The sequence below is a fragment of the Streptomyces sp. NPDC040545 genome (assembly GCF_055595065.1).
In genome coordinates this window covers 57,672-115,342 of record NZ_JBVIWA010000012.1, presented here as the reverse complement: position 1 = coordinate 115,342, position 57,671 = coordinate 57,672, and the positions used below count along the sequence as shown (strand labels likewise).

Below are 57,671 nucleotides of genomic sequence, written 5' to 3'. Positions count from 1 at the left end.
AAGGTTCGCATTCCGTTCTTGGTCCGGCGCTGCACCTCCACGTTCTCGGCGGCGAGGAACGCCGTCACGGCCCGCTCGGCCTCGGCGAGCTCCACGCCGTCAAGGCGCAGCTCCCACACGGAGGCGGTCAGCCGGTCCGCGAGGCCCGAGGTGCGGGCCTCGACGGCGTCGATGATGTCGAGTCCGGTGGGCATCGACTCGTCGAGCAGCTCGCGGAGCTTCTCGGGGTCGCGGGGCTCGGCGAGCGCGATCTCCAGGTACTCGGCCTCGCTGCCGGTGCCGGTCGGGGCGGCGTTCGCGTACGAGACGCGCGGGTGCGGGGTGAAGCCGGCCGAGTACGCCATCGGCACCTCGGCGCGGCGCAGGGCCCGCTCGAAGGCGCGCTGGAAGTCGCGGTGACTGGTGAACCGGAGGCGGCCGCGCTTGGTGTAGCGCAGTCGGATGCGCTGCACCACCGGTGCGGGAGGCGGGCCTTCGGGCTGTCGCTTGCCCAGTGGTTCTTCTCCTTGTGCGGGGCTCCGCGGCTCGCGCGTCGCCCTGAGGTCTGTCGACCCGCTCCGGCTCACCCCTGCCGTCGGGGCAGGGAGATCTCGTCAGCGGGTGCCGCGTGGGCGGCTGTCGTACTACCCAGAGTACGCGCCCGTGACCTCGCCGGTTCCACGGGAGGAGTACCGAACAGCGCACGGCGTACGGTGGCCCGCGCCTCGCGGACCGCGGCGCGGCCGGTCCGCCAGACCTCGCGGACGGCGTGCCCGACGGGGGAAAGAACGTGCCGGTACACCTGGGACACGGGCCACCCGATCAGCACCCAGCCGATCCGTTTGAGCCCGCGCCACAGCGCGGCGGTGATCAGCCCGGCCACGTGCCAGGCCCATACGAGGACCCGGCCGGCCGGAGCGAGCACGTACCGGTACAGACCGGCGGCCAGCCACCCGAGGCCAAGCCCGACGGGCCGCAGCAGATATCGGTACAGGGCGATGACGAGCCATACGAGGCCCAGCCAGACCGGCCGCAACAGGTACCGGAACACGGCGACGGCGAGCCATACGAGCCCGTGCCCGACGGGGGTGAGGACGTACCGGTGGACCACCGCGCCCAGCCAGGCGAGCGCCCCGCCGAGCGGACGCAGCACGCAGGCGGCCAGGAGCCGCCCGGCCGGCGCGAGCAGGTGCTCGTACGCGCCGCGGCCCAGCCACGCCAGGCCGCGCCCGACCGGGGTGAGCACGTACCGCCAGAGCCCGACCCACGGCCAGACGAAGACCAGCTTGAACAGGGTGGCCAGCAGCCACCCCAGCACTCGGAGCAACGGCCCGATGACATGGACGTACAGCGGCCCGAGGACGTGCCGGTGCGCGGCCCGGCCCCCGGCGACGAGCAGTTCCCAGACCACCCGTACGGGCAGTACGACGAGTACCGCGACGATCTTCACGGGAATCCTGATGACGGCCACCAGGCACCCGTCGCCGCCGTCGGCCGGAGGCCGTTGGTCCTTTTCCATGCAGGGAAGGACACGGCAGAGGCCCCCGCCCGTTGCGGGCGGGGGCCTCTCGTGACCCAAGGGTTACTTCACGACGGACAGCGGCAGGAGCTTCTTGCCCGTCGGACCGATCTGGATCTCGGTCTGCATCTGAGGACAGACGCCACAGTCGAAGCACGGGGTCCAGCGGCAGTCGTCGACCTCGGTCTCGTCGAGGGCGTCCTGCCAGTCCTCCCAGAGCCAGTCCTTGTCGAGACCGGAGTCCAGGTGGTCCCAGGGCAGGACCTCCTCGTAGGTGCGCTCCCGGGTCGTGTACCAGGCCACGTCCACGCCGTAGGCGGGCAGGGTCTTCTCGGCCGCCTCCATCCAGCGGTCGTAGCTGAAGTGCTCGCGCCAGCCGTCGAAGCGGCCGCCCGACTCGTACACGGCGCGGATGACGTCGCCGATGCGTCGGTCACCGCGCGAGAGGAGGCCCTCGACGATGCCCGGCTTGCCGTCGTGGTAGCGGAAGCCGATGGAGCGGCCGTACTTCTTGTCGCCGCGGATCTTGTCGCGGAGCTTGCCCAGGCGGGCGTCCGTCTCCTCGGCCGACAGCTGCGGCGCCCACTGGAACGGGGTGTGCGGCTTGGGCACGAATCCGCCGATGGACACCGTGCAGCGGATGTCGTTCTGGCCGGAGACCTCGCGCCCCTTGGCGATGACGTTGACCGCCATGTCGCCGATCTGGAGCACGTCCTCGTCGGTCTCGGTGGGCAGGCCGCACATGAAGTACAGCTTCACCTGGCGCCAGCCGTTGCCGTACGCGGTGGCGACGGTCCGGATCAGGTCCTCTTCCGAGACCATCTTGTTGATGACCTTGCGCATGCGCTCGGAGCCGCCCTCGGGGGCGAAGGTCAGGCCGGAGCGGCGGCCGTTGCGGGTCAGCTCGTTGGCCAGGTCCACGTTGAACGCGTCCACGCGGGTCGACGGCAGGGACAGGCCCACCTTGTCGTCCGTGTAGCGGTCGGCGAGGCCCTTGGCGATGTCGGCGATCTCCGTGTGGTCCGCGGAGGACAGGGAGAGGAGGCCGACCTCCTCGAAGCCGGTGGCCTTCAGGCCCTTCTCCACCATTTCGCCGATGCCGGTGATGCTTCGCTCCCGCACGGGGCGCGTGATCATGCCGGCCTGGCAGAAACGGCAGCCGCGGGTGCAGCCGCGGAAGATCTCCACGGACATGCGCTCGTGGACGGTCTCGGCGAGCGGGACCAGGGGCTGCTTGGGGTAGGGCCACTCGTCGAGGTCCATGACCGTGTGCTTGGACACGCGCCACGGCACGCCGGAGCGGTTGGGCACGACACGGCCGATGCGGCCGTCCGGCAGGTACTCGACGTCGTAGAAGCCCGGGACGTAGACGTTGCCGGTCTTCGCGAGACGCAGGAGGACCTCTTCGCGCCCGCCCGGCCGCCCCTCGGCCTTCCAGGTGCGGATGATCTCGGTCATGTCGAGGACGGCCTGCTCGCCGTCGCCGATGACCGCGCAGTCGATGAACTCCGCGATCGGCTCGGGGTTGAAGGCCGCGTGGCCGCCCGCGAGGACGATCGGGTGGTCGACGGTGCGGTTGCGGGCCTCCAGCGGGATGCCGGCGAGGTCCAGGGCCGTGAGCATGTTGGTGTAGCCCAGCTCCGTGGAGAAGGACAGGCCGAACACGTCGAAGGCGGAGACCGGGCGGTGGCTGTCCACGGTGAACTGCGGCACCTTGTGCTCGCGCATCAGTTCTTCGAGGTCGGGCCACACGCTGTAGGTGCGCTCGGCGAGGACGCCCTCGCGCTCGTTGAGCACCTCGTACAGGATCATGACGCCCTGGTTGGGCAGCCCGACTTCGTACGCGTCCGGGTACATGAGGGCCCAGCGGACGTCACAGCTCTCCCACTCCTTGACCGTGGAGTTGAGTTCACCGCCGACGTACTGGATGGGCTTCTGCACGTGCGGAAGCAGGGCCTCAAGCTGAGGGAAGACCGACTCGGTCATCACGCGACTTTCGTGAAGCGGGCAGGGGGCAGCTATCTAGCGTACCCCGAGGCTCGGCCGCCCCCACCCACATGATCATTTCAGTGGGGCCCGCAGCGCGGGGTCGGCGGCCTCCGCCCAGATGTCCGGAAGTTCGCGCTCGCGCCGCTCGGCCAGGGCCTCCTCGCGGGCGTAGAGCACGCCCCAGGTGAAGGCGGACTCCCCCGCGCCCGTCGCCTGGGCCGCGAGGCCGCGCAGGGCCTCGCGGGCCACCACGCTGTCCTGGTGGTCGCCGAGCAGGTTCTGCACCGACTTCCCGGCCTTGGCCAGGTGCTTCGCCGGCTTGCCGAGGACGGGCTCGGCCGATTCGGCCGCGTAGCGGAAGCGTTTGGCCGCCTTGCGGGCGTCGTGCAGGGCCAGGTCCCGCTCGTGGCCCGCGTCGAGCGTGAGCGCGGTGTCGACCCGGCCGGCGAGGCGCGCGTAGTCGTGGAGGACCGCCTTCGGGAGGACCGCTTCCGGGGGCCGGGCCGCGTGCTTCAGCAGCGGCGGCCCGTCCAGCAGCGCGTCGAGGGAGTCGAGCAGGGCCACGTAGCGCGCGCTGTCGAGGACGGCGAGGACCCGGCGCCGCGATCCGGAGCGGCGGGTGGTGTTCCACACACGCAGCCTGCTGCGGACCGGGCCGGTCATGAGGGTGCGGGGCAGCTCGCCGAGGTGGGTCTGGATCCGCTCCAGCAGGACCTCCTGGTCGCGGTCGACGCCGAGCTCGGCGGCGAGCCAGCGCAGCTCCTCGCCGATCGGATCGGTGGCCGCCCGGTCGATCACCTTGCGGTACGTCTTGAAGGCGCTGCGGATCCGGCGGCTCGCGACCCGCATCTGGTGGACGGAGTCCGGCAGCCCGCGCCGCACGGCGGGGTCCTGGGCGACGAGCGCGTCGCGCTGTTCGCGCAGGTACGCGAGCACGTGCGCGCCCGTCGTGCCCTCGGGGCCGCCGCTCTCGGGCCGGGCCGGGGGCTCGGCCGCGGTCTCGGCGAGGGCCCGGGCGAGCTTCGAGGGGGCGTCGGAGACCCGGAGTCCGGCCTTGCGGAAGGTCTTCTCGACGGCGTCGAGCAGTTCGGGGTCCACGCCGTCGGCGAGTTCCACCTCGACCTCGGTCCAGATGGCGGTGGCCTCGCCGCGCTCGGCCACGACGGCGTCGGTGCTCAGTTCCGCGAGCAGGGCGCCGTCGGCGTCGAGCAGATGGCTGACGCGGCGCGAGGAGAGGAGCCTGACCTGCGGCTGGAGCCCGGCGCCGCGGACGCGGGAGCGGACGAGGGCGGCGAGGGAGGGCGGGACCGTGTCGCTGAGCGCGGCCCCGATCTCGTCGCGCACTCCCGGAGAGACGGGCAGTTTGAGGTGCCAGCCCTCGTCCGCGCCGCCCGTTCTGCGCCGCAGGGTGAGACCGTCGGCGGCGAGCCGCTGGTCGGGGGTGTCGTAGTAGACGGCGTCGAGGTCTACGGTGCCCTGGTCGGAGACGGCCGCGATGGCGGCCGTGCCCGTCAGGTCCGGCACTCCGCGCCGGGCAGATTTGGCCTTGGAGAACTCGAATTTCCGCTCGATTTCGCGCTTGGTGTCCGCCATAGACCGAACTTAGTCCTGAACGGATCACGTCGACAGGGTGAACGGGACATCAGGCTGACAATGGCCGTTGCACCTTGATCGACTGCAGTAGTCCGATCGCCACCCACACCGCGAACATCGATGATCCTCCGTACGAGACGAACGGCAGTGGGAGCCCGGCCACGGGCATGATCCCGAGGGTCATCCCGATGTTCTCGAAGGACTGGAAGGCGAACCAGGCGATGATCCCGGCGCACACGATCGTCCCGTACAGCTCGGTGGTTTCCCGGGCGATCATGCAGGACCGCCACAGGATGACGCCGAGCAGCACCAGGATCAGCCCGGCCCCGATGAAGCCCAGCTCCTCCCCCGCCACCGTGAAGACGAAGTCGGTCTGCTGCTCGGGCACGAACTGGCCGGTGGTCTGCGAGCCCTTGAACAGCCCGGAGCCGGTCAGGCCGCCGGAGCCGATCGCGATGCGCGCCTGGTTGGTGTTGTAGCCGACGCCCGCCGGGTCGAGCTCGGGGTTGGCGAAGGCCGCGAAGCGGTTGATCTGGTACTCGTCGAGGACGCCGAGCTGCCATATCAGGATGGCGCCGCTCGCGCCGGCGCCGAGCAGGCCCACCACCCAGCGGTTGGAGGCGCCGGAGGCCAGCAGCACGCCGAGCACGATCACGATCATGACCATCACGGAGCCGAGGTCCGGCATCAGCATGACGATGCCCATCGGGGCCGCCGCCAGGCAGAGCGCCTTGACGACCGTGCGGTGGTCCGGGTGGGCGAGATCGCCCGCGTCCACCCGGGTGGCCAGCAGCATCGCCATCACCAGGATGATCGTGATCTTCACGAACTCGGACGGCTGGAGGGAGAATCCGCCGCCGATGACGATCCACGCGTGGGCGCCGTTGATGGTGGCGCCGAGCGGGGTCAGCACGGCGAGGATCAGCACCAGGGAGAGCCCGTAGAGGATCGGCACGGCGCCGCGCAGGGTGCGGTGGCCGAGCCAGACCGTGCCGATCATCAGCACGAGGCCGATGCCGGTGTTGAGGGCGTGCCGGGCCAGGAAGTAGTACGGGTCCCCCTGGTTCAGGGTGGTCCGGTTGCGGGTCGCCGACCACACCAGCAGGGCGCCGATGAAGGAGAGGGCGAGCGCGGAGAGGAGTATCGGCCAGTCGAGCCGGCGCACCACCGAGTCGCGGGCGGTGAGCTTGGCCATCGCCCCGCGCTCGGGCGTGTACCGGGAGACGGAGAACTTGTTGGCGGTCTGCATGTCTTCCTTAGTCCTGGCGTGCCGCGGGCGGTGCGGGCGGCCCTGCGAGCACGGCCGGCTCGAGATCCTCCGGCGACGGCGGCACGTACGGCCGGATCTCCGGGGAGGTGATGGAGCCGTCGGGCCCGATCCGGGGCAGCTTCGCCTCGGGACCCAGCAGCAGGGCCCGCTTGGGGTCCTGCTTGCCGTCCATGGTCAGACCGTAGATGGCGTTGTAGAGGTTGCGTACGGCGGGGCCCGAGGCTCCGGAGCCGGTGCCGCCCTGGGAGATCGTCATGACGATCGTGAAGTCCTTGGTGTAGGTCGCCAGCCAGGAGGTGGTCTGCTTGCCGTAGACCTGGGCGGTGCCGGTCTTGGCGTGCATCGGGATCTTGTCCATCGGCCAGCCCATGAACCGCCAGGCGGCGGTGCCGCCGGGCTCGACGACCGAGCGCAGGCCCTTGTCGAGGTCACCGATGGTCTTGGCGTCGATCGGCAGCCTGCCGTGCGACTGGGGCTTGATCATCTCGATGTGCTTGCCGTCGGGGCTGATCACGGCCTTGCCGACGGTGGGGTTGTAGAGGGTGCCCCCGTTGCTGATGGCGGAGTAGGCGGTGGCCATCTGGATGGGGGTGACGAGGACGTCGCCCTGGCCGATGGCGAAGTTGATGCTGTCGTAGGCCTTCAGCTGGTTGCCTTCGAGGCAGCTCTCATAGGCGATCTGCTCGACGTAGGTGCCGCCCCGCTTGCCCTGCTTGCACCAGGCGTTCTTGTTGGCCTTCCAGAAGTTCTGCTTCCACTTCCGGTCGGGGATGCGTCCGGTGACCTCGTTCGGCAGGTCGATCCCGGTCTCGGAGCCGAGTCCGAACTCCCGGGCGGTCCGGTAGAACCAGTCGTGGGCGTCCTTCTTGGGGCTGAGGCCGCCGTCGCGCTGCCACTCCTTGTGGCCCAGGGCGTAGAAGACGGTGTTGCAGGAGAACTTGAGCGCGTCCCCGAGGGTGATGGGGCCGTGTCCCTTGGACTCGAAGTTCGCGAAGCTGCGGCCGCCGAGGCTGTAGGAGCTGCTGCAGTTGTACTTGTCGTAGAACTTGTAGCCGGCCCGCACGGCCGCACTCGCGGAGACCACCTTGAAGATGGAGCCCGCCGGGGCCATGCCCTGGATGCCCCGGTTGAGCAGCGGGTAGTTGGAGTTCTTGCTGGTGAGCCTGGCGTAGTCCTTGCCGGAGATGCCGCCGACCCAGGTGTTGGGGTCGTAGTCGGGCTGGGAGGCCATGGCGACGATGCGGCCGGTCTTGGCCTCCATGACGACGACGGCGCCCGAGTCGGCCTCGTACTTGCGGCCGGTGATGTTGTCGGTCTCGTTGCGGACGACCTTCATCGCGTCCTGGAGCTCGTACTCGGCGACGGCCTGGACCCGGGCGTCGATGCTGGTGACGAGTGTGGATCCGGCCACGCCCGGGTCGGACTTGGTCTGGCCCATGACCCGGCCGAGGTTGTCGACCTCGTACGAGGTGACCTCCGCCTTGCCGCGCAGCTGTCTGTCGTAGGTGCGTTCGATGCCGGAGCGCCCGACCTGGTCGGAACGCAGGTGCGGCGAGTCGGAGTCCTTGGCCTTCTGGATCTCCTCGTCGGTGACCGGCGAGAGGTAGCCGAGCACCTGTGCGGTACGGGCCCCGCCGGGGGCCGGGTAGCGGCGGACCGCGGTGGGCTCGGCGGTGATGCCGGGGAAGTCCTCCGGGCGTTCGCGCAGCTGCAGCGCCTGCTGCGTGGTGGCTTCGAGGGTGACCGGGATCGGCTGGTACGGGGAGCCGTTCCAGCAGGGCGCGGGCGTCTGGGAGTCGCAGAGCCGGACCTTGTCCATGACCTCCTTGGGGGTCATGTCCAGGACGTCGGCGAGGCGGGTCATGACGCCCTTGCCCTTGTCCTTCATCTTCATCAGCGCGGTGCGGCTGGCGGAGACGACGAGGCGGGTCTCGTTGTCGGCGAGCGGGACCCCGCGGGCGTCGAGGATCGAGCCGCGCACGGCGGGCTGGACGACCCGCTGGACGTGGTTGCTCTTCGCCTCGTGGTAGTACTCGTCGCCGTTGCGGATCTGGAGGTACCAGAGCCGGCCGCCGAGGGTGAGCAGCATCGAGAAGACGAGCACCTGGATCATGACGAGTCTGATCTGCACCCGGGAGGTACGTCCGGTCTCCGGCGCGTTGGTCACGACTGGTCCTCCCTCACAGCTTTTTGACGCTCTTCACACCCTTGACCGCTTTGACCCCCTTTATACGGACAGCTTTGTTGGCCCGCGAGCGCGCGGTCTTCAGGCGCAGGCCGCCGCGCTGGCTGCCGATGCGCAGGCCCGTACCGCCGGCGAGCCAGCCGGCGGAGACGTCGGCGGCCTTGTTGGCGGGGCCGCCGCCGGCCTCGACGGCCATCGGGTCGTTCTCGGCCTTCCGCGCCAGCGCCATGATCCACGGCACGGTGAACGGCGCGAGCAGCAGGTCGTAGAGGGTGGCAGTGAACACCAGCCCGGTCAGGCCCACGTGGCGGGCGGCGGTGTCGCCGACGAGGGCGCCCACGCCCGCGTAGAGCAGGGTGGAGCCGATCGCGGCGGCGACGACGGTGAGCATCGGGCCCCAGGCGGAACGGAACCGGCCGCCGTCGGGGCGGGTCAGTCCGGCGACGTAGCCGATGACGCACAGCACGAGCGCGTACCGTCCGGCGGCGTGGTCGGCGGGCGGGGCCAGGTCGGCGAGGAGGCCGGCGGCGAAGCCGATGAGCGCGCCGCTGACGTGCCCGTACACGAGTGCGAGCGAGACGACCGTGAGGAGCAGCAGGTCGGGCACGGCGCCGGGCAGTTGGAGCCGGCCCAGGACGGTGACCTGGATGACGAGGGCGACCACGACGAGGGTGGCCGAGAGCAGGATCCGGTTGAAGCGCATGCGTGGTCTGCTCCTAGTCGTCGGCCGGCTTGGCGGGCACGCCGGCGGACCCGGACGGGGTGACCGTGACGGTGACCGTGGGGGTGGGCTTGGGTGCCTCGGGCTTGGGCGGCAGGACCGCGTCGCGGGGGTCCTCGCGCGGCGGCATCACCACGACGCCGACGATGTCCAGGCGCGAGAAGCCGACGAACGGACGCACCCAGACGGTGCGGGTCAGGTCGCCGCGCGAGGGCTCGACCTTGACCACCTCGCCGATCGGCACGCCGGGCACGAAGGGCTTGTTGCCGCGCGAGCCGAAGGTGACGAGCCGGTCGCCGGGGCTGACCTTGGCCTTGCCGTTGAGCATCTGGACGGACAGGGCGCGGTCGCCCTGGCCGGTGGCGAAGCCCAGTTCACCGGTCTTCTCCAGCCGGGTGCCGACGGTGAAGTCGGGGTCGTTGGCGAGGACGACGGTGGCGGTGTCGGGGCCGACAGTGCTGACCCGGCCGACGAGCCCGTCCCCGTTGAGGACGGTCATGTCGCGTTCGATGCCGTCCTTGGTGCCGGCGTCGATGGTGACGGTCCAGGAGAAGCCCTGGGCCGCTCCTATGGCGATGACCTCTGCGCCCTTGATGCCGTACTGCCCGGCGCCGGCCCGCTTGAGCATCTCGTCGAGCTCGTGGATGCGGCTGCGGGTCTGGTCCTCGCTGCCCAGCTTGGCCTTCAGCGCCGCGTTCTCGCGCTCCAGGGTGGCGATGCGGTTGTGGCGCTCGCCGGAGTCCCTTACCGCCCCTATGGCGTTGGCGACCGGATCGACCGCGGTCGCCACACCTTCCTCGACGGGACCGAAGACCGCTGCGGCGGCCTGCCGGGCACCGTCGACCGGCGACTCCTCGCCTGCCCTGATGTCCACCGTGATCAACGCGAACGCGATGGCGATCAGAAGCACCAGGAGCAGCCGGCTTTCTCGTGTGTCCCTCACGTGCGGCGGCCGTGCCTTCCTCGTCGGATTTCTCTTTTGCCTGTATATCAACGATCCGCCGCACGGGCCCGGTAGCACCCGTACGGCGGATCCTTGTGTTCCGCATGGCCCCTCCGGCAGGGAGGGGCATCTGTCAGCGACGGGGCTGGGCGTCCAGGACCTGCTGGAGGGCCTCGAACTCCTCGACGCACTTGCCGGAGCCGAGCGCGACGGAGTCGAGGGGGTCCTCCGCGATGTGGATCGGCATGCCGGTCTCCCGGCGCAGCCGCTCGTCGAGGCCGCGCAGCAGGGCGCCGCCGCCGGTCAGGACGATGCCGCGGTCCATGATGTCGCCGGAGAGCTCCGGCGGGCACTTGTCGAGCGTGGTCTTGACCGCGTCGACGATGGCGTTGACCGGCTCCTCGATGGCCTTGCGCACCTCGGCGGCCGAGATGACGACCGTCTTGGGCAGACCGGAGACCAGGTCGCGACCGCGGATCTCGGTGTGCTCGTCCTTGTCGAGGTCGTAGGCCGACCCGATGGTGATCTTGATCTGCTCGGCCGTGCGCTCACCCAGGAGCAGCGAGTACTCCTTCTTGATGTGCTGGATGATCGCGTTGTCGAGCTCGTCGCCGGCCACCCGGATGGACTGTGCCGTGACGATTCCGCCGAGGGAGATGACGGCGACCTCGGTGGTGCCGCCGCCGATGTCCACGACCATGTTGCCGGTGGCCTCGTGGACGGGCAGGCCCGAGCCGATGGCGGCGGCCATGGGCTCTTCGATGATGTGCACCTGGCGGGCGCCGGCCTGCGTGGACGCCTCGATGACGGCGCGTCGCTCCACTCCCGTGATGCCGGAGGGAACGCAGACCACCACGCGCGGGCGGGCCAGGTAGCGGCGCTTGTGGATCTTGAGGATGAAGTACCGGAGCATACGCTCGGTGATCTCGAAGTCGGCGATTACGCCGTCCTTGAGGGGCCGTACGGCGACGATGTTGCCGGGCGTGCGCCCGATCATCTTCTTCGCCTCCGAGCCGACCGCCAGAATGCCACCGGTGTTCGTGTTGATGGCGACCACGGACGGCTCGTTCAGGACGATCCCCCGGCCCCTCACGTACACCAGCGTGTTGGCGGTCCCGAGGTCGATCGCCATGTCACGGCCGATGAACGACATTTTGTTCCCCTTGTTCCCCATGAGGAGCGTCTGGCCTTCCAGTTGATAGCGGCTGCTGTCAGGTCGGCGAGGTGGGTGTGTGGGTGGAGGCCCCATCGTAGTGCCGCAAGTACGAAGACCGCGCGACGGGACTCCGGCAATCCCGCCGGAATGGATAGCCGCCCCCACAGTGGTGACGACGTGTCCTGCCCAGGCGTTCCCGCTTCGGCTCGGAAATACCGGAGGGCGACCGAAATTACTTCGGTCGCCCCAGGTCATGAGCGCTATTCGGCTGATGTTCCGTCAGGAAAGCGTGCTCAGAGCGCCGGGAAGAACAGCTTCAGCTCACGCTCGGCGGACTCCTCGGAGTCCGAGGCGTGGATCAGGTTCTCACGCGTGATCGTGCCGAAATCACCCCGGATGGAGCCCGGCGCTGCGGCGATCGGGTCAGTGGGTCCGGCCAGCTGGCGGACACCCTCGATCACCCGCTCACCTTCGACCACCAGGGCGACGATCGGGCCGCTCGCCATGAAGCCCATGAGGGGCTCGTAGAACGGCTTGCCCTTGTGCTCGCCGTAGTGCGCCTCCAGGGTCTCCTGGTCCAGCGTACGCAGCTCCAGTGCGGGGATGGTCCAGCCGGCCTTCCGCTCGATGCGGCCGATGATCTCGCCGACCAGACCACGACGGACGGCGTCGGGCTTGAGCAGGACGAGGGTGCGCTGGGTCATGTTGCGGCTCCTTGCGGCAAACGGGTGCGGTAGGGCGAATCTACAGGGCCGATCAGGGGACCCGTCACGCAGCGTCAGGCGCCCCGGGCGCGCCCTGCGCCTCCTGCGCGGCCGCCCAGCGCGCCTTGATCGTGTCGATCTTGCGGCCGTAGTGCACGGAGCACCACCACAGCCCGGCGAACACGGCGCCGAGGAAGAACATCGTCGGGACGACGAACCCGCTCGCGATCAGGCCGATCTGCAGGGCCCAGCCCAGCTGGACGGCCCCGGGGCGCGACAGCATCCCGCACAGCAGCACCGACAGCAGCATCGTGACCCCGCACACCGTCCAGACCGAGGCCTGGGTCAGATCGGGGTCCTTCATCGCCACCAGCCCCGCGAAGCCGATCACGAAGAACTCGCCGATCAGCGTGCTCGCACACAGCGTGCGCATCCCTCAGCCCCTCTTCAGCAGCAGGCGGGCCTCGCCCACCGTGATCACGGAACCGGTCACCAGGACCCCGGCCCCACCGTATTCGGCCTCTTCCTCCGCCAGGGTGATCGCCGCCTCCAGGGCGTCGTCCAGCCGCGGCTCCACCTGCACCCGCTCCGCGCCGAAGACCTCGACCGCGACGGCCGCCAGCTCGTCCGCGCCCAGCGCCCGGTGGCTGGAGTTCTCCGTCACCACCACCTCCGCGAAGATCGGCTCGAAGGCCTCCAGCACTCCGCGGACGTCCTTGCCCTCGCTCGCGGCCACGACCCCGATCAGCCGGCTGAAGCCGAAGGACTCGGTGACCGCCTCCGCGGTGGCCACCGCGCCCGCCGGGTTGTGGGCGGCGTCCAGGACGACCGTCGGGCTGCGCCGCACGACCTCCATGCGGCCCGGCGAGGACACCGAGGCGAAGGCCTTGCGCACGGTGTCCACGTCCAGGACCCGGGCGTGCTCCTGGCCGATCCCGAAGAAGGCCTCGACGGCGGCCAGCGCCACCGCCGCATTGTGCGCCATGTGGGCGCCGTACAGCGGCAGGAAGATGCCGTCGTACTCCCCGCCCACACCGCGCAGCGTCAGCTGCTGGCCACCGACCGCGACCTCGCGCGAGACGACGCCGAACTCCATGCCCTCGCGGGCCACCGTGGCGTCCACCTCGACGGCCCTCTTCAGCAGCACCTGCGCCGCGTCCACCGGCTGCTGGGCCAGGATCACGGTCGCGTCCTGCTTGACGATGCCGCCCTTCTCCACGGCGATCTCACCGGGCGTGGAGCCGAGCCGGTCGGTGTGGTCCAGGCTGATCGGGGTGACCACGGCGACGGACGCGTCGATGACGTTGGTCGCGTCCCAGCTGCCGCCCATGCCTACCTCGACCACGGCCACGTCCACCGGGGCGTCCGCGAAGGCCGCGTAGGCCATCCCGGTGAGCACCTCGAAGAAGGACAGCCGGTACTCCTCGGAGGCGTCGACCATCTCCACGTACGGCTTGATGTCGTGGTACGTCTCGACGAACCGCTCGGCGGTGATCGGCGCCCCGTCGAGGCTGATCCGCTCGGTGATCGACTGCACGTGCGGGCTGGTGTAGCGCCCGGTGCGCAGCTCGAAGGCGTTCAGCAGGGCCTCGATCATGCGGGCCGTGCTCGTCTTGCCGTTGGTGCCGGTGACGTGGATGGACGGGTACGCGCGCTGCGGCTCGCCCAGCACGTCCATCAGCGCCGCGATACGGGACACCGAGGGCTCCAGCTTGGTCTCGCCCCAGCGGGTGGCGAGCTCCTGCTCCACCTCCAGCAGCGCCTTGGCGACCTCCGGGTCTACGGGCCTGGCGGGTACCGGGTCGCCCTGGGGCGGTCCGGCCTGGGCGCGCAGGGTGCGGCTGCCGGCCTCGATCACCGCCAGGTCGGGGTCGCGGTCGGACTCTTCCGCCACGATCTGCTCGAACTCGTCGAAGGTACCGGCGAGGTCGTCGTTGTCGTCGCGGTCGTGGCTCTCGGGCTGCTGGTCACTCACAGGGCCAGTCTACGGACGGGGACCCGGGGGACTTTCGGCCCGGCCGTTTCAGGACCTCCGGCGCCCGGGGCGACCGGATCGTTATGCAAGCCTTGCGGCAGGAGATAGGGGAATAAATGCCGCAGGCCAGCAGCAACAAGACAGCATCCAGCCTCGACATAGGGATCGACCTGGGCACCGCCAACACCCTCGTCTACGCACGGGGGCACGGAATCGTCCTCAGTGAGCCGTCCGTGGTCGCCGTGAAGGCGGGCACCACCACCGCCCTGGCCGTCGGTACGGACGCCAAGGAGACCATCGGCCGCACCCCCGGCTCCATCACCGCGATCCGCCCGCTCAGGGGCGGTGTGATCTGCGACTACGAGGCCGCGGAGGAGATGATCCGGCACTTCGTCCGCAAGGCCGTCCCGGGCCGTCGGCCCCGCACCCGGATGGTGATCTGCGTCCCCTCCGGAGTCACCCCGGTCGAGCGGCGGGCGATCGTCCAGGCGGCCACACGGGCCGGAGCCAAGGTCGTGCACCTGATCGAGGAGCCGATGGCCGCGGCCATCGGCGCCGGGCTGCCCGTGGCCGAGCCCCGCGGCTCCATGGTCGTGGACATCGGCGGCGGCACCTCCGAGGTCGCCGTCATCTCCCTGGGCGGCATCGTCACGTCCAGGTCGCTGCGCGTCGGCGGGGACCGGCTCGACGCGGCGGTCATGGACCACGTACGCAAGGAACACGGGCTGCTCATCGGGGAGCGCACCGCCGAGGACGTCAAGCTGGGCATCGGCTCGGCCTGGCCGGTCCCGGACCGGCCGGAGCTGGAGACGCGCACCTTCACCGTGCGCGGCCGCGAGAAGGTCGCCGGCATGCCGAAGACGCTCGTGCTGAGCGCCAAGGACGTACGGGCCGCCCTCGACGAGCCCGTCGAGGCGATCATCGGCGCCGTGCGCACCACCCTGGAGGAGTGCCCGCCGGAGCTTTCCGGTGATGTGATGGAGCACGGCATCGTGCTGACCGGTGGCGGCGCGCTGCTGCCCGGCCTGGACCTGCGGATGGCTTCCGCCACGGGCATCCCGGTCTTCGTCGCGGACGATCCGCTGGACTGTGTGGCGCTGGGCTCCGGCCGGTGCGTGGAGGACCTGGACGCCCTGGGCGGCCTGCTCGCCCCGGCGCGGGGCTAACCTCGCGGGAGGGTGGCGACGACCTCGTACGCGTCCCGCGTGCGGGTGGCCGTCAGGGTCCCGCCGAGGCTGCGTACGCGCTCGGACATGCTCGCCGTGCCCGAGCCCGCCGAGACGGGGGCCCGGCCCGGGGACCGGGCCGGCAGCGCGTTGCTGACCGCTATCCGCAGCCGCGGGCCGTCCGCCGTGATCGAGACGTCGATGGTCTCCCCGTGCGCGTGCTTGGCGGCATTGGTCAGGCACTCCTGCACCACCCGGTAGACGGCCGCCTGCCGCAGCGGGGAGAGCTCGTGCATGTCCTCGTCCATGGCGAGCCGGACGGGCGAGCCGGCCCGCCCGCTCTCCTCGGCGAGCGCCGGCAGCCCGTCCACGCCCGGGGTCGAGGCCCGCTCCCCGCGCTGCACGATGATCTCGTTGAGCACCAGATGGGCCCGCCGCGCGGTGTCGGCGAGCTCCTCGAAGTCCGGCCCGTACGCCGTCTCGCGCGCCCGCATCGACAACACCTCGGAGCGGACCGTGAGCAGGGTCAGCTCGCGCCCGACGAAGTCGTGGACGTCGCGGGCCACGGAGGTGCGCTCCTGCTGGACGGCGTGGAGCACGGCGGACTCGGCCCGCCGGGCCGTCAGCTCCCCCACCAGGTCGTGCCGGTAGGCGGCGATGCCCACCGCGGAGGCGAGCACCCCGATGGGCACGACCACGCTGAGGAACCCGCTGAGGGTCTGACCCGCGGGCTCTGGCCAGCCCGGCAGGACGAACATGACCAGCGCGAAGGCGACGTAGCCGAGCGTGGCGAGGATCCCGGCCCGGCGCCCGCGGTAGCGGCCGACCGAGTAGAGGGCGAACTGGATCAGAGTGAGCTCGTGCAGCCACCCGATGAAGAGCAGCGCGGCCAGGTACGAGATCCAGGGCTGCCTGCGGCGCACCAGCAGGGTGGTACAGCCGAGGGCGAGGACGACGGCGGCGGCGGGCCCGGTCAGCGAATTGTCGGCGGCGGCGAGACCCGGGAGGTCGAGGGCCATCAGGCCGAGGCAGCCGAGCGCGGTGAGCACGTCCACGGCCCGCGGCGACCCGGCCCAGCTCTCGGTGAGCCGGCGGCCGGAAGCCACCAGCCGGTCGAAGGCCGGGACGACGGGCTTGACGCGCATGCCCTCCATCATCCGTGGTCAGCGCTTCGGTTCGGATCACCCGGAACCGAAAACGGAGTGATTTAGGGCACTTCGGACAGTGATCCGCCGTGACACCTGCCGCCGCACGGGGAAGGGATACGGCGAAGGCCCCCGCGTCGACCGACGGCGCGGGGGCCTTCACCTGTGCGTACGTACCCGGCCGCTAGGCGGCCGGCAGGCCGTCCAGCTGCGCCTGGAGCCGGGCGATGTCCGCCTCGGCCTTGGCGAGCCGGCCCTTGATCTTGTCCACGACGTTGTCCGGGGCCTTGGCGATGAACGCCTCGTTCCCGAGCTTCGCCTCGGCCTGCTGCTTCTCCTTCTCCGCGGCGCCCAGGTCCTTCGTCAGACGCTTGCGCTCGGCCGCCACGTCGATGGTGCCCGACAGGTCGAGCGCGACGGTGCCGCCGGCGACCGGGAGGGTCGCGGTGGCGCTGAAGGAGTCACCCTCCGGCTGGAGGCGCAGCAGCTGCCGGATGGCCGCCTCGTGCGCGCCCAGCGCGGTGGCGCCCAGCTCCAGACGGGCCGGAACCTTCTGGCCGTCCTGCAGACCCTGCTCCTTGCGGAAGCGGCGGACCTCGGTGATCACCGACTGGACGGAGGCGATCTCCGCCTCGGCGGCCTCGTCGCGGAAGCCGCTGTCCTTCGGCCAGTCGGCGATGACGAGGGACTCGCCGCCGGTCAGCGTGGTCCACAGCGTCTCGGTGACGAAGGGGACGATCGGGTGCAGCAGCCGCAGCATGACGTCGACGACCTCGCCGAGGACGCGGCCGGAGACCTGGGCCTGCTCGCCGCCCGCGAAGAAGGTCGTCTTCGACAGCTCGACGTACCAGTCGAAGACCTCGTCCCACGCGAAGTGGTAGAGCGCCTCGCTGAGCTTCGAGAACTGGTAGTCCTCGTAGTACCCGTCGACCTGCGCGACCGTCTTGTTCAGCCGGGACAGGATCCAGCGGTCGGTGGCCGACAGCCGCTCGACCGGCGGAAGCTCGCCCTCGATCGTGGCGCCGTTCATCAGCGCGAAGCGGGTGGCGTTCCAGATCTTGTTGGCGAACTTGCTGGACGCCTGGACCCAGTCCTCGCCGATCGGGACGTCCGCGCCCGGGTTGGCGCCCTTGGCCAGGGTGAACCGGACGGCGTCGGAGCCGTACTTGTCCATCCAGTCCAGCGGGTCGACCGCGTTCGGGTTCGACTTCGACATCTTCTTGCCGAACTCGTCGCGGACCAGACCGGTCAGCGCGATGGTGTGGAACGGGGCCACGCCGTCCATGGCGTACAGACCGAACATCATCATCCGGGCGACCCAGAAGAAGATGATGTCGTGGCCGGTGAGCAGGACATCGGTGGCGTAGAACTTCTCCAGGTCCGGGGTCCGCTCCGGCCAGCCGAGGGTGGAGAAGGGCCAGAGCCCGGAGGAGAACCAGGTGTCCAGGACGTCGGCGTCCTGCGTCCAGCCCTCGCCGGTGGGCGGCTGCTCGTCGGGTCCGACGCAGACGACCTGACCCTCGGGGCCGTACCAGATCGGGATCCGGTGGCCCCACCACAGCTGGCGCGAGATGCACCAGTCGTGCATGTTGTCGACCCAGTCGAAGTAGCGCTTCGACATGTCCTCGGGGTGGATCTTGACGCGGCCGTCGCGGACGGCGTCACCGGCGGCCTGCGCCAGCGGGCCGACCTTGACCCACCACTGCATCGACAGGCGCGGCTCGACCGTGGTCTTGCAGCGCGAGCAGTGCCCGACGGAGTGCATGTACGGGCGCTTCTCGGCGACGATGCGGCCCTGCTCGCGCAGTGCGCCGACGATCGCCGAACGGGCTTCGAAGCGGTCCAGGCCGAGGAAGGGGCCGTGGACGGTGATCACGCCGTGCTCGTCCATGACCGTCAGCGACTGCAGGTCGTGGCGCTGGCCGATCGCGAAGTCGTTCGGGTCGTGCGCCGGGGTCACCTTGACGGCGCCGGTGCCGAACTCCGGGTCGACGTGCGTGTCCGCGACGACCGGGATGGTGCGGTCGGTCAGCGGCAGCTTGATCTGCTTGCCGATGAGGTGGGCGTAGCGCTCGTCGTCGGGGTGGACGGCGACCGCGGTGTCACCGAGCATCGTCTCGGCGCGGGTGGTGGCGACGACCAGGCTGTCCTCGCCCTCGCCGTAGCGGATGGAGACGAGCTCACCGGCGTCGTCCTGGTACTCCACCTCGATGTCGGAGATGGCGGTCAGGCAGCGCGGGCACCAGTTGATGATGCGCTCGGCGCGGTAGATCAGTTCGTCGTCGTAGAGCCGCTTGAAGATCGTCTGGACGGCCTTGGACAGGCCCTCGTCCATGGTGAAGCGCTCACGCGACCAGTCGACGCCGTCGCCGAGGCGGCGCATCTGGCCGAGGATCTTGCCGCCGTACTCTTCCTTCCACTTCCAGACCCGATCGGTGAACTCCTCACGGCCCAGGTCGTGGCGGGACTTGCCCTCCTCGGCGAGCTGCTGCTCGACCTTGTTCTGGGTGGCGATACCGGCGTGGTCCATGCCGGGCAGCCAGAGCGACTCGTAGCCCTGCATCCGCTTGCGGCGGGTCAGGGCGTCCATGAGCGTGTGCTGGAAGGCGTGCCCCAGGTGCAGGGAGCCGGTGACGTTCGGGGGCGGAATGACGATCGTGTACGCAGGCTTCTCGCTCTTGGCGTCCGCCTCGAAGTAACCGCGCTCTACCCAGCGCTCGTAGAGCTTCCCTTCTACCTCGGCCGGCGCGTACGTGGTCGGCAGTTCGGAGTTGGGGCTGCTGGGTGTCTGCGTGTTCTCGGTCACGGGGCACAGTTTAGAGCGGTAACAGTCCAGTCATGAAACCGGTAATCCAGGGGCCCGGCGCCCTGCCCGCTCCCGGCTTCCGTCAGGATGTGTGAAACGGATAAGCAACCTCATTGGGGGACGCGGGATGAGCTACAACCAGCCAGGGCCCTACGGACAGCAGCCTCAGCAGCCGGGACCGTACGGCCAGCAGCCCCCGCCGCCGCCGGGCCCCTACGGCCAGCCCGCCCCCCAGCCCAACCCGTACGGCCAGCCGGCCCCGCAGCCGGGCTACGGCTACCCGCAGCAGCAGCCGGGCGTCCCCCCGCAGGGCTACCCCCAGCAGCCGCCGACACCGCCGTACGGCTACCCGCAGCAGCAGGCCCCGTACGGCGGCCAGCCCCCGAAGAAGTCGAAGGCGGGCCTGATCATCGGCGTGGTCGTCGCGGTGGCGGTGATCGCGGGCGGCGGCTGGTACCTCGTGGGCGGCGGCGCGGGGTCGGTTGCATCCGACACCAAGGGCTACAAGCTCGCCTTTCCCTCCTCGGTCGACAGCTACCAGAAGGCTCCGGACACCGCCGGCGCTCCCTCGGCGGACGCCCCGGTCACCGGTGAAGGGAAGACGAAGGCCGAGGCGCTCGGCGTGCAGAACGCGCACAACACGACCGCGAAGTACCAGGTCGGTACGGACGGGAAGGGTAAGCAGCTCGCAGCCAACGGCCTTTGGGGCGACATCGCCGACCCGGAGAAGTCGGTCGACGGCTACTACGCCGGCATCGGCCAGAACAACAAGGAGACCGAGAAGCTCGGGTTCAAGTACGAGCTGGTCGGCACTCCGAAGGAGTTCACTCCGGCCGGCTTCAAGGGCGCCGTGATGAAGTGCGCCAACATCAAGATGATCAGCACCAAGCCCGGCACGGCCAAGACGCCCAAGGACATCGAGATCCCCTCCTGCGCCTGGGGCGACCACTCGACCCTGGTCGGCATCAACGCCGCCGACCCGGCCGCGGTCGTACTCGGCGGGAGCAGCGGCACGCTCGACGAGGTGGCCGCGCTGACGGCGAAGCTCTACAGCACCAGCCGCACCAAGGCCTGATCAGCAGGTAGGGGTCCATCAGCCGTCCGAGCCGCGGCAATTCCACCTTTTCCAAGCCGTGGACCACGCCCCACGATTCATGCATGAACCGCCTTCAGAACGCCGGCATCAGCAACTGGAATCACCGGTTCGCCATTTGCGTCAAGGCGTGACTCGTTCGTTCTGACCATCTCACGCAGAAGGGGCGCCCCGACCGGGGCGCCCCTTCTGCGTGCTGCTCGCTGCCGAGTGCGGCTACGCCGACTTCTCGTGCGGGCCCTGGTCCTTCGGGACGATCCGGGGGACCAGCGTCGGGTTGACGTTGGAGCGGACCACGTCCGCCGTGATGACCACGCGGGCCACGTCCTTGCGGGACGGGACCTCGTACATCACCGACATCAGGACCTCTTCCATGATGGCGCGCAGGCCGCGCGCGCCCGTCTGGCGGAGGATCGCCTGGTCCGCGATGGCCTCCAGCGCCTCGCGCTCGAAGTCCAGCTCCACACCGTCGAGTTCGAACAGCCGCTGGTACTGCTTCACCAGCGCGTTGCGCGGCTCGATCAGGATCTGGAGCAGGGCCTCGCGGTCCAGGTTGTGCACGGAGGTCAGCACGGGGAGGCGGCCGATGAACTCGGGGATCATCCCGAACTTCACCAGGTCCTCCGGCATGACCTCCTGGAACTGGTCGCTGGCCTCGATCTCGCGCTTCGAGCGGATCGTCGCCCCGAAGCCGATTCCCTTGGCACCCGCACGCGACTCGATGATCTTCTCCAGGCCGGCGAAGGCGCCGCCCACGATGAAGAGCACGTTCGTCGTGTCGATCTGGATGAACTCCTGGTGCGGGTGCTTCCGGCCGCCCTGCGGCGGTACGGAGGCGGTCGTGCCTTCCAGGATCTTCAGGAGGGCCTGCTGCACGCCCTCGCCGCTCACGTCGCGCGTGATCGACGGGTTCTCGCTCTTGCGGGCCACCTTGTCGATCTCGTCGATGTAGATGATCCCGGTCTCGGCCTTCTTGACGTCGTAGTCGGCGGCCTGGATCAGCTTCAGCAGGATGTTCTCGACGTCCTCGCCGACGTACCCGGCCTCCGTCAGCGCCGTCGCGTCGGCGATGGCGAAGGGGACGTTCAGCATGCGGGCCAGGGTCTGCGCGAGCAGCGTCTTGCCCGAGCCCGTGGGGCCCAGCAGCAGGATGTTGGACTTCGCGAGCTCGATCGCGTCGTCCCGGCCCTGCGCGCCGCCGTTCTCGCCGGCCTGGACCCGCTTGTAGTGGTTGTAGACCGCTACCGAGAGGGCCTTCTTCGCCGGCTCCTGGCCGACGACGTAGCTCTCCAGGAACTCGTAGATCTCACGGGGCTTGGGGAGTTCCTCCCACCGGACCTCGGAGGTCTCCGCGAGCTCCTCTTCGATGATCTCGTTGCAGAGGTCGATGCACTCGTCGCAGATGTACACACCGGGTCCTGCGATGAGCTTCTTCACCTGCTTCTGGCTCTTTCCGCAGAACGAGCACTTGAGCAGATCGCCGCCGTCACCGATGCGTGCCACGAGGTGCTTCCCCTTCGCCTGGGAGACGCCTGGTTCAGCGCTCCTGGTGCCTCATATCCGACGGTACCTTGCCGGGGGCCCCGTGCGGGGCCCCCTTGACGTGGTTCACATCGCCGAATCCGACGACGTGCTCACGCCAACTGGTGGCAAGGATCAGGCCTTGCTGCTCTTACGGGTGGAGATGATCTGGTCGATCAGCCCGTACGCGAGCGCGTCCTCGGCCGTGAGGATCTTGTCGCGCTCGATGTCGTCGCGGATCTTCTCGATCGGCGTCGTCGAGTGCTTGGCCAGCATGGTCTCCAGCTGGTCACGCATGCGCAGGATCTCGTTGGCCGCGATCTCCAGGTCGGAGAGCTGCTCGCGGCCGGTGCCACCGGAGGGCTGGTGGATCAGCACACGGGCGTTCGGCAGGGCCATGCGCTTGCCGGGGGTACCGGCGGCCAGCAGGACCGCGGCGGCGGAGGCCGCCTGGCCCATGCAGACCGTCTGGATGTCCGGCTTCACGAACTGCATGGTGTCGTAGATCGCCGTCAGCGCGGTGAAGGAGCCACCGGGGCTGTTGATGTAGATGGAGATGTCGCGGTCCGGGTCCATCGACTCCAGGCACAGCAGCTGCGCCATGACGTCGTTGGCGGACGCGTCGTCGATCTGCACGCCGAGGAAGATCACGCGCTCCTCGAAGAGCTTCGCGTACGGGTCGTACTCGCGCACGCCCTGCGAGGTGCGCTCGACGAAGCGCGGGATGACGTAGCGGTTGTCCACCTGCGGGCCGGTGTAGAGGCCGTTGGCGCTGGCGGAGAAGTTGTTCTGCATCTGGGTGTTCACCATCCTGGTGGCGTTCTGCGGGCTGTCGGCTGACGGGTACTGACGGGGGAGCCTGGATCAGGCCCCGGTGCCGCCGCCGCCCGGCGCGTTGGACGCGGCCGAGATGATCTCGTCGATGAGGCCGTAGTCCTTGGCCTCCTCGGCCGTGAACCAGCGGTCACGGTCACCGTCGCGGATGATCGCCTCGACGGTCTGGCCCGAGTGGAACGCGGTGATCTCGGCCATCCGCTGCTTGGTGCGCAGCAGGTACTGGGCCTGGATCTTGATGTCCGACGCGGTGCCACCGATGCCGGCGGAGCCCTGGTGCATCAGGATGTCGGTGTTCGGCAGGGCGAAGCGCTTGCCCTTGGCGCCACCGGTGAGCAGGAACTGGCCCATCGAGGCGGCCATGCCCATACCGATGGTGACGACGTCGTTCGGGATGAACTGCATGGTGTCGTAGACGGCCATACCGGCCGTCACGGAGCCACCGGGGCTGTTGATGTAGAGGTAGATGTCCTTCTCCGGCTCGGCGGCCAGGAGCAGGAGCTGCGCGGTGATCTTGTTGGCGATGTCGTCGTCGACCTGCTGGCCGAGGAAGATGATGCGCTCGCCGAGCAGCCGGTTGTAGACATGGTCGCCGAGGCCGCCACCGATGGACGGCTCACCCGCGGCGTAAGGCTTCAGATTCGTCACGTATCCACCTGCTCGTCTCCGACGGCCATGTGCCGTCTCAGCGTCTCGTTCTGGGGTCCGGTCCGGCCGGAGCGGACGGGTCCGCCGGCGCCCGGGTACTCACGTGCCCTCGTATTCATGGACCCTAACGCGCAGGTAGGACAACGCCATCCCGCTTCCCGAACTGTTCGCTCGGAGCGCAAGCTCAGGGGGCCTTACGAGGCCCATGCCGAAGGGCCCGGACACAGCTGTGTCCGGGCCCTTCGGGGCACTGCTCAGTGGGCTTCGCCCGGGGTGTTACTTGGCCTCTTCGGCCTTGACCTCGTCGTCGCCCTCGGCGGCGGCCTCGGCGGCCTGCTCCTCGTCCTCGTCGGACAGGTCCACGACCTCACCGTTGGTGTCGACGACCTTGGCGGCCTCGACGACGACCGCGAGGGCCTTGCCGCGGGCGACCTCGCCGACCAGCATCGGAACCTGGCCACCCTCGACCACAGCCTGGGCGAACTGGTCGGGGGACATGCCGGAGGAAGCGGCGCGGCGCATGAGGTGCTCGGTGAGCTCCTCCTGGTTGACGCCCAGCTTCTCCTTGTTGACCAGCGCGTCGAGGACGAACTGGGTCTTGATGCCCTTGATCGCCTGCTCGGAGGTCTCGGCGTCGAACTCCTCGACCGTCTTGCCCTGGAACTCCAGGTACTTCTCGAGGTCGAGACCCATCTGGCCGAGCTGGTGGTGCTCCAGGTTGTGCTTGCGGGTCTGGACCTCGTCCGCGAGCAGCTTCTCGGGGATCGGGACCTCGACGAGCTCCAGCAGCTTCTCCAGGACGCGCTCCTGGGCCTGCGTGGCCTGGTCGTACTGCTTCATGTTCTCGAGGCGCTTGCGGCTGTCCGCCTTGAGGTCCTCGATGGTGTCGAACTCGCTCGCCAGCTGCGCGAACTCGTCGTCCAGCGCCGGGAGCTCCTTGGCGGAGACCTTGGTGACCTTGACGGTGACCTCGGCGTCCTTGCCCTCGGCGGAGCCGCCCTTCAGCTGCGAGGTGAAGGTGGCCTCGCCGCCGGCCTCCAGGCCGGTGACGGCCTCGTCGATGCCCTCGAGGAGCTCGCCCGAGCCGATGGTGTAGGAGACGTCGGAGGCGACGCCGTCGGGCAGCACCTCGCCGTCGACCTTGGCCTCGAGGTCGATGGTGACGACGTCACCCTCGGCGGCGGCGCGCTCGACGTCCGTGGTGGACGCGAAGCGGCCGCGCAGCTGCTCGACGGACTTCTCGACGTCCTCGTCGGAGACCTCGATGGCGTCGACCTCGACCTCGATGCCGGAGAAGTCCGGGATCTCGATCTCGGGACGGACGTCGACCTCGGCGGTGAAGGCGAGGACCTCGCCGTCCTTCAGCTCGGTGATGTCCACGTCGGGCTGGCCCAGCGGGTTCAGGTCGGCCTCGTTGACGGCCTCGGTGTAGAACTTCGGGAGCGCGTCGTTGACGGCCTCCTCCAGCACCGCACCGCGGCCGAAGCGCTGGTCGATGACGCGGGCCGGGATCTTGCCCTTCCGGAAGCCCTTCACCGTGACCTGCTGGTTGATCTTCTTGTACGCCGCGTCGAGGCTGTCCTTGAGCTCCTCGAAGGGCACCTCAACAGTGAGCCGAACCCGAGTCGGGTTCAGGGTCTCCACGGCGCTCTTCACGGTTCGGTCTCCTTGTGGCTGACTGCTGGGGATTCTGCCTTCGCGCTGTGATTCAGCGGTTCAGCGGACTTCGGCCCGGTACATCAGACACACGGGCACGCAGCTTGCATAGTAACCGCAAGCGGCAATCAGCCCACAACGCGATCTTGTGGAGACACTGCTGATGGTCGGGGTGGCCGGATTCGAACCGACGACCTTCCGCTCCCAAAGCGGACGCGCTACCAAGCTGCGCCACACCCCGTCGGTGCGACACGTAGGGTACATGCCTGGAGACACTCTGATGCGCGGGGTTTCCCGAGGCATTCCGGGCGGACCTCCGCCACGGCGCCGAATGTGGTGTGCATCAACCGGGAGCGACCCGCTAGGATGCTGTCCGTGCCAAGGTCCCCGGACCTGCGGCGCGCGCGTTGCGGGTGTAGCTCAATGGTAGAGCACTAGTCTTCCAAACTAGCTACGCGGGTTCGATTCCCGTCACCCGCTCAGACGTACGAAGGGCCAGGTCAGAGGACGTCTCCTCGACCTGGCCCTTCGTCGTTCCCGGGGCTTCGATCAGCTCCGACTCCCGTGTGCCGGCGCGCGGGCAGGTTCCCGTCCCGCCTGCCATCCACCCCGGCAAGCCGAGCGGAGAACGAAGAGGACGAGTCCTTCGGATGATCCACGACGGCCGACTCGTCGAGATACGGCGCCTGACGACGCCGTACGCCCGGGGTCAGAGCTTGATGTTCGCGATCATCGTCGCGAGGGAGTTCAGGAAGCGGTTCACGTCGTCCGCGATCGAGCTGGACGCGAGGAAGAAGCCGAAGAGCGCCGCGACGATGGCGGGGCCCGTCTTGATGTGGTTGCCACGGATCAGCACCACCAGGATGACCGCCAACAGAACCACCACTGACAGCGAAATGGCCACTACTGATCACACCTTCGGTCGTCCCCTGGTCGGCCCGGGGCGCACGGCCTGGCACACCCCCACATGGACCATCCTCCCACCAACGGACCCCGGCTATACGCCCCGTGACGAATAGCCGAGGTTCCGTTCCCGCCAACCACACGTGCGACAGGAATATTTCGGGCGCGGGGCGCGGGTCACGGGGCGGTGAGGCCGAGGAGGGAACGGATATTCGCATACTTTACGGACAGCCTTTCGCGCGTGGGACCGTCCAGCACGGAGAGGCGTACAGGGTCCGCGTTGTGCGCGAGGTCGGCTTCCTTGACGAGCAGGGCGCCCGGGGTGGCCAGGATGCGGGCCGCGTACTGCTCGACCGGTTCGCCCGGGCGTTTGGTGACCGCGAGGACCATGTCCTTCACCGTCTGTGGGAGGGCCGCCGAATCCAGCCAGGTGAGGCTGAGGGCCTCGTCCTCGATGGCGTCGTGGAGCCAGGCCGCCGCCTGCTGTTCGGCGCTGCCGCCGCGCAGCCGTACGCCCTCGGCCACGGCCGCCAGGTGTTCGGCGTACGGCCGGCCGGCCTTGTCGGTCTGGCCCTCGTGCGCGCTGCGCGCCAGGGACTCGACCTCGATCAGAGTCAGGGGGCTGTTCGTCATGCGATCTCCCTTGCTGCCGCGCCGAGGGCCTCCGCTGCCCGGCGTACGTCCGCCTGCGTGGTACGCCAGTTGGAGAACGCGGCGCGCAGGGCGGCGGTTCCCTCGTGGACGGTGGGAGTGACGAACACCTCGGCCGCCACCGCCTCCCGCAGGGCGGTGAGGCGCTCCGGGGTGGGGGCCTCGGCGAGGGTGAAGCAGACGACGTTCAGGCGGACCGGGGCCAGGAGGGTGAAGGCGGGGTCCTCCTCCAGGGCGGCGCCCAGCGCGCGGGCGCAGCCGATGTCGCGTTCGACGATCTCCCGGTGGCCCTGGCGGCCGTACGCGCGGAGCGTGAACCAGGCGGCGAGGGCGCGGAGCCGGTGGGAGTTCTCCGGGGTGAGGTGGACGAGGTCGGGGTGGTCGCCGAGGGGGCCGAGGTAGGCGGCGGAGTTCTGGAAGACGCGGGCCTGCAGGTCGCGCCGACGGGTGAACTGGACGGCGCTGTCGTAGGGGACGTTGAGCCATTTGTGCAGGTCGACACAGACGGAGTCGGAGGTGTCGAGGCCGTCGGCGAGGTGCGCGTGCTCCGGGGAGAGCGCGGCGAAAGCGCCGAACGCGGCGTCGGTGTGGAGCCAGAAGTCGTGGCGCTCGCGCAGGGCTTCGATCGCCCGGAGGTCGTCGAAGTCGACGGTGTTGACGGTGCCCGCGTTGGCGACGACCACGGCCGGTCCGGGCGTGTCGGCCAGTGCCCGCTCCAGGGCGGCGGGGTCCACAGCCTCGCGGCCGGGCAGGGTGGGCACCCGGACCAGGGAGTTGCGGCCGAGGCCCAGGACCGAGAGGGCCTTGGCGATCGAGGAGTGCGGGGCGCCGGAGAGCACGCGGACCGGGCCGAGGGCCGCCGCGCCGTCCTCGGCCGGGGAGACACCGAGGCGTTCGCCGAGCCATTCGCGGGCGATGGCCAGGCCGGTGGTGTTGGACATGGTGGCGCCGGAGACGAAGGCGCCGGAGTGGGCGGCGGTCAGGCCGAAGAGGTCGCGGAGCCAGCCGACGGTCTCGCGTTCGAGGTCCTGGCCGCCGCCGTCGAGGCCGGAGTTGGAGTTCTGGTCGTGGACGGCGGTGAGCCAGTCCCCGGCGAGGGCGGCCGGGGTGGCGCCTCCCGTGACGAAGCCGAGGTAGCGCGGTCCCGCGGAGGCCGACAGGCGCGGCTCCCAGCGGTCACGGAAGGCGGCGAGCGCGGCGTCCGTGCCGGTGGCGTGCTCCGGGAGGGGCTCGGGGTCGTGCGGCTTTCCGGCGGGCGGTACGACGGGACGCGCGTCCAGGGCGGCGAGCGCGTCGGCGGCGGCGCCGCGGGTGGCGTCGAGGAGTTCGGGGAGCCGGGCGAGGTCGGCGGCGAGCGTGCGGTCCATGGGGGCACGTTAGGCGCGGCCGGGGCCGAGGGGGCGGGCCAATCCCGGGGGAGTGGCCCGCGTGCCGTCGTAGGCTCACCGGATGATCGCGAAACGGTGGATGCGGCGAGGGATACCGGGGCTGGTCGCGGCGGGGGTGCTGGCGGGAGCGGCGGGGTGCTCGACTCCCCCGGCCCCGAGGGCGGCTCCCGGGCCGGCCTCGGTGAGCGGGCCGACCGCGGCGGGCGGGCCGACCGCGGCTCCCGGGCCGGCGACGCCCGCGCCCGGCCGGAGTGCGCCCTCGGCGGCGCCGACCACGGCGGAGCCCTGTCCCGAGGGCGGGGTCCGGCTCGTCGAGATGGACGGGAACGCGGCCATGGGGCTGCGGGTGGCGGACTTCCAGCTGGTCAACTGCGGTGCGCAGCCGTACGTACTGGAGGGTTATCCGCAGCTGTCGCTGCGCGACGACCGCAACGATCCGGTGGCGGTCGCGGTGGAGCACGGGACTGCGGGGATCACCACGGGCACGCCGAACCTGGACGAGGCGCCGCGGCCGGTGACGCTGGCCCCGGGCCAGGCGGCCTTCTTCGCGATGGTGTGGCGCAACCTCGTCACCGAGTCGGCGGCGCCGGCCGTGACGGCGCGGATCGTGGAGGTCGAGCCCCGGCCCGGTGCCCCGCGGCTGTGGCTGCGGCTCGCCGCACCGGTGGACCTGGGGAACACCGGGAAGCTGGGGCTCGGGCCCTGGCAGCCGCTGGTCCGCTGAACCTCAGGCGGCGGCAGCGGCAGCCGGAGCGGCAGCGGCCGGAGCACGCCGGGCGGTGAGTGCGGTCATCCGGGCCGCGACGGCCGCCGCGGAGCTGCGCGGCAGCCGGTCCGCGATCAGGCCGTCGGCGAGGAAGAGCACCTGGTCGGCGTGGGCGGCGGCGGCCGGGTCGTGGGTGACCATGACGACGGTGGCGCACAGCGAGTCGACGGCGTCCCGGAGCAGCCCGAGGACCTCCATCGCGGTGGTGGTGTCGAGCGCGCCGGTGGGTTCGTCGGCGAAGACCACGTCGGGCCGGGTGACGAGGGCCCGGGCGATGGCCACGCGCTGCTGCTGGCCGCCGGAGAGCTCGGCCGGTCGGCGGCCGCCCTTGCCCTCCAGGCCGACGCGGGCGAGCAGCTCGGCGGCGCGGGTGCGGCCCTCGTGCGCGGAGCGGCCGCCGGCGAGCCGCATCGGGAGCAGTACGTTCTGCTCGACGGTGAGGGACGGCAGCAGGTTGAAGGCCTGGAAGACGAAGCCGAGGCGGCCGCGGCGCAGTTCGGTGAGCTCGTTCTCGTTCATCGCGGTGATCTCGGTTCCGCCGAGCCGGACGGATCCCTCGGTGGGCAGGTCGAGTCCGGCGGCGCACTGCAGGAAGGTCGATTTGCCGGAGCCGGAGGGTCCCATGACGGCGGTGAAGCTGCCGCGCGGCAGGCTGAGGTCGATCCCGCGCAGCGCGTGCACGGTGGAGCCCCCGCGTCCGTAGGCCCGCCGTACGCCGCGCAGCTCGACGGCAGCCGTGGCGTCGTACCCGTCCTCCGTGGTCTGCCCGTGCTGCCCGTGCTGCCGCTCGCTCCGTCGGAGCCTCATGGTGTGCCGCCTCTCGCCGCCGTCCTGATCGTGGCTCCGACGCTACGGATCATGGTGGGGCGGTGGCCATGACGCCGCCCGGCGGACCGGTGGTGGGGCAAACCCCACCCCGTGGTCAGGCGGAGCGGCGGATGAGCAGCAGCGCGCGGTCGTCGTTGACGTCCTTGGCGACCTTTTCGATCAGGTGCCAGGCCGCGCCGTTCCAGCCGGCGGCGACGTAGCGGTCGGCCTCGCCGGTGAGGCGGTCGATGCCCTCGCTGATCTCCCGGTCGGAGGTCTCGACGAGGCCGTCGGTGAAGAGCATCAGGACGTCGCCGGGGCGCAGGTTGCCGTGGGCGGGGGTGAATTCGGCGCCGTCGTAGACACCGAGGAGCGGGCCCTCGCCGGACTTCTCCTGCCAGCGGCCGGTGCCCGCCGAGAGCTGGAGGGCGGGCAGGTGGCCGGCCGAGAGGAGTTCGTAGTCGCCGGTCTCCAGGTCCAGGACGAGGTGGATGGAAGTGGCGAAGCCCTCGTCCCAGTCCTGGCGGAGCAGGTAGCCGTTGGCGGCGGGCAGGAAGCCGTGGGCGGGCAGCGCGCCGAGCAGTCCGCCGAAGGCGCCGGAGAGCAGCAGGGCCCGGGAGCCGGCCTCCATGCCCTTGCCGGAGACGTCGGTCAGGACGATCTCCAGGGTCCGGCCGCCGTTGGTGCGGGCCGCGACCACGAAGTCGCCGGAGAAGGACTGGCCGCCGGCCGGGCGCAGGGCCATCTCGCGGTGCCAGCCGCGCGGCAGGGCGGGCAGTTTGCTCTGCACGCGGATGCGTTCGCGCAGGTCGAAGAGCATGGTGCCGCCGCGCCGCCAGGGCACGCCGACGCGGCTGCGGAACTGGGCGATGACCAGGCCGAAGAACCCGCACGCCGCGACCACCAGCACGGTGCCGGGGGTGACGCGGGCCGGGCCCTGGGTGTAGGGGCCAAGTACGAGGGCCTCGACGATCAGTGCGGCCGCGGAGGCGGCGTAGAGGGCGAGGAGGCTGGCGGGGCGCAGCAGCAGGCCGCCGGCCACGATCGGCAGGACGAGCGCCGACGGCGAGAACCAGACGGGCAGCATCAGCGTGCCGCAGGCGATTGCGGGAATGGTGAGGAGGAGGCCGCCGAAGGCGACCCAGTCGGAGGCGTCGCCGCGGAAGTAGTCGACGGCTGATTTACGCAGGGCGGTGCGGCCCCGGTGCGACAGCATGCGCATCCGGGCCATGAGGGATTCCACGCGTGCTCCGGCCATTGCTTCGGGACCTTATCCATCCTGGCTGTGGATGCGCAGGGGTACCCCCGGACCGGGGGTCCGCGGGCGCCCGAAAACAGGTCGACTGGGCCGGAATGCCCTGCTAGGGATGGCCACATGACTCTGGAGATGCGCGTATTGAAGGCTGATGAGTGGGATGTCTGGTACGACCATCTGGAACTGGCGTTCGGGGGTGTGCCCGAATCCCCCGAGGAGCGCGAGCTCTACAGGTCGCTGACGGAGGCCGACCGTTCGCTGGGCGTCTGGGACGCAGACACCTGCGTCGGTGCGGCCGGCGCGTACACCTTCCGGCTCTCCGTGCCGGGCGGGGCGGTCGTCCCGGCGGCCGGCGTCACGATGGTGGGGGTCTCCCCCACCCACCGCCGGCGCGGGGTGCTCACCTCCTTGATGCGGCGCCAGCTCGACGACATCCGGGCGGGTGACGAACCGCTCGCGGTGCTGACGGCCTCGGATCCGGCGATCTACGGGCGCTTCGGCTACGGCACGGCGTCGTACACCCTGGCGGTGGACATCGACACGACCCGCGTACGGCTGTCCGTGCCGCCGGGCACGGACAGCGTGCGGCTGCGCCTCGTGGACCCGCGGCGGGCGCTGGCCGACTGCGAGCGGGTCTACGCGGCGCTGGTCCCCACCCGGCCGGGCATGCCGGCGCGGCAGCCGGGCTGGGAGCGGCTGTCGCTGCTGGACCCGGATTCGATGCGCGGCGGCGGGTCGCCGCTGAAGTGCGTGGTCGCCGAGCGGGAGGACGGTGAGGTGGTGGGGTACGCCCGTTACCGGGTCAGGCCCGACTGGGACCCGACGGGTTCGGACGGCAAGGTCGAGGTGCGCGATCTCGACGCACTGGACCCGGCGGCGTGCGCGGCGCTGTGGCGCTACCTGTTCTCCATCGACCTGACCTGGACGGTACGGGCGCAGCGGCGGCCGGTGGACGACCCGGTGCTGCACCTGGTCAGCGACGTACGGAGGTCGCGGCCGCGGACGCGGGACTCGCTGCACGTACGGCTGGTGGACCTGCCGGCGGCGCTGGAGGCGCGCAGGTACGGGGCGCCGGTGGACGTGGTCCTGGAGGTCCAGGACGCGTTCTGTCCCTGGAACGAGGGGCGGTGGCGGCTGGTCGTGGACGACGGGGGCGCCGCGCGCTGTACGCGGACCGCGGAGCCGGCGGACCTGGAGCTGTCGGTCCGGGAGCTGGGATCGGCGTACCTGGGCGGGATCACGCTCGCCTCCCTGGCCGGGGCCGGGCTGGTGCGCGAGCTGCGCCCGGGGGCGCTGACACGGGCCTCGCGCGCCTTCGCCGGGGACGTGGCGCCCTGGCTGCCGCACGGGTTCTAGAGACGCGGCGCCGCAACGCGGCGCCGCAACGCGGCGACCGGGTCAGCGGGACTGGCAGCCGGGGCACCAGAAGAGGTTGCGGGCGGCGAGGTCGGCGGTGCGGATCTCGCCGCCGCAGATGTGGCAGGGCATGTTCGCCCGCCGGTAGACGTACACCTCGCCGCCGTGGTCGTCGACGCGCGGCGGCCGGCCCATGGCCTCGGGCAGGTGCTCGTCGCGGACGGTGTCGATGCGGTTGTTGCGCACGCCCTCGCGCATCAGGGCGGCCAGGTCGGCCCACATGGCGTCCCACTCGCCGCGGGTGAGGTCCCGGCCCAGGCGGTACGGGTCGATGCCGTGCCGGAAGAGGACCTCGGCGCGGTAGACGTTGCCGATGCCCGCGACGACCTTCTGGTCCATGAGCAGGGCGGCGACGGTGGTGCGGGAGCGGGAGATGCGGGCCCAGGCCCGGTCGGGGTCGTCGTCGGGGCGCAGCGGGTCCGGGCCGAGCCGGTCGTGTATCGCCTTCTTCTCGCCCTCGCCGATCAGTGCGCAGGCGGTGGGGCCGCGCAGGTCGGCGTAGTGGTTCTCGTTCAGCAGGCGCAGCCGGACCGTGTCCGTGGCGGGCGGGGCCGGGGCGGGGCCGAAGCCGAGTTTGCCGAACAGGCCGAGGTGGATGTGGATCCAGGCGTCGCCGAGTTCCAGGAAGAGGTGCTTGCCGTGCGCCTCGGCGCCGTCCAGTTCGCGCCCGTCGAGCACGGCCGCGCTCTGCGCGAAGCGGCCCTGGGGGCTGCTGACGCGGACCGGCCGGCCCGCGAACCGCTCGGCGTGGTCCTGGGCGAGTCGGTGGATCGTATGCCCCTCGGGCACGGCGGAGCTCCTCGGAAAGAGAAACCGGCCGTGCCGCCCCCGGGCAGGGGCGGCACGGCCGGAAACGGGATCAGCCCTGCGGGTGGTGGGCCGGGATCGGGGGGAGCTCGCCGGTGGTCTCGTACGCGGAGAGCATGTCGATGCGGCGGGTGTGGCGCTCCTCGTCGGAGTACGGGGTCGCGAGGAAGGCCTCGATGAAGCTGACGGCCTCGTCCTGCGTGTGCATCCGGCCGCCGACGGAGATGACGTTGGCGTTGTTGTGCTCACGGCCGAGCTGGGCGGTCTGGACGCTCCAGGCCAGGATGGCGCGGACGCCCTTGACCTTGTTCGCGGCGATCTGCTCGCCGTTGCCGGAGCCGCCGATCACGATGCCGAGGCTGCCGGCGTCGGCGGCGGTCTTCTCCGCGGCGCGGAGGCAGAACGGCGGGTAGTCGTCCACCGCGTCGTAGATGTGGGGCCCACAGTCGACGGGCTCGTGGCCGTTGTTCTTGAGCCAGTCCACCAGGTGGTTCTTGAGCTCAAAGCCGGCATGGTCGGATCCGAGGTACACGCGCATGGGACGAGTGTGGCACGAGGAGGCCCGACAGCCCGCAGTGGGTGTCGCGTAAGTCACTTCTAAAGCTCAAGTAAACCCAAAAAACGCAGATGGGACAGGGCGGGCCCGCCTCCTGGACGTTCACACCAAGGCAACGATCCGGACTGAGGTCTTCCGTCCTGCGTTCATCTCAGGTTTGAATGCCGGGGCTCGCAACCCGAGAACCTAAGGATCCGTCCATGAGCTCCACGACGACCCTTCAGAAGGAAGGCGGCCCCACCGGGAACCCCGGTGACGGCCAGCCCTCCGACGGTCTGAAGGCCGGTCTCAAGAACCGCCACCTGTCCATGATCGCCATCGGCGGCGTCATCGGCGCCGGCCTCTTCGTCGGCTCCGGTGGCGGCATCGCCAAGGCCGGCCCCGCCATCCTGATCTCCTACGCGCTGGTCGGCGCGATGGTGGTCTTCGTGATGCGGATGCTGGGCGAGATGGCCGCCGCCAGCCCGAACTCGGGCTCCTTCTCGGCCTACGCCGACCGCGCGCTCGGCCGCTGGGCGGGCTTCTCCATCGGCTGGCTCTACTGGTTCTTCTGGGTCGTCGTGCTCGCGGTGGAGGCCACAGCCGGTGCCGCCATCCTGGAGGGCTGGATCCCGGCCGTCCCGCAGTGGGCCTGGGCGCTGATCGTGATGGCGGTGCTGACCGCCACCAACCTCGGCTCGGTCGCCTCCTACGGTGAGTTCGAGTTCTGGTTCGCGGGCATCAAGGTCGTCGCTATCGGCGCATTCGTGATCGTCGGCATGCTGGCCGTCTTCGGCGTGCTGCCGGGCTCGGACAACCCGGGCGCGGGCTTCGCGCACCTCACCGACGCCGGCGGGTTCTTCCCCAACGGCTACGGCGCCGTCCTGACCGGTGTGCTGATGGTCGTCTTCTCCTTCATGGGCAGCGAGATCGTCACCCTGGCGGCCGGCGAGTCGGAGAACCCCCGCAAGGCGGTCACCCGGGCCACCAACTCCGTCATCTGGCGGATCGGCGTCTTCTACCTCGGCTCGATCTTCATCGTGCTGACCCTGCTCCCGTGGAACGACAAGTCGATCACCGAGAAGGGCTCGTACGTCGCCGCCCTGGACTCGATCGGCATCGCGCACGCCGGCACGATCATGGAGGTCATCGTCCTGACCGCCGTGCTGTCCTGCCTGAACTCGGGCCTCTACACCGCCTCCCGCATGGCCTTCTCGCTCGGTGAGCGCGGCGACGCCCCCAAGGCGTTCGCCAAGGTCAACAAGAACGGTGTGCCGGTCGCCGCGATCCTGGGCTCCACGGTCTTCGGCTTCATCGCCGTCTACTTCAACTACGCCTTCAAGGACACGGTCTTCAACTTCCTCCTCAACTCCTCGGGTGCCATCGCGCTCTTCGTCTGGCTGGTGATCTGCTTCACCCAGCTGAGGATGCGCGGGATCCTGGTCCGCGAGGCCCCGGAGAAGCTGACCGTGAAGATGTGGCTCTTCCCGTGGCTGACCTGGGCCACCGCCGCCCTGATCACGTTCGTGATCGGCTACATGTTCGTGGACGACGCCAACCGCGAGGTCGTCACCCTGTCCACCCTCGTCGCCGGCCTCGTCGTGCTCGTAGGTGTGGTCCTGGACCTCCGCCGCAAGCGGGCCCTGCAGGGCTGACCCCACGTGCACGTACGCCGGAGCCCGGCCCGCCTTCGGAAGGCGGGCCGGGCTCCGGTGCGTATCGGGGGGTGTTCAGCCGCGGCGGCCGGCCAGCTTCCAGGCGGCCGGCAGGGCGCCCATGGCCAGCGCGGCCTTGAGGGCGTCGCCGATCAGGAAGGGGACCATGCCCTTCGCGACGGCCACGCCGAGGGACATCCCGGTGGCGGCCATCAGGTACGGCACGCCCACCGCGTAGATCACGGCCGAGCCCAGCACCATCAGGCCGGCCGTACGCAGGACCGAGCGGTCGCCGCCGCGCCGCGCGAGGGCGCCGACGACGGTGGCGGCGAGCAGCATGCCGAGCACGTAGCCGAAGGAAGCGCCGCCCGCGCCGGAGGTCCCGCCCGCGAACCACGGCACGCCGGCCATGCCCACGAGGGCGTACAGCGCCAGCGCGAGGAAGCCGCGGCGGGCACCGAACGCGGTACCGACGAGCAGCGCGGCGAAGGTCTGGCCGGTGACGGGGACCGGGGAGCCGGGAACGGGAACCGCGATCTGGGCGGCCAGCCCGGTGAGCGCGGCGCCGCCGACGACGAGCGCGATGTCGCGGACACGGCTCGCGGGCAGCAGATCGGCGAGGACGGCGCCGGGCCGGAGGGAGACGGAGGCAGTGCTCATCGGGAGGCTCCACGGGGTGGGGGTGGCAGGACGATCACCGACGCTAGTGCGCGCTCCGTCACCGCCCCACCGCCGCCCGGGACAAAGCCGCACTCCCCGCTTTGGTGGGGATTTCACAAACCCAATGCCCCACACCCGGGTCGGCGTGATCCTCATCACGAGGAACATCGGACAGCACGTCCGTTTTGCACGAAAGACCGCCGCTCAGCGAGACTGTAGGATCCCGCCAATTCTGACGCGGGGCTCCCACCGCCACTGGGCCCGAACGAGAGTACGAGCACCCTTCATGCGTGAGCGCCTGGAAGAAGCACCTCCCTCCGCGGACGACCTGCCCGCGGAACCCCTCAGCCACAGCCTCAAGCAGCGCCACCTGACCATGCTGGGCCTCGGCGGCGTCATCGGCGCCGGGCTCTTCGTCGGCTCCGGCGCCGGCATCGGCATCGCCGGTCCCGCGATCATCTGCTCCTATCTGCTCGCGGGCGTGCTCGCGATGCTGGTGATGCGGGCGCTGGGCGAGATGTCGGCCGCGATGCCCGCCTCGGGCTCGTTCTCCGTCTACGCGGAGCGGGCGCTCGGGCGCTGGGCCGGCTTCTCGGCGGGCTGGCTGTACTGGTTCCTGCTGGTCGTGGTGCTGGCCGTGGAGGCCACCGGCGCGGCGAAGATCGCGAACGGCTGGGTGCCCTCGGTCGACCAGTGGGTCTGGGTGCTGCTCTTCATGGTGGTCTTCACCGTGAGCAACTTGACCGCCGTGAAGAACTTCGGCGAGTTCGAGTTCTGGTTCGCCGCGCTCAAGGTCGGCGCGATCGTGCTCTTCCTGATCCTCGGCACCCTCGCGGTCTTCGGTCTGCTCCCGGACACCGAACCGGTCGGCATGGCCAACCTCACCGGCCAGGGCGGCTTCTTCCCCGAGGGCTTCGGCGGGGTGGTCGCGGGCATGCTCGCCGTCATCTTCGCCTTCGGCGGCCTGGAGGTCGTCACCATCGCCGCCGCCGAGTCGGACGACCCGGCGCGGTCGGTGTCCCGGGCGGTGCGCAGCGCGGTGTGGCGCATCCTCTTCTTCTACGTCGGCTCGATGGTCGTCATCGTGACCCTGCTGCCGTGGGACTCGCTGAAGCCGGGCGAGAGCCCCTACGTCGCGGTGCTCGACTCGATCGGCATCCCGGCGGCCGGCCAGATCATGAACATCGTGGTGTTCGTGGCCCTGCTGTCGGCGCTGAACGCGAATCTGTACGGGTCCTCGCGCATGGTGTTCTCGCTGGCCGAGCGCCGTGAGGCGCCGCAGGCGCTGCTGAAGGTCTCGGGCGGCGGGGTGCCGCGCCGGGCGGTGTTCGCCTCGGTGGCCTTCGGCTTCGTGTCGGTGGTGCTGAACCTGCTGTGGCCGGACACGATCTTCCTGTACATGCTCAACGCGGTCGGCGCGGTGCTGCTGTTCGTGTGGGCGCTGATCGCCGTCTCGCAGCTGAAGCTGCGCCGCCGGATCGAGCGGGACATGCCCGAGCGGCTGACCCTGCCGATGTGGCTGTTCCCGTACGCGACCTGGGCCGCGCTGCTCGGGATGGCAGCGGTGCTGGTCCTGATGCTGTTCGACGATTCCGCGCGGCCCCAGCTGCTGTGGTCCTCGGGTGCGGCGGCGCTGGTCCTCGCGGTGGCCGGGATCCGCGAGCTGAGGGCCCGCAGGGCCTGACGGGGGAGCCGGGGAAGAGGCCCTCCGTGCCGCGGCACGGAGGGTCCGCCCTGCTCAGGTGCGCAGGTCTTCTCAGGTGCGCAGGTAGGAGGCCCCGTTGACGTCGAGGACCGTGCCCGAGCTCCAGACCGCCTCGGGGGAGGCCAGGTAGAGCACGGCGGAGGCGATCTCGTCCGGGTCCGCGACCCGGCCGAAGGGGCTCTGCGCCCGGATGCCGGCGCCCTCGGGCCCCTCCAGCCGGCCGGCGACCCGCTCGGTGGCGACGAAGCCGGGTGCGACGGAGGCGACGGCGATGCCGTGCGGGGCGAGGGAGACGGCGAGGGACTGGCCCAGGGCGTGGACCGCGGCCTTGGTCGCGCCGTAGGCGGGGTGGTCGGGTTCGCCCCGGAAGGCGCCGCGCGAGCCGATGTTGACGATGCGTCCCTCGCGTCCCGCTTCGATCATGCGGCGTGCGACGCAGTAGCTCAGGTTGGCGGCGCCGAAGAGGTTCACGTCGGCGGTCCGCCGCCAGGCCTCCTGCCAGCCCTCGTACGAGGTGTCCGGAAGTGGGTGGGCGACCATGACGGCGGCGTTGTTGACCAGGACGTCCACGCCGCCGAGCGCCTCCTCCGCCTCGGCCGCCAGGGCCTCGACGCGGGCCGGGTCCCCGAGGTCCGCGGCGACCAGTACGTGACCCTCCCCCTCCAGGGAGGCGAGGGTCTCCTCCGCGTCCGCCCGCCGGGCGGAGCAGTGGACGGCGACCCGGTCGCCCTGCCGGGCGAAGGCGGCCGCGATCGCCCGGCCGATCCCCCGGGAGGCGCCGGTGACGAGTACGCCCCGGCCGGTGCTGCGAAGTCCTGCCACGGTCCGGCCCATCGACTGCCCCCTCGATCCCGTACATCCGCCGTATCCGGTGCTGCGCATCCGGTGCATCCGGTGGCTGCGCCGTCGCCGTGAGCGTACGGGGGTGATCACGAACCGTGAAGCTGTCGTCCGAATATCGGACACTGAACGTCCGGCGATCGGACACTCGGCAGACTGGCGCAAATGAGCCAGAGCACCCTCACACCCCCCGAAGCACCGCAGACCGGCGCCGGATCACCCCTCGGCAACGGACTCAAGCAGCGCCACCTCTCGATGATCGCCCTCGGCGGTGTCATCGGCGCCGGACTCTTCGTCGGCTCGGGCGCCGGCATCGCCGCCGCCGGTCCCTCGATCGTGCTCGCGTACGCCGCGTCCGGGCTGCTGGTGATGTTCGTGATGCGGATGCTCGGCGAGATGTCCGCCGCCAACCCCGCCTCGGGCTCCTTCTCCGTGCACGCCGAGCGGGCGATCGGCCCCTGGGCCGGATTCACCGCCGGCTGGATGTTCTGGACGCTGCTCTGCGTGGGCGTGGCCATCGAGGCCATCGGCGCGGCGCACATCATGACCGGCTGGTTCCCGGGCACCCCCTCCTGGATGTGGGTGCTGGTCTTCATGGCGGTGTTCTGCGGCTCCAACCTCGCCGCCGTCTCGAACTTCGGCGAGTTCGAGTTCTGGTTCGCCGCCCTCAAGATCGGCGCGATCGCGCTCTTCCTGGGCCTGGGCGTGCTGGCCGTGCTCGGCCTGCTGCCCGGCACCGACTCCCCCGGCTCCGCCAACCTGTTGCACGACGGCGGCCTCCTGCCCCATGGGGTGGACGGCCTGCTGGTCGGACTGCTGGCCTCCGTCGTCGCGTACGGCGGACTGGAGACCGTGACCATCGCGGCCGCCGAGTCCGAGGACCCGGTCCGGGGCGTGGCCAGGGCCGTGCGGACCACCATGTGGCGGATCGCGATCGTCTACGTGGGCTCCATGCTGGTCATCGTCACCCTCCTGCCGTGGAACGACCCGGCCGTCACGGCGGACGGCCCGTACGCTGCGACCCTGGACCGCCTGGGCATCCCGGCCGCCGGCGAGATCATGAACGTGGTCATCCTGATCGCCCTGATGTCCGCGATGAACGCCAACATCTACGGCTCCTCGCGCATGGCCTACTCCCTCGTCTCCCGGGGCCAGGGCCCCAAGGCACTGGGCAAAACCGGCGGCGGGGTGCCGCGCCGGGCGGTGCTGGCCTCCTGCGGCTTCGGCTTCGTCACCGTGCTGCTGTCCTACTGGTACCCGGACACCCTGTTCGCCTGGCTGCTGAACATGGTGGGCGGGGTCATCCTGATCGTCTGGGGCTTCATCGCCGTCTCGCAGTTCGTGCTGCGCCGCCGGCTGGAGCGCGAAGCCCCCGGGAAGCTGGTCGTGAAGATGTGGGGCTTCCCCTATCTGACCTGGGTGGCGCTGGCCGGGGTGGCCGGGGTCCTGGTGCTGATGGCCCTGGGCGAGGACACGCGGGTCCAGGTGGTCTTCACCGGCGGGCTGACCGCCGCCCTCGCGGCGACCGGCTACGTCATGCAGCGCCGGGCCGCGGCTGCGCGCGCCGCGGCGTAACACCCGCACCGGACGGCACGTCAGAGGCCGGGCCCATGCGATCGCATGGGCCCGGCCTCCGGCGTTCCGGAGGTCCCGGCAAGAGAGGCAACCCTTACGTGAGGGGAGGAATAGATGCTGCTAGCGTGCAGTTGCGCATTAATTGCAATAAGCGATTGGCACGCCGAGGGGACCGGATAACACGCATGGCCATCTACACGCTTCCTGAGCTTCCGTACGACTACGCGGCGCTGGAGCCGGTGATCAACCCGCAGATCATCGAGCTGCACCACGACAAGCACCACGCGGCCTACGTCACGGGCGCCAACAACACGCTGGAGCAGCTGGCGGAGGCGCGCGACAAGGAGAACTGGGGCGCCCTCAACGGCCTCGAGAAGAACCTCGCGTTCCACCTCTCCGGCCACATCCTGCACAGCATCTACTGGCACAACATGGCCAGCCCGACGACCGGCGAGGGCGGCGGCGAGCCCACCGCGGCCGACGGCCTGGGCGACCTGGCCGACGCGATCACCGAGTCCTTCGGCTCGTTCCCGAAGTTCAAGAAGCAGCTGACCTTCGCGTCCTCCGCCACCCAGGGCTCCGGCTGGGGCGTGCTCGCGTACGAGCCGGTCAGCGGCCGCCTGGTCGTCGAGCAGGTCTACGACCACCAGGGCAACGTGGGCGTCGCCAGCACGCCGATCCTGGTCTTCGACGCCTGGGAGCACGCCTTCTACCTTCAGTACAAGAACCAGAAGGTGGACTTCATCGAGGCGATGTGGAACGTCGTCAACTGGCAGGACGTGTCCAGGCGCTACGCCGACGCCAAGGCGAACACCCCGCTGCTGATCCCCGCCAAGGGCTGATCGCAGCGCCACCAGCCCGTCCGCTCGTGATCGTCTTCTCAGCCTTCACCGGCGGGCGTGTCGAACGGAAGACCCCCGTGAGGACGTGACTCACGGGGGTCTTCCGTGTGGTGCGACGGCCGGGCCTACTCGAAGGACGGGCCCTTGGTACGGGTGCGCTTGATCTCGTAGAAGCCCGGGGTCGAGGCGACGAGCAGGGTGCCGTCCCAGAGCCGGGCGGCCGCGTCGCCGCGCGGGGTCGGGGTCACGACCGGGCCGAAGAAGGCCACATCGCCCTCGGCACCCGGAACGGAGATCACCGGGGTGCCGACCTCCTGGCCCACCCGGTCTATCCCGTCGTTGTGCGAGGCCCGCAGCACCTCGTCGTACTCGTCCGAGTCGGCGTACGCGAGCAGCTCGGCCGGCAGGCCGACCTCGGCCAGCGCCTCGGCGATCACCTCGCGCGTCGGGCCCTTCTCGTCATTGTGGATGCGGGTGCCGAGCGCCGTGTAGAGCTTGCCGGTGACTTCCTCACCGTGCTTCTGCTGGGCCGCTGTCACCACGCGCACCGGGGCCCAGCCCTTGGGGCCGAGCAGCTCGCGGTAGGTCTCGGGCAGCTCGTCGAGCTTGTTCTCGTTGAGCACCGCGAGGCTCATCACGTGCCAGCGGACCTCGACGTCGCGGACCTTCTCGACCTCGACCATCCAGCGGGACGTCATCCAGGCCCAAGGGCAGAGCGGGTCGAACCAGAAGTCGACCGGGGTCTTCTCGCGCACCTGGGTGTCGGTCATGTCTCTCCTCAGTCTCGGCATGGGTGGCAAAAGGGCATCACGGGGCTCGCGTTCCCCGTCACCAACCAGTCCCGGGTGGCGCGCATTCCCTCGTGCGAGGATTCGACACAAGAACGCGATCACGCACGAAGGAGTGCACGTGCCCGGAGAGAATCTGTCCCGCGACGAGGCCCGCGAGCGGGCCGAGCTGCTGTCCGTCGACGGGTACGAGGTGGTCCTCGACATCCGGTCCGCGGTGGACGAGGCCGAACCGGCCGAGGGTCCGCGGACCTTCCGCTCGGTGACGACGATCCGCTTCCGGGCGGCGGGTGAGGGCGCTTCCACGTTCGCGGACCTGATCGCGCCCTCGGTGAACGCCGTGACCCTGAACGGGCGCGCGCTGGACGTGGACACCGTCTTCGACGGCGCCCGGATCTCCCTCGACGGCCTGGCCGCCGAGAACGTCCTCGTGGTGGACGCGAACTGCGCGTACAGCCGGACCGGCGAGGGCCTGCACCGTTTCGTGGACCCGGAGGACGGCGAGGTCTACCTCTACACCCAGTACGAGCCGGCCGACGCGCGGCGGGTGTACGCGAACTTCGAGCAGCCCGACCTGAAGGCCCCCTACCGCTTCGAGGTGACGGCGCCCGAAGGCTGGCAGGTGTGGAGCAACGGCGCGGAGGAGTCCCGTGAGGCGGGGGTCTGGCGGTTCGCGGAGACCGCGCCGATCTCCACGTACATCACGTGCGTGGTCGCGGGTCCCTACCACTACGTGACGGACTCCTACACGCGCGGAGACCTGACCATCCCGCTGGGCGCGATGTGCCGCAAGGGGCTGGCGAAGCACTTCGACGCGGATGACATCTTCCTCATCACCAAGCAGGGCTTCGACCTCTTCCACGAGATCTTCGACTACCCCTACCCCTTCGGGAAGTACGACCAGGCCTTCGTGCCGGAGTACAACCTGGGCGCGATGGAGAACCCGGGGATGGTGACCTTCCGCGAGGAGTACATCTTCCGCGGCAAGGTCACGCAGGCCTCGTACGAGGCGCGCGGGAACGTCATCCTGCACGAGATGGCGCACATGTGGTTCGGCGACCTGGTCACCATGAAGTGGTGGGACGACCTGTGGCTGAAGGAGTCCTTCGCCGACTTCATGGGCTCCTTCGGGCTGGTCGAGGCCACCCGCTTCGACCAGGCGTGGATCACCTTCGCCAACCGCCGCAAGTCATGGGCCTACCGGGCCGACCAGCTGCCGTCCACGCACCCGATCACGGCCGACATCCGTGACCTGGAGGACGCCAAGCTGAACTTCGACGGCATCACCTACGCCAAGGGCGCCTCGGTGCTCAAGCAGCTGGTCGCCTACGTGGGCCGGGAGGCCTTCCTGGAGGGCGCCCGGCGCTACTTCAAGGCCAACGCCTACGGGAACACCACCCTCGACGACCTGCTGTCGGTGCTCGCCGAGGTCTCCGGTCGGGACATGGCGACCTGGTCGCGCGCCTGGCTGCAGACCGCCGGGGTGAACGCGCTGACCCCGGTGCTCACCTACGACGCGGGCGGCCGCGTGACGGAACTGGCCGTCGTGCAGGAGGGCGACGAGCTGCGCCCGCACCGGGTCGCCGTGGGCCTGTACCGGCTGGAGTCCGACGGGACGCTGGTCCGCTACGCGCGGGCCGACGCGGACGTGTCGGGCGCGCGGACGGTCGTCACGGAGCTCGCGGGCACGGAGCGGCCCGACCTGGTCCTGGTCAACGACGAGGACCTCACCTACTGCAAGATCCGCTTCGACGAGGGCTCCCTGGAGACCCTGCGGGCCCACCTCGGCGACCTGACGGACCCGCTGGCGCGGGCGCTGAGCTGGTCGGCGCTGTGGAACCTGACGCGTGACGGCCTGATGCCGGCGCGCGACTTCGTCTCGCTGGTCCTCGCGCACGCGGGCCGGGAAACGGACGTCGGTGTGCTGCAGATGCTGCACGCGCAGGCCCTGACCTCGGTCACCCACTACGCGGCGCCCGCCTGGCGCGAGCAGGGCGGCCGGGAGCTGGCGGCGGGCGCGCTGCACGAGCTGCGCATCGCGGCGCCGGGGTCGGAGCACCAGCTGACGTGGGCCCGCTTCTTCGCGGCGAGCGCGGCGACGGAGGGCGACTTCCAGCTGCTGCTGGGGCTGCTGGAGGGCTCGGCGCGGATCGACGGTCTGGACGTGGACCAGGAGCTGCGCTGGGACTTCCTGCTGCCGCTGGCCGCGCACGGGGCGGTGGACGAGGCCGCGCTCGCCGCCGAACTGGCGCGCGACGACACGGCCTCGGGCAAGCGGCACCAGGTGCGGTGCCTGGCGGCGCGGCCCTCGCAGGCGGTGAAGGACCAGGCGTGGGCGGCGGTGGTCGAATCGGACGCGCTGTCCAACGCGCTGGTGGAGTCGACGATCGCGGGCATGCAGCAGTCCTCGCAGCGGGGCCTGCTGGCGGCCTACGCGGGGCGCTACTTCGAGGTGATCGAACGGGTGTGGGCGGACCGGTCGATCCAGATCGCGATGGACGTGGTGAAGGGGCTGTACCCGTCGCTGCAGAGTGACTCCGTCACGCTGGAGGCCACCGACGCGTGGCTCGCCGCGCACGCCGATGCGGCTCCGGCCCTGCGCCGCCTGGTACTGGAGTCCCGCGACGACCTGGCCCGGGCCCTTGCCGCCCAGCGGTGCGACGCGGCGGCGGGCAACTAGCCGCGGGTCCGCTGCTGGGGCTCCGCCCCCGAACCCCGGTCCTCGAACGCCGGACGGGCTGAAAGGTTCAGCCCCGCCGGCGTTTGAGGCGCGGGGTCTGGGGCGGAGCCCCGGCAACGGCGCGGCGGTAGCCCGCACCGGCGCAGCCCATCGGCAGTCGAACGCCCGTACTTTAGCCCCAGCTTGTCCGGATTTGTCGACGAGCGTGTAACAGGGGTTAGCGAGGCCGTGGCCTGAGGGAATCACCGCGTCATGAACCACAACGCACCCCTCCCCCTCGCCCACCTCACCGGCAGCCGCCCCCGCGTGCTGACCCTCGCCCAGCTGCGCGAGCACGGCGTCACCGCCTCCGACGCGGCCGAGCGGCCCTGGCAGCAGATCCTGCCCGGGGTGTTCCTGCTCCACCCGGGTCCCGCGACGAGCGAGGAGCGGCTGCACGCGGCGCTGCTGTACGCGGGGCGGCGCGGCGGGGAGGCCATGATCACCGGGCTGGCGGCGCTCGCCCTGTACCGGTTCAGCTCCGCGCCCCCGCTGCTCGCCCTCTCGCACATCGACGTCCTCGTGCCCGGCACCCGGCGGCTGCGCTCCACCGGGGACGTGCGGATCGTACGGACGCACACCCCGCCGAGGTCCCAGGAGGTGACCGGACTGCCGGTGGCGCCCGTCGCACGGGCCGTCGCCGACGCCGTCACCCAGCTCTCCGACGCCGGCACCGTACGCCGCCTGCTGAGCGAGGCCGTCCGGGGCAGGCACTGCGAACCGGCCGCCGTGGTACGGGAGCTGACGGTGGCCCGGCTGCTGAACCGGCCGCACGTGGTCGACGCCGTCGAGTCGCTGCTCGCGGAGGGGCGGGCCCTCGCCGAGGACCGGCTGTACCGCGTCGTACGCGGCTACGAGCTCCCCGACCCGGTGTGGAACGTCGACCTGCGGCTGCCCGGCGGCCCGCACCTCGGCGGGGTCGACGCGTACTGGCCCGAGCAGGCCGTCGCCGTGGAGATCGACACCCGCGCCCCGCGCCAGGGCGAGGACGAGCAGTGGTCCGAGTCCGTGCGCAAGCGCGAGACGCTGGAGCGGCTCGGGGTGACCGTCATTTACATCACCCCGCGCAAGCTCCGCGACTGGCCCGAGCAGCAGGCGGCGGTCATCCGGACCGCCCTGACGGCCTCCGACGACCGGGAACCCGCCGCCTACCTGGTGGTACTGCCCAGGTGAGGCGAGTACTCCGGGGTGCTCCACAGCAGCCGCCCCGGATGCGCGCTCTCCACCACCGACTCCACCCGGAAGCGGGTGCGGCGGCTTCCGTCGGCCCCGAACTCCGTCCGGGCCCGGCCGCTGAGCTGAAGGACCGCCCCGCTCTCCCAGTCCGGGAAGAGCAGCCCGGCCCGCGGGTCGGCCGTCAGGTTCCCGAGCGTGAGGAACATGGCGTTGCCCGCGTAGTCCGGCCAGGCCAGCTCGACCGGCGAGAGCACTTCCACGAAGCCCGGCAGCCCGCCGCGGTGGCTGGCGTCGGCCCCGTCCGCCTCCGCCGTGGTGGCGATGAAGAAGGTGTCGGCGCCGCGCACGGTCCGCTGCTGGCCGGGGGTCAGCGCCTCCCCGCGCCGCACCACGCCCGCCCCCTGCCGGGCGAGCTCCAGCGGCTGCCGCTTCTGCAGGTACTTCGGGCAGTTGGCGAAGACCTGCTCGGCCTCGACGGCGAAGCCTCCCCGCGTCACCTCCAGGGTCCCGTTCAGCCGCATCCGGCGCCGGGTGCGCGGGTCGAGCGCGATGGTCCCGACCCGGGTCCCGGCCGTGGCCAGCGCCTCGGCGAGCGGGTCGCCCGCCGGTGGACCGCCGGCGACCGCGATCCGGTCCGGCCCGGTGGCCCGTACAAATCCGGGCGCGCCCGTGAGCAGGGTGGCCCACATCCGCCCCGCGCCGTCGGCGGCGCCGACGACCAGGTGCGGCTGGAGCCCGAGGAAGGCCGCGGCGACGTCCCGGATGCCCGTGCCGATCGAGCGGCCGACGTGCTCGGCGAGGTCGCGTACGCCGACCCGCTCCTGCACGGCCAGCGCGCCCCAGTGGTATGCCCCGGACATGAGAAGCACCTCCGTCGCAAGAAGCCGCGGCTAGAAGAAGCCGCAGGTGGGGGCGGATTCGGTGGGGGCGGGTGCGCCTTCCGCGCCGGTCGGGACCGAGATCTCCAGGCGGGTCCCGTCGGGGTCGTGGAAGAAGATGCCGCCCGAGGCCGCGCCCTCCCTGTGGGCGACGACGCCCTCGTAGGCGAACTCGACGCCCAGGTCACGCAGCCGCGCCTCGTACTCCCGCACCTCTTCGATGGCGCCGGCGGAGAACGCCAGGTGGTGCAGACCCGCCGCGGTGGGCGCGTACGCGCCCTCGGCCTGCTGCCAGAGAGTCAGGACGAGCTCACCGTCCTGACCGAGGAAGGCGAAGCGGCGGCCCTCCTCCTTGCCCTCGCCCAGCACCTCGAAGTCGAGCGCGCCCCGATAGAAGGCGAGCGAGCGCTCCAGATCGGTGACGTTCAGGCCCACGTGCCCGGTGCGGAGCTTGCTGATGGCAGTCGTCATGACGGGTTCCTTCCCCAGAGGACTTCACGGCGCCCTCGTGCATTCCTAACCTTCTAAAGTGAAATTAAAGGTTAGACACGCCACTGTCAACCGGTCACGTACCCTTCAGGGGTTAGCAAGGCTCGAGGAGACGAAATGACGGCGGCGGACCCACGACCCCTGACCGGGGAGCCGGTCGCGCTCGACCTGCTGAACACCCGGTGGATGCGGGAGGGCGAACTCACCGACCTGTTCGCCGGCGCCTTCGGGCTCGGCCGCGTCGAGGGGCTGCGGATCTGGCTGGAGTCCACCGGGCTGGCCGGCCGCTTCCGCGCCGACGCCTCGACCCTCGTCCACCTGCTGACCGCCCGCGAGGCCCTGGCCCGCGCGGTCGCGGACCCGTCCGACGAGAGCGCCCGCGCCCTGATCGACGCCGTGCTGGAACACGGACGCATCCGCGCCACCCTGACCGCCGAAGGGCCGGGCGAGCGCGCCGAGTTCGACGATCCGAGCTGGGGGCCTGCCTGGACGGCCGCCCGGAACTACCTGGAACTGCTGAGCACCGCACCCGACCGGATCCGCACGTGCGCCTCCGAGACGTGCGTCCTGCACTTCCACGACACCTCGCGCAACGGCGCGCGGCGCTGGTGCTCGATGGCCGCCTGCGGAAACCGGGCGAAAGCCTCCCGACATTACGCGCGCACGCGCGAGCGCTGAGCGCGCGAAATCTGTCACACCTACACCGGGGCGCGATCGCGTCCCGGTGCCGACGTAGGGCCGCCAAGTCGATAAATCGACCGATCAGCCCCTACGGTTCGCACCGCTGTGCCCCGGTAAGGCCGCGCTGGCGCATTCTTCGCACTGGCGAGAGTCCGCCATGACAGGTCTCGGTCAATGACAACTCTCCCCAAAGAGCTGTCGCTTAGGCCAAGCTGACCGGTCATCCGGCACCGAAATCCGGACCGTATCTTTCACTTACCAGGGATGCTGATGACCCTCGAATCCCCCAGCTCCATACCCGGGGCCAGACGCGTCGCGCGCGTCGCGGCGGCGGCCGGTCTGGTCGCCGCTCTCGCGGCCACCGGCGCCGGGCCTGTCTTCGCGGCGACCGGCGCGGACACCCCGGGCACCTCGCCCGCGGTCAAGTCCGCCGACCAGAAGCTCGGTTCGGCCGACGCCGAGCTCCTGCAGCAGGCCAAGGCCAAGGGTGACGCGAACGTCACCGTCATGGTCGCGACCGCCCCCGGCCAGACCAAGCAGGTGGCGGACCAGCTCGGCTCGGTCCAGGGCGCCTCGGTGGGCCAGACGTACGACAACCTCGGTTACGTGCGCGCCACCCTGCCCACCGGCAAGGCCGAGGCCGCCCTGAAGGCGGCCACCAAGCTGTCCTCGGTGCACGGCATCGACCTGCGGCACGAGATCCAGCTGCCGGACCCGCGCCCCGACGCCGACCGTGCGACCGGCACGGTGAAGAAGACCGCCGCCGAGACCTACGCGGCGCCGGACAAGAACACCCCCGCGAAGAACCCGTACAACCCGTCCTTCGAGACCGGTGCGGTCGACTTCGTGGAGGACAACCCGCAGGCCGACGGCCGCGGCGTGACCATCGGCATCATGGACTCGGGTATCGACCTCGGCCACCCGGCCCTGCAGAAGACCACCACCGGCGAGCGCAAGATCGTCGACTGGGTGACGGCCACCGACCCGATCACCGACAACGACGCCACCTGGCGCCCGCAGATCACCCCGGTCACCTCCAGCGGCGGCAGCTTCACCGCCGGCGGCCAGAGCTGGAAGGCCCCGGAGGGCAGCTTCCAGTGGAGCCGCTTCACCGAGTCGATCACCGCCACCGGTGACATGGCGGGCGACGTCAACCGCGACGGTGACACCACCGACCGGTTCGGCCTGCTCTACGACGCCGCCGCCGGCACCGTCCGCGTCGACACCGACCAGGACGGCGACTTCACGAACAACGAGCCGATGAAGCCGTACAAGGACGGCTACCAGATCGGCTACTTCGGCACGGACAACCCGGCGACCGACGTCGCCGAGCGCATCCCGTTCGTGATCCAGATCCGCAAGGACGTCCCGATGGACCCGCTGGGCGGCGACTGGGTCGGCAAGAAGGCCGACTTCGTCAACGTCGGCATCATCGAGTCCGAGCACGGCACGCACGTCGCCGGCATCACCGCCGCCAACAGCCTCTTCGGCGGCAAGATGAACGGCGAGGCGCCCGGCGCCAAGCTCGTCTCCTCGCGCGCCTGCTCCTGGTCCGGCGGCTGCACCAACATCGCGCTGACCGAGGGCATGATCGACCTCGTCGTCAACCGCGGCGTGGACATCGTCAACATGTCCATCGGCGGCCTGCCGGCGCTGAACGACGGCAACAACGCGCGCTCCGAGCTCTACAAGAACCTCATCGACACCTACGGCGTCCAGCTGGTCATCTCGGCCGGCAACTCGGGCCCCGGCCTCAACACCATCGGCGACCCCGCCCTCGCGGACAAGGTCATCTCCGTGGGCGCGTCGGTCTCCAAGGAGACCTGGGCCGCCAACTACGGCTCCGGTGTGAGCACGAAGTACAACATGTTCCCCTTCTCCTCGCGCGGTCCGCGTGAGGACGGCGGCTTCACGCCGACCATCAGCGCCCCCGGCGCGGCCATCAACACCATCCAGACCTGGCTGCCCGGCGCCCCGGTGAAGGAGGCCGGCTACACCCTGCCGGCCGGTTACGGCATGCTCCAGGGCACCTCGATGGCCTCGCCGCAGGCGGCGGGCGCGAGCGCGCTGCTGATCTCGGCCGCCAAGCAGCACAACATCAAGCTGACGCCGTCCTCCCTGCGGGTCGCGCTCACCACCGCCGCCAAGAAGATCGACAACGTCCCCGCGCACGCGCAGGGTTCGGGTCTGATCGACATCCCCGGCGCGTGGGAGTCCCTCCAGCGCGACGCGAAGGCCAACGAGTTCACCGTCCAGGCGCCGGTCGACACCGCGATCGACCAGTTCCTGAAGACCCCGGGCTCCGGCACCGGCCTGTACGACCGTGAGGGTGGCCTCAAGGTCAACCAGAAGAAGGTCTACAACGTCGTCGTCACCCGCACCACGGGCGTCAAGTACGGCACCCGGCACAACCTGAGCTGGCGCAACAACGACGGCACCTTCAAGGTCATCGGCGGCTACGACTACGTCACCCTGCCGCTGAACAAGCCCGTCACCATCAAGGTCGAGGCCAACGCCAAGTCGGCCGGCGTCCACAGCGGCATCCTGCAGCTGGACGACGAGACCACCGAGGGCATCGACAAGCAGATCCTGACGACCGTCGTGGCTTCCGCCCCCCTGGCCGCGCCGTCGTTCGCCCTGTCGCAGAGCTCCTCGGTGCAGCGCAACAGCCACAAGTCGTACTTCGTGACCGTGCCGGCGGGTGCCAAGAGCCTGGAGGTCGCCCTCGGCGGTCTCGCGGCGGGCAGCCAGACGCGCTTCATCGCGATCCACCCGTACGGCGTGCCGGTCGACCCGACGGCCACGACCAACTGCTACCCGAACTACGACAACCCGGCCAACACCTGCCGCCCCGACGTGCGCTCGTACCCCGAGCCGACGCCGGGCGTCTGGGAGATCGAGGTCGAGGCCCGTCGTACGTCGCCGGTGCTCGACAATCCGTTCAAGCTGGACGTCTCCGTGCTCGGCGCGGCCTTCGACCCCGCGGTCAAGGTCCTGCCCGAGGTGAAGCAGGGCACCCCCGCCCCGGTCCAGTGGAGCGTCAAGAACTCCGGCGCGGCCATCTCCGGCGGCAAGCTCGTCGGCGGTCCGCTCGGTTCCGCGAAGGTCGCCAAGCCGACCATCGCGCCCGGTGAGACCCACTCCACCGAGATCGCGGTGCCCGCGGGCACCTCGCGCCTCGACGTCGCGATCGGCAAGGTGTCCGACACCGCCGCCGACCTCGACCTTGAGGTCTACAAGGACGGCGTCAAGGTCGGCTCGGCCGCCGACGGCGACTCCGAGGAGGCCGTGAGCCTGGTGAACCCGGCCGCGGGCACCTACACCGTCAAGGTGATCGGCTACGCGATCCCGTCCGGTTCCACCACGTACGACTACCGTGACGTGTTCTTCTCGGCCGCCCTGGGCTCCGTCCAGGTCGACGAGGCCGCCGCGGTGAACCTCGCCACCGGCGCCACCGCGCAGGTCTCGGCGAACGTCCTGGTCACCAGCCCGGCCCCCGAGGGCCGGCAGTTCTTCGGCCAGGTCCAGCTGCTCAACGCCCGCGGCACCGCCGCCGGCACCGGCAGCGTGCAGATCGAGAAGGTCCTCCCGTAGGACCCCGCAGCACGGAAACCCGAGGGGGCGGCGCTCTGACGAGCACCGCCCCCTCGGGCCGTTCCCCCGGGTCGTTCCTCCGCTCCTACTGCTTGCCGAGCGAGCGCAGCGACTCGGCGTAGGTGCCGACCGCGTGCGCGATCACGTCCAGGTTGGTGTCGAAGACGCCCAGGTCCAGGTTCTTCAGGTTGTCCCCCGCCCCGTGGTAGTTCGGGTCGTACGGGGCCCCGGCCGTGCCGCCGTAGCGCGCCGCCTGCTCGGCGGTCTTGATGCCCTCGGCGCCGGTGAAGGTGCCGCCCGCCGGGATGCCGTTCGCGATGAACGGACCGTAGTCGGAGCGGCCGTCGAAGTCACTGCCCTCGTGCGGCTTGCGCTTCTTGTCGAGGAACCCGTTGATCAGCGCCTCGATCTCGGCCGAGCCCGCCGGTCCCGCGCCCGCGCCCGTCCTGTCCGAGTCGTCGCCGTCGTAGACGAACTGCACCGGATTCGGCGAGGCGATCATGTCGAAGTTCAGATAGAGCGCGATGTCCTTCTTCTGCTTCTCGGACAGCTGCGCGACGTAGTGCTCCGAGCCCAGCAGGCCCAGCTCCTCCGCCGACCACCAGCCGAAGCGCACCTTGTTGGCGGGCCCCTTGCCCTTCTTGTTGGCGCCCTCGTCCGCGAGCTTCAGGGCCACCTCCAGCAGCCCGGCCGAACCGGAGCCGTTGTCGTTGACGCCCGGGCCCTCGGGTACCGAGTCCAGGTGGGCGCCCACGGTCACCACGCGGTCGGAGCGGCCGCCGCGGGTCTCGGCGATCACGTTGCGGGTGGTCTTCTTCACGTGCTCCTGGTCCAGCTCCAGCCGCACGCTCACCTCGCCCTTCGCGGCGGCCGCGGTCAGCGCCTCGCCGTCGGCCAGCGTGATGCCGGCGCTCGGGATGATGCCCTCGGCGGGCGAGGAGAACCCGCCCCGCACCGGGGTGGTTCCGCTGTGGTTGTAGACGATCACGCCGAGCGCGCCGGCCGCGGCGGCGGCCCGCTGCTTCTCCACGAAGGTGCACGCACCCCGCTTGACCAGCGCGATCTTCCCGGCGAAGGCACCGGCCGGGTAGTCGTCGGCGGTGCAGCCGGGGGTCTCGTCGACCCGGGCCAGGGCGAGCGGGGCGGCCAGGCCGCCGGCCGGGGTGGACTTGGTGAAGGTGAAGGCGGCGGTGGCCAGCTCGCGGGAGTCCTGGCCGAGGACGGTGGTCCTCTCCGTCCTGGTGTGCGCCTCGTAGATGTCGAAGTCCTGGTACGAGACCTGGTACCCGGCCTTCTTCAGCGTGTCGTACACGTAGGCGGCGGAGGCCGCGTGGCCCGGCGTACCGGCGGCGCGGTTGCCGCCGTTGGCGTCGGCGATCTGCTGGAACTTCTTCAGGTGGCGGTAGGCGCCCTTGGCGCTGACCTCCTCCACCAGCTCCTTGGCCAGCCTGCCCTCGCGCGGGTGGGCGGCCGCCGGCGTGGCGGTCAGCAGGACGGGCGCGGCGACGGCGGCCGCGAGGGCGGCGAGCGCCGGTATGGACCGGCGGCGGTGGCGGATGGCGCGCACGGTGGATCTCCCCGATTCGGTGGTTCGTTCTGCGGTCGGTCATGTCCGGATAACGGTCACGACAGACCGGACGTTAACCGGCTCCGACCAGGCAAAACGGGTGTTCAGGGGCCCCGCAACACGCCCGCCACGAACTCGCCACAGGGGTTCACATCCAGGACACCGTCCGTACCTCGGACAATGGATTGGACAAGGCTCGTGGGGTCGAACGCATGATGGCTCCACGCGCGCCCGCGTCGTACGTACCAAAAGGAGTCACCGTGAGGGTCGGAATCGTCGGAGCCACCGGACAGGTCGGCGGAGTCATGCGCAGCATCCTCGCCGAGCGGAAGTTCCCGGTGGACGAGCTGCGGCTGTTCGCCTCGGCCCGTTCCGCGGGCTCCACCCTCGAATGGGAGGGCCAGGAGATCACCATCGAGGACGCCTCCACGGCCGACTACGCGGGCCTGGACATCGTGCTCTTCTCCGCGGGCGGCGCGACCTCCCGCGCGCTGGCCGAGAAGGTCGCCTCCCAGGGCGCCGTCGTGATCGACAACTCCTCCGCCTGGCGCAGCCACCCGGAGGTCCCCCTCGTGGTCTCCGAGGTCAACCCGCACGCGGTCAAGAACCGCCCCAAGGGCATCATCGCGAACCCGAACTGCACCACCATGGCCGCGATGCCGGTGCTGCGCCCGCTGCACGACGAGGCCGGCCTGACCGCGCTGGTCGCCACCACCTACCAGGCCGTCTCCGGCTCGGGCCTGGCCGGTGTGGCCGAGCTCAAGGGCCAGGCCTGCGCGGTCTCCGAGACCGCCGACCAGCTGACCTTCGACGGTGGCGCGGTGGACTTCCCCGAGCCCGCCGTCTACAAGCGCCCGATCGCCTACAACGTGGTCCCGCTCGCGGGCAACCTGGTCGACGACGGCTCCTTCGAGACCGACGAGGAGCAGAAGCTCCGCAACGAGTCCCGCAAGATCCTGGAGATCCCGGAGCTCAAGGTCTCCGGCACCTGCGTGCGCGTGCCGGTCTTCTCCGGCCACTCCCTGCAGGTCAACGCCCGTTTCGCGAACCCGATCAGCGTCGAGCGCGCCTACGAGCTGCTGAAGGACGCCCCGGGCGTCGAGCTCTCGGAGATCCCGACCCCCCTGCAGGCGGCGGGCAAGGACGCCTCGTACGTGGGCCGCATCCGCTCCGACGAGACGGTGGAGAACGGCCTCGCGCTGTTCCTCTCCAACGACAACCTGCGCAAGGGCGCGGCCCTGAACGCGGTGCAGATCGCCGAGCTCGTGGCCGAGGAGCTGCGCGGCTGATCCCGCTCACCCGACGCGAGGGCGGCACCGTCACGGTGCCGCCCTCGCGCGCGTTTTTTCGCCCATGGATTAGTCCGAGGCGGTGGCGCTGTCCGGATGGCAGGATGGCCGGGCAACGTCACCATCGAAGGAGATGAACGCGTGCCAGGCACGAATCTCACCCGTGAAGAGGCTCAGCAGCGGGCCAAGCTGCTGACCGTCGACTCCTACGAGATCGAACTCGATCTCAGCGGCGCACAGGAGGGTGGCACCTACCCGTCCGTGACCACCGTGCGCTTCCAGTCGGCCGAGGCCGGGGGCGAGACTTTCATCGACCTGGTCGCTCCGGCCGTGCACGAGGTCGTCCTCAACGGCAAGTCCCTGGACGTCGCGGCGGTCTTCCACGACTCCCGGATCGCCCTGAGCCACCTGGCGGCCGGGGCCAACGAGCTCCGTGTCGTCGCGGACTGCGCGTACACGAACACCGGTGAGGGCCTCCACCGCTTCGTCGACCCGGTCGACCAGCAGGCTTATCTCTACACCCAGTTCGAGGTTCCGGACGCGCGGCGGGTCTTCGCCAGCTTCGAGCAGCCCGACCTGAAGGCCACGTTCCAGTTCACCGTGACGGCCCCCGAGGGCTGGACGGTCATCTCGAACTCGCCGACCCCGGAGGCCGCGGACGTCAAGGACAACGTCTGGCGCTTCGAGCCGACCCCGCGCATCTCCTCGTACATCACCGCGCTGATCGTCGGCCCGTACCACTCCGTGCACAGCTCCTACGAGGGCCCGGACGGCCAGTCCGTACCGCTCGGCATCTACTGCCGCCCCTCGCTCGCCGAGTTCCTCGACGCGGACGCGATCTTCGACGTCACCCGGCAGGGCTTCGACTGGTTCCAGGAGAAGTTCGCCTACGACTACCCCTTCGCCAAGTACGACCAGCTCTTCGTGCCGGAGTTCAACGCGGGCGCCATGGAGAACGCGGGCGCGGTCACCATCCGCGACCAGTACGTCTTCCGCTCCAAGGTGACGGACGCGTCGTACGAGGTGCGCGCGGAGACGATCCTCCACGAGCTCGCGCACATGTGGTTCGGCGACCTGGTCACCATGGAGTGGTGGAACGACCTGTGGCTGAACGAGTCCTTCGCGACGTACACGTCGATCGCCTGCCAGGCGTACGCCGAGGGCTCGAAGTGGCCGCACGCGTGGACCACCTTCGCCAACTCCATGAAGACCTGGGCGTACCGGCAGGACCAGCTGCCGTCCACGCACCCGATCATGGCTGACATCCGTGACCTCGACGACGTCATGGTCAACTTCGACGGCATCACGTACGCCAAGGGCGCCTCGGTCCTCAAGCAGCTCGTCGCCTACGTCGGCACGGACGCCTTCTTCAAGGGCGTGCAGGCGTACTTCAAGGCGCACGCGTTCGGCAACACGCGCCTGTCGGACCTGCTGGGCGCCCTGGAGGAGACCTCGGGCCGCGACCTGGCCGCCTGGTCGAAGGCGTGGCTGGAGACGGCCGGCATCAACATCCTGCGCCCGGAGGTCACCACCGACGAGAACGGTGTGATCACCGCCTTCGGCATCCGCCAGGAGGCGCCCGCGCTGCCCGCCGGCGCCAAGGGCGAGTCCACCCTGCGCCCGCACCGCATCGCGGTCGGCCTGTACGAGCTCCAGGACGGCGCCCTCGTGCGCACCGACCGGATCGAGCTGGACATCGACGGCGCGCTGACCACGGTGCCGGAGCTGGTCGGACGGACCCGTCCGGCGGTCTTCCTGCTGAACGACGACGACCTGTCCTACGCGAAGGTCCGCCTGGACGAGCAGTCCCTGGCCACCGTCACCGCGCACATCGGCGACTTCACCGAGTCCCTGCCGCGCGCCCTGTGCTGGGCCTCGGCCTGGGACATGACGCGTGACGGCGAGCTCGCCACCCGCGACTACCTCGCGCTGGTCCTCTCGGGCATCGGCAAAGAGTCCGACATCGGCGTGGTCCAGTCGCTGCACCGCCAGGTGAAGCTGGCCATCGACCTGTACGCCGACCCGGCGTGGCGGGAGCAGGGCCTGGCGGCCTGGACCGAGGCCACCCTGGAGCACCTGCGCGGCGCCGAGCCGGCGGGCGACCACCAGCTGGCGTGGGCGCGGGCCTTCGCGGCCAGTGCCCGCACCGAGGGACAGCTGACCTACCTGTCGGCGCTGCTGGACGGCGCGGCGGAGATCGAGGGCCTGGCCGTCGACACCGAGCTGCGCTGGACGTTCCTGGAGCGGCTCGCCGCGACGGGCGTCGCCGGGGAGCCGGCCATCGCGGCGGAGCTGGAGCGGGACGCCACGGCGGCCGGCGAGCGCCACGCGGCGACCGCCCGGGCGGCGCGCCCGACGGCGGAGGCCAAGGCCGAGGCGTGGGCCTCGGTGGTGGAGTCCGGCGACCTGCCGAACGCGGTGCAGGAGGCGGTGATCGGCGGCTTCGTCCAGACCGACCAGCGCGAGCTGCTGGCCCCGTACACCGAGAAGTTCTTCTCGGCGGTCAAGGAGGTCTGGGAGACCCGCAGCCACGAGATCGCCCAGCAGATCGCGGTGGGCCTCTACCCGGCGCTGCAGGTCTCGCAGGCGACGCTGGACGCGACGGACGCGTGGCTGGCCTCGGCCGAGCCGAGCGCGGCGCTGCGCCGGCTGATCTCGGAGTCCCGCGCGGGCGTCGAGCGCGCCCTGAAGGCCCAGGCCGCGGACGCCGCTGCCGCTCGGGTCTGACGGCTCGCGCCGTAGCCGGGGCTCCGCCCCGGACCCCGCGCCTCAATCGCCGGCGGGGCTGGATTTCCAGCCCGTCCGGCGTTTGAGGACCGGGTCCGGGCGGAGCCCGGGAAACCTCTACCGCCGGGCCGAAGCCACCTCGCGGAGGGCCGCGAGGACGTGGGACAGCGCGGGCGCGGATTCGGCGCCGCGGCGGACCGCGGCGATCACGTGGCGGGTCGGACGGTCGTGGGCCAGGACCCGGATCGTCCCGCCCGAGGCCCGGCTCGACACCATCCGGGGCACCAGCGCCACCCCCATCCCCGCCTCCACCATCGCCAGGATCGCGGTCCAGCCGGACGCCGAGTGCGCCTGTTCCGGGACGAAGCCCGCCGCCTCGCACGCGGACCGGGCGATCTCCGACCAGGGGCCGCTGCCCCCGTAGATCCACGGGTCGCCGGACAGGTCCGCCAGCCGCAGGCCGGGCGCGGCCGCCAGCGGGTGGCCCGGCGGGAGCGCCACGTCCAGCGGGTCCTCAAGGAGCGCCACCCGGGTGAACCGGGGGTCGCGCGCGGTCGGTGCGTGGGCCGTGAGGGACAGCGCCAGGTCCACGCCCCCGGCCGACAGGAGCTCGTAGGCTTCCGCGGCCTCCGTCTCCCGGACCCTGACCTCCACCCCGGGGTGGGTTCGCCGCAGCGTGGCCACCGCCGGGACCACGAGCGCCGGTACGGCGGTGGAGAAGGCGCCCACCCGTACCTCGCCCGTGTCCCCGGCGAGGTATCCGGCCAGTTCCGCGTCGGCCCGCTCCAGCTGCGCGAAGACCGCCTCCGTGTGCCGCAGGACGAGGTGGGCCGCGTCCGTGAGCCGCACCCGGCGGCCCTCGGCCTCCAGCAGCACCACGCCCAGCTGCCGGGCGAGGTTGGTCAGTTGCTGCGAGACGGCCGAGGGCGTCATGTGGAGCGCCTCGGCCGCCCTGGTCACGGTCCCCTGTTCGGCGAGGGTCCGCAGGATCCGCAGCTTCTTGATGTCCCACTCGGTCATGGGCCCGAACCTACCGCCGGGCACTCCCCAGCCCG

At 70.7% G+C, this 57,671-nt stretch carries 48 protein-coding genes and 2 tRNA genes (2 of these 50 cut by a window edge); 15 read left to right on the top strand and 35 right to left on the bottom strand.

The genetic code is table 11. The features are described from left to right. The 12 genes from ACZ573_RS22890 to folC all read right to left on the bottom strand — a co-directional run. Positions 1–452, bottom strand: partial view of a TIGR03936 family radical SAM-associated protein gene (locus ACZ573_RS22890; RefSeq protein WP_301371181.1) — the 5' portion only. It extends 328 nt beyond the left edge of the window; only the first 452 of its 780 coding nucleotides appear in the window; its start codon is at positions 450–452; its stop codon lies beyond the left edge, outside the window. Between the two features lie 110 nt (positions 453–562). Next, on the bottom strand, positions 563–1,498 hold the full coding sequence (locus tag ACZ573_RS22885) for a hypothetical protein (protein ID WP_471307003.1): 936 nt from the start codon (positions 1,496–1,498) through the stop codon (positions 563–565). A gap of 63 nt (positions 1,499–1,561) precedes the next feature. Next, positions 1,562–3,487, bottom strand: a complete 1,926-nt coding sequence (locus ACZ573_RS22880; protein ID WP_184791952.1) for a TIGR03960 family B12-binding radical SAM protein — start codon at positions 3,485–3,487, stop codon at positions 1,562–1,564. 72 nt (positions 3,488–3,559) lie between these two features. Next, a complete protein-coding gene (locus ACZ573_RS22875) occupies positions 3,560–5,080 on the bottom strand; it encodes a CYTH and CHAD domain-containing protein (protein ID WP_471307000.1) in 1,521 nt (506 codons plus the stop codon). Positions 5,081–5,129: 49 nt separating this feature from the next. Next, positions 5,130–6,329, bottom strand: coding sequence for a rod shape-determining protein RodA (gene rodA / locus ACZ573_RS22870; RefSeq protein ID WP_471306999.1), 1,200 nt, complete (start codon positions 6,327–6,329; stop codon positions 5,130–5,132). A gap of 7 nt (positions 6,330–6,336) precedes the next feature. Next, positions 6,337–8,517, bottom strand: coding sequence for a penicillin-binding protein 2 (mrdA, locus tag ACZ573_RS22865; protein ID WP_471306996.1), 2,181 nt, complete (start codon positions 8,515–8,517; stop codon positions 6,337–6,339). Positions 8,518–8,530: 13 nt separating this feature from the next. Beyond that, positions 8,531–9,238: a rod shape-determining protein MreD gene (mreD, locus tag ACZ573_RS22860; protein WP_301371169.1), complete on the bottom strand. Its 708-nt coding sequence runs from the start codon at positions 9,236–9,238 to the stop codon at positions 8,531–8,533. A gap of 13 nt (positions 9,239–9,251) precedes the next feature. Continuing rightward, on the bottom strand, positions 9,252–10,199 hold the full coding sequence (gene mreC / locus ACZ573_RS22855) for a rod shape-determining protein MreC (protein WP_471306994.1): 948 nt from the start codon (positions 10,197–10,199) through the stop codon (positions 9,252–9,254). Between the two features lie 133 nt (positions 10,200–10,332). Further along, positions 10,333–11,352, bottom strand: a complete 1,020-nt coding sequence (locus ACZ573_RS22850) for a rod shape-determining protein (protein ID WP_008738981.1) — start codon at positions 11,350–11,352, stop codon at positions 10,333–10,335. Between the two features lie 296 nt (positions 11,353–11,648). Beyond that, positions 11,649–12,059, bottom strand: a complete 411-nt coding sequence (gene ndk, locus ACZ573_RS22845; RefSeq protein ID WP_030008577.1) for a nucleoside-diphosphate kinase — start codon at positions 12,057–12,059, stop codon at positions 11,649–11,651. A 64-nt stretch (positions 12,060–12,123) separates the two neighbouring features. Beyond that, complete coding sequence (locus tag ACZ573_RS22840) at positions 12,124–12,492, bottom strand: DUF4233 domain-containing protein (RefSeq protein ID WP_453421819.1); 369 nt, start codon at positions 12,490–12,492, stop codon at positions 12,124–12,126. Positions 12,493–12,495: 3 nt separating this feature from the next. Continuing rightward, a complete protein-coding gene (gene folC / locus ACZ573_RS22835; RefSeq protein ID WP_471306991.1) occupies positions 12,496–14,034 on the bottom strand; it encodes a bifunctional tetrahydrofolate synthase/dihydrofolate synthase in 1,539 nt (512 codons plus the stop codon). A gap of 116 nt (positions 14,035–14,150) precedes the next feature. Here folC and ACZ573_RS22830 point away from each other — a divergent pair, with 116 nt between their 5' ends. Beyond that, positions 14,151–15,200 (top strand): rod shape-determining protein, encoded by a 1,050-nt coding sequence (locus ACZ573_RS22830; protein WP_471306989.1) that lies wholly within the window; start codon positions 14,151–14,153, stop codon positions 15,198–15,200. Here ACZ573_RS22830 and ACZ573_RS22825 read toward each other — a convergent pair. Both ACZ573_RS22825 and ACZ573_RS22820 read right to left on the bottom strand, forming a co-directional pair. Continuing rightward, positions 15,197–16,345, bottom strand: a complete 1,149-nt coding sequence (locus ACZ573_RS22825) for a sensor histidine kinase (RefSeq protein ID WP_471306986.1) — start codon at positions 16,343–16,345, stop codon at positions 15,197–15,199. The two genes, ACZ573_RS22830 and ACZ573_RS22825, sit on opposite strands and share 4 nt — an antisense overlap. A 184-nt stretch (positions 16,346–16,529) precedes the next feature. Beyond that, the gene (locus ACZ573_RS22820; protein ID WP_471306985.1) at positions 16,530–19,151 is read right to left on the bottom strand and encodes a valine--tRNA ligase; all 2,622 of its coding nucleotides are present in this window, start codon (positions 19,149–19,151) and stop codon (positions 16,530–16,532) included. A gap of 127 nt (positions 19,152–19,278) precedes the next feature. Here ACZ573_RS22820 and ACZ573_RS22815 point away from each other — a divergent pair, with 127 nt between their 5' ends. Then, positions 19,279–20,226 carry a hypothetical protein gene (locus tag ACZ573_RS22815; protein ID WP_471306982.1) on the top strand — a complete coding sequence of 316 codons (948 nt, stop codon included), beginning with the start codon at positions 19,279–19,281 and terminating at the stop codon, positions 20,224–20,226. 234 nt (positions 20,227–20,460) lie between these two features. Here ACZ573_RS22815 and clpX read toward each other — a convergent pair whose 3' ends face one another. The 5 genes from clpX to ACZ573_RS22790 all read right to left on the bottom strand — a co-directional run bounded on the left by clpX (position 20,461) and on the right by ACZ573_RS22790 (position 25,144). Next, on the bottom strand, positions 20,461–21,747 hold the full coding sequence (gene clpX, locus ACZ573_RS22810) for an ATP-dependent Clp protease ATP-binding subunit ClpX (protein ID WP_030026955.1): 1,287 nt from the start codon (positions 21,745–21,747) through the stop codon (positions 20,461–20,463). A 153-nt stretch (positions 21,748–21,900) separates the two neighbouring features. After that, positions 21,901–22,575, bottom strand: coding sequence for an ATP-dependent Clp protease proteolytic subunit (locus ACZ573_RS22805; RefSeq protein WP_030384694.1), 675 nt, complete (start codon positions 22,573–22,575; stop codon positions 21,901–21,903). 54 nt (positions 22,576–22,629) lie between these two features. Beyond that, a complete protein-coding gene (locus ACZ573_RS22800) occupies positions 22,630–23,247 on the bottom strand; it encodes an ATP-dependent Clp protease proteolytic subunit (RefSeq protein WP_030008567.1) in 618 nt (205 codons plus the stop codon). A gap of 276 nt (positions 23,248–23,523) precedes the next feature. After that, entirely contained in the window at positions 23,524–24,903 is a 1,380-nt protein-coding gene (gene tig / locus ACZ573_RS22795) for a trigger factor (RefSeq protein WP_471306981.1), read from the bottom strand. Positions 24,904–25,067: 164 nt separating this feature from the next. Beyond that, positions 25,068–25,144 (bottom strand) — tRNA-Pro (locus ACZ573_RS22790). A 168-nt stretch (positions 25,145–25,312) separates the two neighbouring features. Here ACZ573_RS22790 and ACZ573_RS22785 point away from each other — a divergent pair. Then, a tRNA-Gly gene (locus ACZ573_RS22785) sits at positions 25,313–25,383 on the top strand. A gap of 229 nt (positions 25,384–25,612) precedes the next feature. Here the strand turns inward: ACZ573_RS22785 and ACZ573_RS22780 are convergent. The 4 genes from ACZ573_RS22780 to ACZ573_RS22765 form a co-directional block, all read right to left on the bottom strand. Further along, positions 25,613–25,807: a membrane protein gene (locus ACZ573_RS22780; protein WP_030008564.1), complete on the bottom strand. Its 195-nt coding sequence runs from the start codon at positions 25,805–25,807 to the stop codon at positions 25,613–25,615. A gap of 176 nt (positions 25,808–25,983) precedes the next feature. Next, a complete protein-coding gene (locus ACZ573_RS22775) occupies positions 25,984–26,439 on the bottom strand; it encodes an HD domain-containing protein (RefSeq protein ID WP_471306977.1) in 456 nt (151 codons plus the stop codon). Then, on the bottom strand, positions 26,436–27,824 hold the full coding sequence (locus ACZ573_RS22770) for a pyridoxal phosphate-dependent decarboxylase family protein (RefSeq protein WP_471306976.1): 1,389 nt from the start codon (positions 27,822–27,824) through the stop codon (positions 26,436–26,438). Before ACZ573_RS22770 ends, ACZ573_RS22775 begins: the two co-directional genes overlap by 4 nt. Positions 27,825–27,899: 75 nt before the next feature. After that, positions 27,900–28,181 carry a hypothetical protein gene (locus tag ACZ573_RS22765; RefSeq protein WP_471306975.1) on the bottom strand — a complete coding sequence of 94 codons (282 nt, stop codon included), beginning with the start codon at positions 28,179–28,181 and terminating at the stop codon, positions 27,900–27,902. On the opposite strand from ACZ573_RS22765, the gene ACZ573_RS22760 reads away from it, so the two are divergent. Next, a complete protein-coding gene (locus ACZ573_RS22760; RefSeq protein ID WP_471306973.1) occupies positions 28,162–28,569 on the top strand; it encodes a DUF4232 domain-containing protein in 408 nt (135 codons plus the stop codon). The two genes, ACZ573_RS22765 and ACZ573_RS22760, sit on opposite strands and share 20 nt — an antisense overlap. A 3-nt stretch (positions 28,570–28,572) precedes the next feature. On the opposite strand, the gene ACZ573_RS22755 is transcribed toward ACZ573_RS22760, so the two are convergent. Together ACZ573_RS22755 and ACZ573_RS22750 are read right to left on the bottom strand one after the other, a co-directional pair. Beyond that, complete coding sequence (locus ACZ573_RS22755) at positions 28,573–29,418, bottom strand: ABC transporter ATP-binding protein (RefSeq protein WP_471306971.1); 846 nt, start codon at positions 29,416–29,418, stop codon at positions 28,573–28,575. 115 nt (positions 29,419–29,533) lie between these two features. Further along, positions 29,534–30,676 (bottom strand): SpoIIE family protein phosphatase, encoded by a 1,143-nt coding sequence (locus tag ACZ573_RS22750; RefSeq protein WP_471306969.1) that lies wholly within the window; start codon positions 30,674–30,676, stop codon positions 29,534–29,536. Between the two features lie 117 nt (positions 30,677–30,793). Here ACZ573_RS22750 and ACZ573_RS22745 point away from each other — a divergent pair, with 117 nt between their 5' ends. Next, entirely contained in the window at positions 30,794–32,029 is a 1,236-nt protein-coding gene (locus ACZ573_RS22745) for a GNAT family N-acetyltransferase (protein ID WP_471306967.1), read from the top strand. A gap of 42 nt (positions 32,030–32,071) precedes the next feature. Here ACZ573_RS22745 and ACZ573_RS22740 read toward each other — a convergent pair whose 3' ends face one another. After that, the gene (locus tag ACZ573_RS22740; protein WP_471306965.1) at positions 32,072–32,878 is read right to left on the bottom strand and encodes an Fpg/Nei family DNA glycosylase; all 807 of its coding nucleotides are present in this window, start codon (positions 32,876–32,878) and stop codon (positions 32,072–32,074) included. A 70-nt stretch (positions 32,879–32,948) separates the two neighbouring features. Beyond that, on the bottom strand, positions 32,949–33,434 hold the full coding sequence (locus ACZ573_RS22735; protein ID WP_030010996.1) for a ribose-5-phosphate isomerase: 486 nt from the start codon (positions 33,432–33,434) through the stop codon (positions 32,949–32,951). Between the two features lie 218 nt (positions 33,435–33,652). Between ACZ573_RS22735 and ACZ573_RS22730 the strand changes: the two genes are divergently transcribed. Continuing rightward, complete coding sequence (locus ACZ573_RS22730) at positions 33,653–35,086, top strand: amino acid permease (protein ID WP_471306962.1); 1,434 nt, start codon at positions 33,653–33,655, stop codon at positions 35,084–35,086. A 75-nt stretch (positions 35,087–35,161) separates the two neighbouring features. Here ACZ573_RS22730 and ACZ573_RS22725 read toward each other — a convergent pair whose 3' ends face one another. Then, positions 35,162–35,746: a biotin transporter BioY gene (locus ACZ573_RS22725; protein ID WP_471306960.1), complete on the bottom strand. Its 585-nt coding sequence runs from the start codon at positions 35,744–35,746 to the stop codon at positions 35,162–35,164. 286 nt (positions 35,747–36,032) lie between these two features. Here ACZ573_RS22725 and ACZ573_RS22720 point away from each other — a divergent pair, with 286 nt between their 5' ends. Then, positions 36,033–37,430 carry an amino acid permease gene (locus ACZ573_RS22720; protein ID WP_471306957.1) on the top strand — a complete coding sequence of 466 codons (1,398 nt, stop codon included), beginning with the start codon at positions 36,033–36,035 and terminating at the stop codon, positions 37,428–37,430. A gap of 72 nt (positions 37,431–37,502) precedes the next feature. Here ACZ573_RS22720 and ACZ573_RS22715 read toward each other — a convergent pair whose 3' ends face one another. Next, positions 37,503–38,285 carry an SDR family NAD(P)-dependent oxidoreductase gene (locus ACZ573_RS22715; protein WP_471307153.1) on the bottom strand — a complete coding sequence of 261 codons (783 nt, stop codon included), beginning with the start codon at positions 38,283–38,285 and terminating at the stop codon, positions 37,503–37,505. A gap of 171 nt (positions 38,286–38,456) precedes the next feature. Here ACZ573_RS22715 and ACZ573_RS22710 point away from each other — a divergent pair, with 171 nt between their 5' ends. Beyond that, positions 38,457–39,866 (top strand): amino acid permease, encoded by a 1,410-nt coding sequence (locus ACZ573_RS22710; protein WP_471306955.1) that lies wholly within the window; start codon positions 38,457–38,459, stop codon positions 39,864–39,866. Positions 39,867–40,051: 185 nt separating this feature from the next. Next, positions 40,052–40,708, top strand: a complete 657-nt coding sequence (locus ACZ573_RS22705) for a superoxide dismutase (protein ID WP_471306953.1) — start codon at positions 40,052–40,054, stop codon at positions 40,706–40,708. Positions 40,709–40,833: 125 nt separating this feature from the next. Here the strand turns inward: ACZ573_RS22705 and ACZ573_RS22700 are convergent, their stop codons facing one another. Beyond that, on the bottom strand, positions 40,834–41,478 hold the full coding sequence (locus tag ACZ573_RS22700; protein WP_189736978.1) for a mycothiol-dependent nitroreductase Rv2466c family protein: 645 nt from the start codon (positions 41,476–41,478) through the stop codon (positions 40,834–40,836). 139 nt (positions 41,479–41,617) lie between these two features. Here ACZ573_RS22700 and pepN (ACZ573_RS22695) point away from each other — a divergent pair, with 139 nt between their 5' ends. After that, positions 41,618–44,176 (top strand): aminopeptidase N, encoded by a 2,559-nt coding sequence (gene pepN / locus ACZ573_RS22695; RefSeq protein ID WP_471306951.1) that lies wholly within the window; start codon positions 41,618–41,620, stop codon positions 44,174–44,176. 252 nt (positions 44,177–44,428) lie between these two features. After that, positions 44,429–45,388, top strand: coding sequence for a hypothetical protein (locus ACZ573_RS22690; RefSeq protein WP_471306949.1), 960 nt, complete (start codon positions 44,429–44,431; stop codon positions 45,386–45,388). On the opposite strand, the gene ACZ573_RS22685 is transcribed toward ACZ573_RS22690, so the two are convergent. Beyond that, positions 45,364–46,251, bottom strand: a complete 888-nt coding sequence (locus ACZ573_RS22685; RefSeq protein ID WP_471306947.1) for a pyridoxamine 5'-phosphate oxidase family protein — start codon at positions 46,249–46,251, stop codon at positions 45,364–45,366. The two genes, ACZ573_RS22690 and ACZ573_RS22685, sit on opposite strands and share 25 nt — an antisense overlap. 30 nt (positions 46,252–46,281) lie before the next feature. Continuing rightward, entirely contained in the window at positions 46,282–46,740 is a 459-nt protein-coding gene (locus ACZ573_RS22680) for a VOC family protein (RefSeq protein ID WP_351149683.1), read from the bottom strand. Between the two features lie 135 nt (positions 46,741–46,875). On the opposite strand from ACZ573_RS22680, the gene ACZ573_RS22675 reads away from it, so the two are divergent. After that, positions 46,876–47,436, top strand: a complete 561-nt coding sequence (locus tag ACZ573_RS22675; RefSeq protein WP_471306945.1) for a CGNR zinc finger domain-containing protein — start codon at positions 46,876–46,878, stop codon at positions 47,434–47,436. A 273-nt stretch (positions 47,437–47,709) separates the two neighbouring features. After that, entirely contained in the window at positions 47,710–51,033 is a 3,324-nt protein-coding gene (locus ACZ573_RS22670; protein ID WP_471306942.1) for a S8 family serine peptidase, read from the top strand. 85 nt (positions 51,034–51,118) lie between these two features. Here ACZ573_RS22670 and ACZ573_RS22665 read toward each other — a convergent pair whose 3' ends face one another. Continuing rightward, positions 51,119–52,600 (bottom strand): M28 family metallopeptidase, encoded by a 1,482-nt coding sequence (locus ACZ573_RS22665; protein ID WP_471306940.1) that lies wholly within the window; start codon positions 52,598–52,600, stop codon positions 51,119–51,121. 260 nt (positions 52,601–52,860) lie between these two features. Here ACZ573_RS22665 and ACZ573_RS22660 point away from each other — a divergent pair, with 260 nt between their 5' ends. Next, entirely contained in the window at positions 52,861–53,889 is a 1,029-nt protein-coding gene (locus ACZ573_RS22660; RefSeq protein WP_471306938.1) for an aspartate-semialdehyde dehydrogenase, read from the top strand. Positions 53,890–54,030: 141 nt separating this feature from the next. Further along, positions 54,031–56,616 carry an aminopeptidase N gene (gene pepN, locus ACZ573_RS22655; protein WP_471306936.1) on the top strand — a complete coding sequence of 862 codons (2,586 nt, stop codon included), beginning with the start codon at positions 54,031–54,033 and terminating at the stop codon, positions 56,614–56,616. Positions 56,617–56,733: 117 nt separating this feature from the next. On the opposite strand, the gene ACZ573_RS22650 is transcribed toward pepN (ACZ573_RS22655), so the two are convergent. Together ACZ573_RS22650 and ACZ573_RS22645 are read right to left on the bottom strand one after the other, a co-directional pair. Continuing rightward, a complete protein-coding gene (locus ACZ573_RS22650) occupies positions 56,734–57,636 on the bottom strand; it encodes a LysR family transcriptional regulator (RefSeq protein WP_471306935.1) in 903 nt (300 codons plus the stop codon). A 10-nt stretch (positions 57,637–57,646) separates the two neighbouring features. After that, positions 57,647–57,671, bottom strand: partial view of a DMT family transporter gene (locus ACZ573_RS22645; RefSeq protein ID WP_471306933.1) — the 3' portion only. It continues 905 nt past the right edge of the window; only the last 25 of its 930 coding nucleotides appear in the window; its start codon lies beyond the right edge, outside the window — the gene reads right to left on this strand; the stop codon is at positions 57,647–57,649.

Bases quoted from the DNA above. Each gene is read 5' to 3' on its own strand.
- ACZ573_RS22775 (WP_471306977.1), bottom strand. From the start codon at position 26,439: ATGACGAACAGCCCCCTGACTCTGATCGAGGTCGAGTCCCTGGCGCGC.
- ACZ573_RS22685 (WP_471306947.1), bottom strand. From the start codon at position 46,251: ATGTCCGGGGCATACCACTGGGGCGCGCTGGCCGTGCAGGAGCGGGTC.
- ndk (WP_030008577.1), bottom strand. From the start codon at position 12,059: ATGACCCAGCGCACCCTCGTCCTGCTCAAGCCCGACGCCGTCCGTCGT.
- ACZ573_RS22670 (WP_471306942.1), top strand. From the start codon at position 47,710: ATGACCCTCGAATCCCCCAGCTCCATACCCGGGGCCAGACGCGTCGCG.
- ACZ573_RS22680 (WP_351149683.1), bottom strand. From the start codon at position 46,740: ATGACGACTGCCATCAGCAAGCTCCGCACCGGGCACGTGGGCCTGAAC.
- ACZ573_RS22745 (WP_471306967.1), top strand. From the start codon at position 30,794: ATGACTCTGGAGATGCGCGTATTGAAGGCTGATGAGTGGGATGTCTGG.
- ACZ573_RS22830 (WP_471306989.1), top strand. From the start codon at position 14,151: ATGCCGCAGGCCAGCAGCAACAAGACAGCATCCAGCCTCGACATAGGG.
- ACZ573_RS22770 (WP_471306976.1), bottom strand. From the start codon at position 27,824: ATGGACCGCACGCTCGCCGCCGACCTCGCCCGGCTCCCCGAACTCCTC.
- ACZ573_RS22755 (WP_471306971.1), bottom strand. From the start codon at position 29,418: ATGAGGCTCCGACGGAGCGAGCGGCAGCACGGGCAGCACGGGCAGACC.
- ACZ573_RS22750 (WP_471306969.1), bottom strand. From the start codon at position 30,676: ATGGCCGGAGCACGCGTGGAATCCCTCATGGCCCGGATGCGCATGCTG.
- ACZ573_RS22815 (WP_471306982.1), top strand. From the start codon at position 19,279: ATGAGCTACAACCAGCCAGGGCCCTACGGACAGCAGCCTCAGCAGCCG.
- rodA (WP_471306999.1), bottom strand. From the start codon at position 6,329: ATGCAGACCGCCAACAAGTTCTCCGTCTCCCGGTACACGCCCGAGCGC.
- ACZ573_RS22850 (WP_008738981.1), bottom strand. From the start codon at position 11,352: ATGTCGTTCATCGGCCGTGACATGGCGATCGACCTCGGGACCGCCAAC.
- mreD (WP_301371169.1), bottom strand. From the start codon at position 9,238: ATGCGCTTCAACCGGATCCTGCTCTCGGCCACCCTCGTCGTGGTCGCC.
- ACZ573_RS22715 (WP_471307153.1), bottom strand. From the start codon at position 38,285: ATGGGCCGGACCGTGGCAGGACTTCGCAGCACCGGCCGGGGCGTACTC.
- ACZ573_RS22885 (WP_471307003.1), bottom strand. From the start codon at position 1,498: ATGGAAAAGGACCAACGGCCTCCGGCCGACGGCGGCGACGGGTGCCTG.
- ACZ573_RS22690 (WP_471306949.1), top strand. From the start codon at position 44,429: ATGAACCACAACGCACCCCTCCCCCTCGCCCACCTCACCGGCAGCCGC.
- ACZ573_RS22650 (WP_471306935.1), bottom strand. From the start codon at position 57,636: ATGACCGAGTGGGACATCAAGAAGCTGCGGATCCTGCGGACCCTCGCC.
- ACZ573_RS22700 (WP_189736978.1), bottom strand. From the start codon at position 41,478: ATGACCGACACCCAGGTGCGCGAGAAGACCCCGGTCGACTTCTGGTTC.
- ACZ573_RS22725 (WP_471306960.1), bottom strand. From the start codon at position 35,746: ATGAGCACTGCCTCCGTCTCCCTCCGGCCCGGCGCCGTCCTCGCCGAT.
- ACZ573_RS22765 (WP_471306975.1), bottom strand. From the start codon at position 28,181: ATGGCCGCGTTCCCGTCCATCTCGACGAGCCGGACCCCGCCCTCGGGA.
- ACZ573_RS22730 (WP_471306962.1), top strand. From the start codon at position 33,653: ATGAGCTCCACGACGACCCTTCAGAAGGAAGGCGGCCCCACCGGGAAC.
- ACZ573_RS22720 (WP_471306957.1), top strand. From the start codon at position 36,033: ATGCGTGAGCGCCTGGAAGAAGCACCTCCCTCCGCGGACGACCTGCCC.
- ACZ573_RS22675 (WP_471306945.1), top strand. From the start codon at position 46,876: ATGACGGCGGCGGACCCACGACCCCTGACCGGGGAGCCGGTCGCGCTC.
- ACZ573_RS22760 (WP_471306973.1), top strand. From the start codon at position 28,162: ATGGACGGGAACGCGGCCATGGGGCTGCGGGTGGCGGACTTCCAGCTG.
- ACZ573_RS22825 (WP_471306986.1), bottom strand. From the start codon at position 16,345: ATGCGCGTCAAGCCCGTCGTCCCGGCCTTCGACCGGCTGGTGGCTTCC.
- ACZ573_RS22705 (WP_471306953.1), top strand. From the start codon at position 40,052: ATGGCCATCTACACGCTTCCTGAGCTTCCGTACGACTACGCGGCGCTG.
- ACZ573_RS22735 (WP_030010996.1), bottom strand. From the start codon at position 33,434: ATGCGCGTGTACCTCGGATCCGACCATGCCGGCTTTGAGCTCAAGAAC.
- ACZ573_RS22805 (WP_030384694.1), bottom strand. From the start codon at position 22,575: ATGGTGAACACCCAGATGCAGAACAACTTCTCCGCCAGCGCCAACGGC.
- ACZ573_RS22840 (WP_453421819.1), bottom strand. From the start codon at position 12,492: ATGCGCACGCTGTGTGCGAGCACGCTGATCGGCGAGTTCTTCGTGATC.
- ACZ573_RS22875 (WP_471307000.1), bottom strand. From the start codon at position 5,080: ATGGCGGACACCAAGCGCGAAATCGAGCGGAAATTCGAGTTCTCCAAG.
- ACZ573_RS22710 (WP_471306955.1), top strand. From the start codon at position 38,457: ATGAGCCAGAGCACCCTCACACCCCCCGAAGCACCGCAGACCGGCGCC.